This is a genomic window from Bacillus sp. LQ01, assembly GCF_057624735.1.
The window spans coordinates 1,674,840-1,732,510 of record NZ_JBYEZL010000001.1; the positions used below are offsets into that span (position 1 = coordinate 1,674,840).

Annotated in this window: 54 protein-coding genes, 3 pseudogenes, 1 riboswitch and 1 other annotated feature (1 of these 59 only partly in view); of the genes and pseudogenes, 45 read left to right on the forward strand and 12 right to left on the reverse strand. The window is 31.9% G+C overall.

The window, feature by feature from the left end; genetic code table 11:
* Positions 1–516 carry the 5' portion of a response regulator transcription factor gene (locus tag AC22L0_RS08645; RefSeq protein ID WP_001038807.1) on the reverse strand. The gene continues 180 nt to the left of window position 1, outside the view, so 516 of the gene's 696 nt are visible here — the first part of the coding sequence; its start codon is at positions 514–516; the stop codon falls past the left edge of the window.
* Between the two features lie 192 nt (positions 517–708).
* On the opposite strand from AC22L0_RS08645, the gene yqeK reads away from it, so the two are divergent.
* From yqeK to AC22L0_RS08675, 6 genes and pseudogenes are all read left to right on the forward strand, one after another.
* Positions 709–1,317, forward strand: coding sequence for a bis(5'-nucleosyl)-tetraphosphatase (symmetrical) YqeK (gene yqeK, locus AC22L0_RS08650; RefSeq protein ID WP_000882444.1), 609 nt, complete (start codon positions 709–711; stop codon positions 1,315–1,317).
* Positions 1,318–1,330: 13 nt separating this feature from the next.
* Positions 1,331–1,978: pseudogene (locus tag AC22L0_RS08655) on the forward strand (DUF3885 domain-containing protein).
* A 23-nt stretch (positions 1,979–2,001) separates the two neighbouring features.
* Positions 2,002–2,739, forward strand: a complete 738-nt coding sequence (locus AC22L0_RS08660; RefSeq protein WP_487272196.1) for a phosphorylase family protein — start codon at positions 2,002–2,004, stop codon at positions 2,737–2,739.
* A 143-nt stretch (positions 2,740–2,882) separates the two neighbouring features.
* Positions 2,883–3,731, forward strand: coding sequence for a GNAT family N-acetyltransferase (locus AC22L0_RS08665; protein WP_000617062.1), 849 nt, complete (start codon positions 2,883–2,885; stop codon positions 3,729–3,731).
* Positions 3,732–3,923: 192 nt separating this feature from the next.
* The gene (locus tag AC22L0_RS08670; protein ID WP_001059023.1) at positions 3,924–4,298 is read left to right on the forward strand and encodes a hypothetical protein; all 375 of its coding nucleotides are present in this window, start codon (positions 3,924–3,926) and stop codon (positions 4,296–4,298) included.
* A gap of 175 nt (positions 4,299–4,473) precedes the next feature.
* On the forward strand, positions 4,474–7,155 hold the full coding sequence (locus AC22L0_RS08675) for a M4 family metallopeptidase (RefSeq protein WP_487272197.1): 2,682 nt from the start codon (positions 4,474–4,476) through the stop codon (positions 7,153–7,155).
* Between the two features lie 332 nt (positions 7,156–7,487).
* Here AC22L0_RS08675 and AC22L0_RS08680 read toward each other — a convergent pair whose 3' ends face one another.
* A complete protein-coding gene (locus AC22L0_RS08680) occupies positions 7,488–8,714 on the reverse strand; it encodes an AraC family transcriptional regulator (protein WP_000162836.1) in 1,227 nt (408 codons plus the stop codon).
* Between the two features lie 593 nt (positions 8,715–9,307).
* Between AC22L0_RS08680 and AC22L0_RS08685 the strand changes: the two genes are divergently transcribed.
* The 6 genes from AC22L0_RS08685 to AC22L0_RS08710 all read left to right on the forward strand — a co-directional run bounded on the left by AC22L0_RS08685 (position 9,308) and on the right by AC22L0_RS08710 (position 16,766).
* The gene (locus AC22L0_RS08685) at positions 9,308–10,969 is read left to right on the forward strand and encodes an LPXTG cell wall anchor domain-containing protein (RefSeq protein WP_087965950.1); all 1,662 of its coding nucleotides are present in this window, start codon (positions 9,308–9,310) and stop codon (positions 10,967–10,969) included.
* A gap of 87 nt (positions 10,970–11,056) precedes the next feature.
* Positions 11,057–11,860 carry a class C sortase gene (locus AC22L0_RS08690; protein WP_087965955.1) on the forward strand — a complete coding sequence of 268 codons (804 nt, stop codon included), beginning with the start codon at positions 11,057–11,059 and terminating at the stop codon, positions 11,858–11,860.
* A 147-nt stretch (positions 11,861–12,007) separates the two neighbouring features.
* Complete coding sequence (locus AC22L0_RS08695; protein ID WP_097862811.1) at positions 12,008–14,245, forward strand: MSCRAMM family protein; 2,238 nt, start codon at positions 12,008–12,010, stop codon at positions 14,243–14,245.
* 156 nt (positions 14,246–14,401) lie between these two features.
* Positions 14,402–14,965: a class I SAM-dependent methyltransferase gene (locus AC22L0_RS08700; protein ID WP_114160162.1), complete on the forward strand. Its 564-nt coding sequence runs from the start codon at positions 14,402–14,404 to the stop codon at positions 14,963–14,965.
* A 240-nt stretch (positions 14,966–15,205) separates the two neighbouring features.
* Positions 15,206–15,685: an SRPBCC family protein gene (locus tag AC22L0_RS08705; protein ID WP_000559852.1), complete on the forward strand. Its 480-nt coding sequence runs from the start codon at positions 15,206–15,208 to the stop codon at positions 15,683–15,685.
* A 271-nt stretch (positions 15,686–15,956) separates the two neighbouring features.
* Positions 15,957–16,766, forward strand: coding sequence for a MerR family transcriptional regulator (locus AC22L0_RS08710; RefSeq protein ID WP_087965858.1), 810 nt, complete (start codon positions 15,957–15,959; stop codon positions 16,764–16,766).
* Between the two features lie 276 nt (positions 16,767–17,042).
* Here AC22L0_RS08710 and AC22L0_RS08715 read toward each other — a convergent pair whose 3' ends face one another.
* On the reverse strand, positions 17,043–17,759 hold the full coding sequence (locus AC22L0_RS08715; RefSeq protein ID WP_087965860.1) for an SDR family oxidoreductase: 717 nt from the start codon (positions 17,757–17,759) through the stop codon (positions 17,043–17,045).
* Positions 17,760–18,105: 346 nt separating this feature from the next.
* Here AC22L0_RS08715 and AC22L0_RS08720 point away from each other — a divergent pair, with 346 nt between their 5' ends.
* From AC22L0_RS08720 to AC22L0_RS08730, 3 genes are all read left to right on the forward strand, one after another.
* Positions 18,106–18,444, forward strand: a complete 339-nt coding sequence (locus AC22L0_RS08720; protein ID WP_487272198.1) for a winged helix-turn-helix transcriptional regulator — start codon at positions 18,106–18,108, stop codon at positions 18,442–18,444.
* A 132-nt stretch (positions 18,445–18,576) separates the two neighbouring features.
* On the forward strand, positions 18,577–19,329 hold the full coding sequence (locus tag AC22L0_RS08725; protein WP_087965862.1) for a class I SAM-dependent methyltransferase: 753 nt from the start codon (positions 18,577–18,579) through the stop codon (positions 19,327–19,329).
* 288 nt (positions 19,330–19,617) lie between these two features.
* On the forward strand, positions 19,618–20,412 hold the full coding sequence (locus tag AC22L0_RS08730; protein ID WP_000627926.1) for a VOC family protein: 795 nt from the start codon (positions 19,618–19,620) through the stop codon (positions 20,410–20,412).
* A gap of 45 nt (positions 20,413–20,457) precedes the next feature.
* On the opposite strand, the gene AC22L0_RS08735 is transcribed toward AC22L0_RS08730, so the two are convergent.
* Complete coding sequence (locus AC22L0_RS08735) at positions 20,458–20,865, reverse strand: tautomerase family protein (RefSeq protein ID WP_001117408.1); 408 nt, start codon at positions 20,863–20,865, stop codon at positions 20,458–20,460.
* Between the two features lie 110 nt (positions 20,866–20,975).
* Between AC22L0_RS08735 and AC22L0_RS08740 the strand changes: the two genes are divergently transcribed.
* The 4 genes and pseudogenes from AC22L0_RS08740 (at position 20,976) to AC22L0_RS08755 (ending at position 25,012) form a co-directional block, all read left to right on the forward strand.
* Positions 20,976–21,848, forward strand: coding sequence for a LysR family transcriptional regulator (locus AC22L0_RS08740; protein WP_000425262.1), 873 nt, complete (start codon positions 20,976–20,978; stop codon positions 21,846–21,848).
* A 162-nt stretch (positions 21,849–22,010) separates the two neighbouring features.
* A pseudogene (locus AC22L0_RS08745) lies at positions 22,011–22,230 on the forward strand (aminoglycoside phosphotransferase family protein); the annotation flags it as partial.
* A gap of 119 nt (positions 22,231–22,349) precedes the next feature.
* On the forward strand, positions 22,350–23,144 hold the full coding sequence (locus AC22L0_RS08750) for an ABC transporter ATP-binding protein (protein WP_487272199.1): 795 nt from the start codon (positions 22,350–22,352) through the stop codon (positions 23,142–23,144).
* Positions 23,129–25,012: a hypothetical protein gene (locus AC22L0_RS08755; protein ID WP_000248568.1), complete on the forward strand. Its 1,884-nt coding sequence runs from the start codon at positions 23,129–23,131 to the stop codon at positions 25,010–25,012. The genes AC22L0_RS08750 and AC22L0_RS08755 overlap by 16 nt, the downstream gene beginning before the upstream one ends.
* A gap of 71 nt (positions 25,013–25,083) precedes the next feature.
* Here AC22L0_RS08755 and AC22L0_RS08760 read toward each other — a convergent pair whose 3' ends face one another.
* Complete coding sequence (locus AC22L0_RS08760) at positions 25,084–25,431, reverse strand: hypothetical protein (protein WP_000899730.1); 348 nt, start codon at positions 25,429–25,431, stop codon at positions 25,084–25,086.
* A gap of 52 nt (positions 25,432–25,483) precedes the next feature.
* On the opposite strand from AC22L0_RS08760, the gene AC22L0_RS08765 reads away from it, so the two are divergent.
* The gene (locus AC22L0_RS08765; protein ID WP_087965866.1) at positions 25,484–26,212 is read left to right on the forward strand and encodes an AraC family transcriptional regulator; all 729 of its coding nucleotides are present in this window, start codon (positions 25,484–25,486) and stop codon (positions 26,210–26,212) included.
* A gap of 14 nt (positions 26,213–26,226) precedes the next feature.
* Here the strand turns inward: AC22L0_RS08765 and AC22L0_RS08770 are convergent, their stop codons facing one another.
* Positions 26,227–27,918, reverse strand: coding sequence for a M3 family oligoendopeptidase (locus tag AC22L0_RS08770; RefSeq protein WP_087965868.1), 1,692 nt, complete (start codon positions 27,916–27,918; stop codon positions 26,227–26,229).
* Positions 27,919–27,935: 17 nt separating this feature from the next.
* Complete coding sequence (locus tag AC22L0_RS08775; RefSeq protein ID WP_087965870.1) at positions 27,936–28,874, reverse strand: DMT family transporter; 939 nt, start codon at positions 28,872–28,874, stop codon at positions 27,936–27,938.
* Between the two features lie 127 nt (positions 28,875–29,001).
* Here AC22L0_RS08775 and AC22L0_RS08780 point away from each other — a divergent pair, with 127 nt between their 5' ends.
* The 5 genes and pseudogenes from AC22L0_RS08780 to AC22L0_RS08800 all read left to right on the forward strand — a co-directional run bounded on the left by AC22L0_RS08780 (position 29,002) and on the right by AC22L0_RS08800 (position 33,096).
* Positions 29,002–30,381: an aminotransferase-like domain-containing protein gene (locus AC22L0_RS08780; protein ID WP_000280133.1), complete on the forward strand. Its 1,380-nt coding sequence runs from the start codon at positions 29,002–29,004 to the stop codon at positions 30,379–30,381.
* A gap of 106 nt (positions 30,382–30,487) precedes the next feature.
* Positions 30,488–30,796: pseudogene (locus AC22L0_RS08785) on the forward strand (helix-turn-helix domain-containing protein); the annotation flags it as partial.
* Between the two features lie 63 nt (positions 30,797–30,859).
* A complete protein-coding gene (locus AC22L0_RS08790; RefSeq protein WP_001124139.1) occupies positions 30,860–31,822 on the forward strand; it encodes a helix-turn-helix transcriptional regulator in 963 nt (320 codons plus the stop codon).
* A 74-nt stretch (positions 31,823–31,896) separates the two neighbouring features.
* Positions 31,897–32,529, forward strand: a complete 633-nt coding sequence (locus tag AC22L0_RS08795) for a type 1 glutamine amidotransferase family protein (protein ID WP_001193605.1) — start codon at positions 31,897–31,899, stop codon at positions 32,527–32,529.
* Positions 32,530–32,892: 363 nt separating this feature from the next.
* The gene (locus AC22L0_RS08800; protein WP_000538968.1) at positions 32,893–33,096 is read left to right on the forward strand and encodes a hypothetical protein; all 204 of its coding nucleotides are present in this window, start codon (positions 32,893–32,895) and stop codon (positions 33,094–33,096) included.
* Positions 33,097–33,123: 27 nt separating this feature from the next.
* On the opposite strand, the gene AC22L0_RS08805 is transcribed toward AC22L0_RS08800, so the two are convergent.
* Entirely contained in the window at positions 33,124–33,366 is a 243-nt protein-coding gene (locus AC22L0_RS08805) for a hypothetical protein (RefSeq protein ID WP_033667972.1), read from the reverse strand.
* Positions 33,367–33,537: 171 nt separating this feature from the next.
* Between AC22L0_RS08805 and AC22L0_RS08810 the strand changes: the two genes are divergently transcribed.
* The 4 genes from AC22L0_RS08810 (at position 33,538) to AC22L0_RS08825 (ending at position 36,325) form a co-directional block, all read left to right on the forward strand.
* Entirely contained in the window at positions 33,538–34,404 is an 867-nt protein-coding gene (locus tag AC22L0_RS08810) for an alcohol dehydrogenase catalytic domain-containing protein (RefSeq protein ID WP_227751904.1), read from the forward strand.
* 227 nt (positions 34,405–34,631) lie between these two features.
* A complete protein-coding gene (locus AC22L0_RS08815) occupies positions 34,632–34,772 on the forward strand; it encodes a hypothetical protein (protein WP_487272280.1) in 141 nt (46 codons plus the stop codon).
* Between the two features lie 191 nt (positions 34,773–34,963).
* Positions 34,964–35,461, forward strand: coding sequence for a DUF421 domain-containing protein (locus AC22L0_RS08820; protein WP_000547583.1), 498 nt, complete (start codon positions 34,964–34,966; stop codon positions 35,459–35,461).
* A 234-nt stretch (positions 35,462–35,695) separates the two neighbouring features.
* Positions 35,696–36,325, forward strand: coding sequence for a class I SAM-dependent methyltransferase (locus AC22L0_RS08825; protein ID WP_000397591.1), 630 nt, complete (start codon positions 35,696–35,698; stop codon positions 36,323–36,325).
* Positions 36,326–36,578: 253 nt separating this feature from the next.
* Here the strand turns inward: AC22L0_RS08825 and AC22L0_RS08830 are convergent, their stop codons facing one another.
* Both AC22L0_RS08830 and AC22L0_RS08835 read right to left on the reverse strand, forming a co-directional pair.
* Complete coding sequence (locus AC22L0_RS08830) at positions 36,579–37,280, reverse strand: class I SAM-dependent methyltransferase (protein WP_001079476.1); 702 nt, start codon at positions 37,278–37,280, stop codon at positions 36,579–36,581.
* Positions 37,277–38,179 (reverse strand): SMP-30/gluconolactonase/LRE family protein, encoded by a 903-nt coding sequence (locus AC22L0_RS08835; protein WP_000492419.1) that lies wholly within the window; start codon positions 38,177–38,179, stop codon positions 37,277–37,279. Before AC22L0_RS08835 ends, AC22L0_RS08830 begins: the two co-directional genes overlap by 4 nt.
* A gap of 144 nt (positions 38,180–38,323) precedes the next feature.
* Between AC22L0_RS08835 and AC22L0_RS08840 the strand changes: the two genes are divergently transcribed.
* Together AC22L0_RS08840 and lysS are read left to right on the forward strand one after the other, a co-directional pair.
* Positions 38,324–38,494 (forward strand): DUF2197 domain-containing protein, encoded by a 171-nt coding sequence (locus tag AC22L0_RS08840; RefSeq protein ID WP_000551047.1) that lies wholly within the window; start codon positions 38,324–38,326, stop codon positions 38,492–38,494.
* 72 nt (positions 38,495–38,566) lie between these two features.
* Positions 38,567–38,823: a binding site (T-box leader), on the forward strand.
* Positions 38,824–38,905: 82 nt separating this feature from the next.
* On the forward strand, positions 38,906–40,459 hold the full coding sequence (lysS, locus tag AC22L0_RS08845; RefSeq protein ID WP_000558624.1) for a lysine--tRNA ligase: 1,554 nt from the start codon (positions 38,906–38,908) through the stop codon (positions 40,457–40,459).
* A 59-nt stretch (positions 40,460–40,518) separates the two neighbouring features.
* Here lysS and AC22L0_RS08850 read toward each other — a convergent pair whose 3' ends face one another.
* A complete protein-coding gene (locus tag AC22L0_RS08850; protein ID WP_001128402.1) occupies positions 40,519–40,947 on the reverse strand; it encodes a cell wall hydrolase in 429 nt (142 codons plus the stop codon).
* 150 nt (positions 40,948–41,097) lie between these two features.
* Between AC22L0_RS08850 and AC22L0_RS08855 the strand changes: the two genes are divergently transcribed.
* The 8 genes from AC22L0_RS08855 to AC22L0_RS08890 all read left to right on the forward strand — a co-directional run bounded on the left by AC22L0_RS08855 (position 41,098) and on the right by AC22L0_RS08890 (position 50,182).
* Positions 41,098–42,012: an acetamidase/formamidase family protein gene (locus tag AC22L0_RS08855; protein WP_087967818.1), complete on the forward strand. Its 915-nt coding sequence runs from the start codon at positions 41,098–41,100 to the stop codon at positions 42,010–42,012.
* A gap of 127 nt (positions 42,013–42,139) precedes the next feature.
* Complete coding sequence (locus AC22L0_RS08860) at positions 42,140–42,847, forward strand: response regulator transcription factor (RefSeq protein WP_000239000.1); 708 nt, start codon at positions 42,140–42,142, stop codon at positions 42,845–42,847.
* Positions 42,844–43,827, forward strand: coding sequence for a sensor histidine kinase (locus AC22L0_RS08865; RefSeq protein WP_087967816.1), 984 nt, complete (start codon positions 42,844–42,846; stop codon positions 43,825–43,827). The genes AC22L0_RS08860 and AC22L0_RS08865 overlap by 4 nt, the downstream gene beginning before the upstream one ends.
* A gap of 451 nt (positions 43,828–44,278) precedes the next feature.
* Positions 44,279–45,907, forward strand: coding sequence for a ribosomal protection-like ABC-F family protein (abc-f, locus tag AC22L0_RS08870; protein ID WP_002103136.1), 1,629 nt, complete (start codon positions 44,279–44,281; stop codon positions 45,905–45,907).
* Positions 45,908–45,927: 20 nt separating this feature from the next.
* Complete coding sequence (locus tag AC22L0_RS08875) at positions 45,928–46,512, forward strand: GNAT family N-acetyltransferase (protein WP_000503529.1); 585 nt, start codon at positions 45,928–45,930, stop codon at positions 46,510–46,512.
* Between the two features lie 256 nt (positions 46,513–46,768).
* Entirely contained in the window at positions 46,769–47,539 is a 771-nt protein-coding gene (locus AC22L0_RS08880; protein WP_000404276.1) for an ABC transporter ATP-binding protein, read from the forward strand.
* Positions 47,514–49,445 (forward strand): ABC transporter permease, encoded by a 1,932-nt coding sequence (locus AC22L0_RS08885; protein WP_000144153.1) that lies wholly within the window; start codon positions 47,514–47,516, stop codon positions 49,443–49,445. Before AC22L0_RS08880 ends, AC22L0_RS08885 begins: the two co-directional genes overlap by 26 nt.
* 50 nt (positions 49,446–49,495) lie before the next feature.
* On the forward strand, positions 49,496–50,182 hold the full coding sequence (locus AC22L0_RS08890) for a lipoprotein BA_5634 family protein (protein ID WP_000975419.1): 687 nt from the start codon (positions 49,496–49,498) through the stop codon (positions 50,180–50,182).
* Positions 50,183–50,258: 76 nt separating this feature from the next.
* Here AC22L0_RS08890 and AC22L0_RS08895 read toward each other — a convergent pair whose 3' ends face one another.
* The gene (locus AC22L0_RS08895; protein WP_001165515.1) at positions 50,259–50,600 is read right to left on the reverse strand and encodes a DUF3914 domain-containing protein; all 342 of its coding nucleotides are present in this window, start codon (positions 50,598–50,600) and stop codon (positions 50,259–50,261) included.
* A gap of 279 nt (positions 50,601–50,879) precedes the next feature.
* Between AC22L0_RS08895 and AC22L0_RS08900 the strand changes: the two genes are divergently transcribed.
* From AC22L0_RS08900 to AC22L0_RS08925, 6 genes are all read left to right on the forward strand, one after another.
* Positions 50,880–52,121, forward strand: coding sequence for an esterase/lipase family protein (locus AC22L0_RS08900; protein ID WP_087967814.1), 1,242 nt, complete (start codon positions 50,880–50,882; stop codon positions 52,119–52,121).
* Positions 52,122–52,208: 87 nt separating this feature from the next.
* Positions 52,209–53,234 (forward strand): homoserine dehydrogenase, encoded by a 1,026-nt coding sequence (locus AC22L0_RS08905; protein ID WP_000701762.1) that lies wholly within the window; start codon positions 52,209–52,211, stop codon positions 53,232–53,234.
* A gap of 89 nt (positions 53,235–53,323) precedes the next feature.
* Positions 53,324–54,772 (forward strand): MocR-like pyridoxine biosynthesis transcription factor PdxR, encoded by a 1,449-nt coding sequence (pdxR, locus tag AC22L0_RS08910; protein WP_000471629.1) that lies wholly within the window; start codon positions 53,324–53,326, stop codon positions 54,770–54,772.
* A 4-nt stretch (positions 54,773–54,776) separates the two neighbouring features.
* Positions 54,777–55,691, forward strand: a complete 915-nt coding sequence (locus tag AC22L0_RS08915; protein ID WP_002063153.1) for a D-alanine--D-alanine ligase — start codon at positions 54,777–54,779, stop codon at positions 55,689–55,691.
* A gap of 72 nt (positions 55,692–55,763) precedes the next feature.
* Positions 55,764–55,869, forward strand: a riboswitch (TPP riboswitch).
* A 127-nt stretch (positions 55,870–55,996) separates the two neighbouring features.
* Positions 55,997–56,686, forward strand: coding sequence for a thiaminase II (gene tenA / locus AC22L0_RS08920; protein WP_000144519.1), 690 nt, complete (start codon positions 55,997–55,999; stop codon positions 56,684–56,686).
* Between the two features lie 397 nt (positions 56,687–57,083).
* Positions 57,084–57,347 carry a DUF3937 domain-containing protein gene (locus AC22L0_RS08925; RefSeq protein ID WP_002082716.1) on the forward strand — a complete coding sequence of 88 codons (264 nt, stop codon included), beginning with the start codon at positions 57,084–57,086 and terminating at the stop codon, positions 57,345–57,347.
* Positions 57,348–57,671 lie beyond the last annotated feature (324 nt).

Genomic DNA, 57,671 nt, shown 5'->3' on the forward strand with positions numbered 1-57,671 from the left:
ATTACTTGCAAGCAAATATAAAATATCGAATTCAATAGAGGTTAGTTTAATATACTCTCCATTTACTTTAACAGTATGATTATGTTTGTGTATTTCAACAGAGCGAATACGAATAATACCATCTTCATTCTTTTGCGAAGTAGCGTTTTGGAAAGATGATCTTCGTAATAAAGCTTTCACTCTTGCTACTAATTCTAATGGATTGAATGGCTTGATCATATAATCATCGGCACCTGTCATAAGACCTAATATTTTATCCATATCTTCTGCTTTTGCACTAAGCATTAGAATTGGTACAGTATTATTTTCACGCACTTCCTGACAAACTTCTAAACCGTTTCGCTTTGGCATCATAATATCCAAAATCATAAGGTCAACTTCATATGTAGAAACCTTTTGCAATGCTTCATCACCATCATAAGCTTTATAAATGTTATAGCCTTCATTTCGCAAATAAACAGCAAGTAATTCAACAATTTCTTTATCATCATCAATAATTAATATGTTTTTATTCATTGTGTAGTTCCTTTCCTTACAAATCATCAACATTACTATAATATCAAACATTTATGTACTTGTAGCGATGATTCTGTATAAAATTTCATGTAACGTATTAAAAAGGAGTAAAAAGATTAATAACGAATATAAAATAACGAGGATATTTAGATTCTACATTATAATGAAAGTTAGTTATAAGGGGGATTTTCTATGTTATGTAATGATATATATTCATTTACTCCAACTGGAAAAATAGAAAATGATATTAAAGCTTTTCTACTAAAATATAATAAAGAGTTTACATATAAACATTCAATTCGTGTGGCAAATGAGGCAAAAAAGATTGCAGAAAAGTTTCACGTAGATAAAGAAAAAGCAGCAATTGCAGGATATTTACATGATATTAGTGGCATTTTTCCGAACGAGGAGCGGATTGCAGTTGCTGAAGAATTTGGTGTAGAAATAGTGGAAGCAGAAAGAAAGTTTCCTATGATCATTCATCAAAAACTATCGAGAGTAATCGCAAAAGAAATATTTAAAGTAGAAGATGAAGAGATTTTAAATGCAATTTGTTGCCACACAACGTTGCGTAAACATGCAACGAAGATGGATTTAGTATTATTTGTTGCAGATAAAATAGAATGGGATCAAAAAGGGACACCACCATATTTAATAGAAATAAAAAAAGGATTGGAAAAATCTTTGGAAAAAGCAGCTTTTGTATATATTTCATATTTGTGGGAAAGGAAAGATACATTGAAAGTTATACATCCATGGCTAGAACAAGCATACTGGGATTTAAAAGGAATTGTACAGTAGAAAGGACAAGGAAATGCAATTAAAAGAATATGTGAATCAAACATTTCCAGGAGTTACATTAGTACCCTACTTATATTCTTAGTGGGAAAATCATTTACATTTTGATTTTGGAAAAGATAAATATCAAATTGTAGAAGGAACCGACGATTTAAATATGGAATACTTTTCTCAACTATATACATATAATAAATTCTTATTTGAAGACATATTTTCAAAAGAAGATGTAGTGTTTGTAGTGACAAATGTTTATAGATTTAAAAAGGAAAATATAAAAACTCCACAGAAAATAAATGTATACAATAAATATATTAAGAAAAGAGATTTAAGATTTCATATAAGACAAGAAACGTTACCGTTTCTATTTGAAGATGAAGAAGCAGATTTATATTGTACATATCAATTTTCTTTAAAATGTCTTGCGGAAGATATTAAGTATAAATTGCTTATACAAGCTGCTAATTATGAGGATTTCTCTGCTCTGTATCCTCGATTTGGACGAAAAAAAGAAATTTCTTATCCAAATGTATTTCTCATAAATGCAACGAAAGATATTGTCATGTTTATGTATGATAATAGAGGAAGTGAAGTAATTGGGAAGAATAAAGAAATAATACGAGATTTATATAAGAAATATAAAGAATGGATTCTAGATTATGAATGAGAAAGTATAGATAACTCATTTAAATGACAATAGGGGAAGTGAAGCGTGTAATGAAACGTATTGCAATTGTCTCTGCATGGGAACCAGAACTGACGTATTTGCATCAACATTATCCAAGTGAACGTGTTGAAAAAAGAGCAGCTTGGGAATTTCATTTTCATACTATTAATGAGCTGGAAATTATATCAGTTGTTACTGGTGTCGGTAAAGTAAGCTGCGCTAGTTGTGTACAATTGTTAATTAGTGAGTTTCAGCCAGATGAGTTGTTTATGACAGGAATATGCGGAAGTTTATCAAACAAGGTGAAAAACGGTCATATTGTAGTCGCACTAAACGCAATACAACATGATGTTACTGCTGCTGGTTCAGGAGAAGATGTTTTTAATTTATATAACGGTAGAACAGCACCTATTGAAACAACAAAATCACTTGTAAGAAGAATAAAAAAAATACGATCGTATGATCCGATACATTTCGGTACATTTTTATCAGGAGATCAACGTATTCGTAGTTCAGAAATGAGATATTTACTCCATACCGTATATGGAGCATTGGCAGTTGATCAAGAAGTAGCAGCTTTCGCCTATGTATGCCAAATAAATAAAAAACCATTTCTCTGTTTAAAAGCTGCTTCAGATCAAGAAAATGATAAAACGAAAGAAGAACAAAAAATCTTTAAAATGCTAGCATGTGAAAGAGCATGTGAGCATTTAATTGCTTTTTTACGTGTTTATGAGGTTAATGTAGTAAATAATAGATAGTTTGTTATAAAACAAATCAATAGTGAGTTATATGTAGGGAAATGTCCGCTCATTTCAAATTAAGAGCTGAAATTTATAATAGATGGAATATATTATATGGGTACACGTTGAGTTTAATATAAGCAGTTGGAGGGCAATTTTATATGATTCAATATAAAAGGTGTAGTGAAGTAAATATTGATTTAGTATATGAAGCTTTTAAAGATGGATTTTCAGATTACATTATTAAGATGGAGGTTTCAAAAGAGGATTTTATACAACGTTTTTTGGGACCAGAAGGTAATTTGCTAGAACATTCTTTTCTTGCTTTAGAAGAAGGCAAATCTGTTGGCGTAATACTAGGTGGCATAAAGGATTATGAAAGTATAAAGACTATGCGCTGCGGAACATTAGCGGTTCATCCTAATTACCGCGGTATTGGTGTGAGTCAAAAATTATTTGAACTGCATAAAGAAGAGGCGATTCAACATGGATGTAAGCAACTTTTTCTCGAAGTCATTGTAGGAAACGACCGAGCGATTCATTTTTATAATAAGTTGGGCTATGAAAAAGTGTACGATCTTTCTTATTATAATTTAAATGATTTGACTAAAATAAAGAATAAAGTTTGTAAGGATATTGAAGTAAAACAATTAGAATTTCCAACTTTTAAAGATGAAATTCAGAAATGGTTAAACTTCCATATAAATTGGCAAAATGATATTGATTATATCAAAAAAACAAATAATGTATTTTATGGTGCATATGTTGATAATGACTTAAAAGGCTCTCTATGCGTAACTGAACAAGGTAAAATTAGTTTTATTTTCGTAGACAAAGGTTATAGAAATATTGGTGTTGGGATGAAATTATTACAAGTAGCAAGAGAAGAATTAAATTTATCAAGTTTATCAATTGGGTTTCCTAACAATAATTTATTAGAGGGTTTTTTTAAGAAATGTGGATTTGAAAAGAATTCTTTAGCGCAATATGAAATGTATTTATTACTCTAAGAGCGGAAAGATTTATTCTTTTCGTTTTTTATTTTGCTGTTATGTTGGTAAATGCTCCGCAATTATAATTTATAATGAGAGGGATTTTGTTTATCCTTAAGTTATTTTTTTAATTGTCAATTTCTTGCTAATAATTTTCTTTGTATAATATTCTAATTTTATGTAGAATAGATACGATGGGAGGGGATGAAAATGAATAATGGATTAAAGTTTAAGATTTTTGAATTGCATTGTCTCGTTCAAAAGACTTATTCTGATATTAAAATAGCATGTGATATTGCTATTTATCAAGAAAACACTTCTAAATATTTAATTTCATTAGGATTTTTAAATAAATCATATATGACTTATATAGAAGCAAAAAGATTCTATCGCGAAAATGAAGAGCTTGTAAGTGTAGAATTTGATAATTTTTTTGATATGTATGATAAATTAGAAAATGAATTAAAACAAGTTATTTCAACTGAAGATAAAAATCCTTCATCGCTACATAACAGATTTGATCAGTTTCAGCAGAAAGTTGAAAATATAAATGACCTAATAAAAGTATTGCAAAATGCTCGTTAACGAATGCTTTTTTCTTTTTTGTATAGAAATTATGTATTAAAAACATTTTAGGGATATTATATATTGAAGAGGTGGCTTTTGTAGATTACAAAAGTCATCTTTTTATGTTAGGAATAGATTGTATACATTTTAGCAGTTTCATATAAATAATAGAAATTTATACGAGGTAAATACCATGGGAAATAAAAAAGAAATAGCTATAGTTGCATTAACAACAGGATTTGTTTTAACAAGTGTAACACCATATGGAGTAGGTCATGCAGAGGAACCTGGTCAAATGCAAGTTGAAATTCAAGAGGATTCGTTCCGTACAGGTGATCTTACACAACCATCAAAAAAGGCGCCAGAGAATGTAGTGAAAGATGCACTTAAGGAAAATACGGAGCATGCTTTGTCTCCAAAACAAGTTAGTGCAGAAACAGGAGTAGATTACAAGGTTCTTCAAAAACGTGGTTCTTATGATGGAACTACACTTGTACGCATGCAACAAATATATGAAGGAAAAGAAGTGTATAGCCACCAGTTAACTGCTCACGTAGATAAAAAAGGTATTATTAAAAGCATTTCAGGAGCTAGCGCACAAAATTTAACACAAGAAGATTTAAAGAAACCTATTAATTTATCAAAAGAAGAAGCGAAACAATATATTTATAAAAAGTACGGAAATGACATTAAATTTATTTCTGAACCAGAAGTTAAGGCGGTTATTTTTGTTGATAAAAATCATGGGCAGGCTAGCAATGCATATCAAGTTACATTTGCTGCTACAACACCAAATTATGTATCTGGAACTTATTTAGTGAATGCTCATAATGGCGATATATTAAAAGATATGGTACAAGAATCAAGTTTGAAAATAAGTGAAGAGTATGTTGAATCCGTTAAGGAAAATAAAACTAGCAATTTCACATCATTAACTGGAACAGGAAAAGATGATTTAGGCGTAACTCGTACATTTGGTATTTCTAAACAGACTAGTGGGAATTATGCGCTTGCTGATTACACAAGAGGGCAAGGAATTGAGACATATGATGTAAATTATAGAGATATTACAAATGAAGAAAGTTATTATCCTGGCATACTAGCAACTAGCGCTTCAACAACATTTAATGATCCAAAGGCGGTAAGCGCTCATTTCTTAGCAACAAAGGTATATGATTTTTATAAAGAAAAATATAATCGTAATAGTTTTGATAATAAAGGAAAAAAAGTAGTTTCAGTTGTACATGCATGGGATTCTGGAGGAACAAATGATCCTGAAAATTGGGAGAATGCATTTAGTACTAATATTAATAACATCAGTATGCTTTTATATGGAGATCCTATGGTAAAAGCGTTCGATATAGCCGGTCATGAATTTACACACGCAGTTACATCAAGTGAATCTAACCTTGAATTCTCAGGAGAATCTGGGGCAATTAACGAGGCATTATCGGATATTATGGGAACGGCTATAGAGAAATACATAAATAATGGGGAATTTAACTGGACAATAGGAGAGCAAACTGGATCGACTTTTCGTAATATGAAAAATCCAACTGCAATTAATTTTTCAGAAGGACTACCGTATCCCGATGATTATAGTAAATATAATGATTTAAATGGAGAGGATTATGGAGGCGTTCATTTTAACTCAAGTATTATTAATAAAGTTGCGTATTTAATTGCACAAGGTGGTACTCATAACGGTGTAAATGTAAATGGTATTGGTGAAGATAAAATGTTTGATATTTTCTATTATGCAAATACTGATGAATTAAACATGACTTCTAATTTCTCTGAATTGAAATTGGCATGCCTTAAAGTGGCAACTAATAAATATGGAACGAGCTCAATTGAAGTTCAAGCAGTCCAAAATGCTTTTGATGCTGCAAAAATTACCGGAACAGTGAAAGAAAACGAAAAAACAGCAGAAAACCAAGCTCCAGAGTTAACTGTGCCGTTTACGATTACACTACGTGTAGGTGATACGTTTGATCCAATGAGAAATGTAAAAGCTGTTGATAAAGAAGCTGGTGATTTAACAAATAAAGTAAAGCATAAAGGCGATGTAGATACTTCAAAACCAGGTACATACATTGTGGAATACTTGGTCGTTGATTCCCAAGGGAGAACTACAACGGCTACACAGACTGTAATTGTAGAGGGAAATGGAGAAATATTAGATTTAGAACCTAAATTAACAGTGCCTGTTGGAGCGACAATTCATGTAGGAGATTCATTCGATCCAATGATAAAAGTAAAAGCTATTGATAAAGAAGACGGCGATCTTACTTCTAAAGTAAAAATTGCTGGTGGAGTAGATACATCTAAAGTCGGTACTTACGTATTAACGTACACGGTTACAGATTCTAAAGGTCATGAAGTAACGGCGAAACAAACTGTAACGGTTAAAGTTAGAGAAGAAGTTACAAATGAAAAACCAATACTAAAAGTACCTGCTACAACTTCAATTACTGAGGGTGATCAATTTGATCCGTTGGTAGGGGTATCAGCTACTGATAAAGAGGACGGTGACCTTACTTCTAAAATAGCGTATGAAGGAACTATAGATACAACTAAAGCTGGTACTTATGAAATAATATATAGTGTCAAAGATTCCATGGGTAATGACGTAAATACAATACAAAAAGTATTAGTGAAAGATAAGGAAACTAGCAAAGCTAATGGCCTTGCTAATAAGGCAAATAAGAGTAATATCTCTAACAACAGTAATAGCGATAAAAAAGAATATACATATAAGGAGCTTCCAAGGACGGGTGTAAGTACAACTAACAGTGCAGCAATCGGCATATTGATGATTATTACAGGCACAGTACTCACTTTTGTTCGCAAATTTAGAAAGATACAAAAATAATAGTAGGGATTATTCGTTTGAAGAAAAGAGTTCATTATTCAAAAGAAATAAAGTAGAAAGTAAGTAAAACAAAATATGGATTTTTTACTTAATAAGATTTTAGTAGTTAAGCGGTGCATTTGGCTTCTATAAAAATTTGTAGTTGGATCATGTTCTGTCTACAAAACTACATTACATAAAAAACACGTTACTATTCTCATTAAAATAAAAGAATAGTAACGTGTTTTTTGGTTTGGAAAAAGCATAAATCCTATAGTTCATGAATCTGGGAGTGCTTCTAATCTGCCATTGATGAGTTACTGAAAACATTTTGTTTTAATGGGAGTTTCACTCTAAATGACAACATGAGATTTTCGATATTTACCAGGTGTTTCATTGGTGAATTTTTTAAAAATTTTAGTGAAATAACTTTGATCGCTAAAATTAAGCGAAGCACATATGTCTGATAAAGGATAGGTGGTGAAAGTTAATAATTTCTTTGCTTCTTCGATTCGTTCACGTTGAATGTACTCAATTAATGAAATACCGACTTCTTTTTTAAATAATATAGATAAATAATCTGAATTCACATTTGCAAATTTAGCAAGTTGTTTAACAGATATTGGATTGTAAATATTTTTAAAAATGTAGTTTTTACAAATAGCAATAGTCTGTGAATATTGCTGCGTTTTTTGTGCCTTTACACGGTCTGCAAAGGTACAAAAAGCATTTTTTAATAAATCCCAAACAGATTCTTTGTCTTTTAAATCTTCTGTTCTTTGAATATGCAAATCATAAATTTTGTAAGCAATCCCAGATGGAAGTCCCCCTTTTATCGCATATCTAGTAGCGAGCGTGATGGATGAAATACAAATGTTTTTATGACGTCTTAATTGATGGAATGAAGATAAAGATGAAAGAGTCTCTTGTTGGAATTCGTAATAATATTTGAGTACGGTTTCTTTATCCCCGTCTTCTATAGAACTAAGTAGTTGCTGCTCTATATATAAATTATGATAAATGGATTCTTCTTTTTGCATTGAAATATATACATCTTCGTTTAAGATGCTGCTATGACTTATATGAAGTGAGTCACTGTTATTTGAAAAGGTGCTTACATCTGAATTTTTTTTATAGAGAATGTTATAGAACAATATCGCTATATTTACAAAGAAATTTTGATCTTTGACTGACAATGAAAAATAATGGTCTCTTGTTCTTTTATAATTTGGAATAAAATTAAGGTTACTATCCGCTTTACTTGTAGAAAAATTTACATGTGTCAAGGGCCCAATAATAACAGTACCGTTCACCATATAATCGCTCTTTATGTGAATTAAAATAAAGTGCCCTAGATATTCGTGAGTTCTGAAGATGGGGGAATTATATGTATCATTTCTCTGAAAAAGCATATGTAACTGTTCTATTTTTGATGTATATAACGAATGTGAATCATTTTTGGATTTAAATTCTAAAAGAATATTTTTGTTACAATCTAAAAAACAAACTGGAATTTCGAAAGATTGAAAAAACATATTGCAAATGTACTCTATCTCAACTAGACTGAGCTTTTTAGTCATATTCTTCCTCCTTACAGTTATGCGTAATAGTTAAATAAACATATATTCCTTTTTTCATAAGTAGAAACGGAAAACTTTTATTAATAAAAAAATATAAATAAAAGTTATAAACTTCTAAGAATAATACCATAATTTAACATGGATAGCACATATTATTTGAATATACAGGTAATAGTTTTGGACAGTAGCGTAAAATATGAATCGTCACACTTATTTGTTGGTTATTACTTATATGTATCAAAAAAGGATTAAGATTGGATTTTAAATAGGGATAGGAAGGGAGAAATGAATGGATTGACAGTAAGTGATTAGTCGAAATTAGCAGTGAAAGCTATTATGTAACAAATGTAATGATTCTTGAAATAGGGATATACGTGTAATTTAGGGGAGAAAATTACATATATCATGTGGAGAGACAACGTAATAATAGAAGATAAGAAAAGTGAATAAGTGATTGTAAACAATGGATTGTTGGACGGCTATGTTTTATGTTATTTGTTTAAATCTAATACTTGGCACACTATTGCTTTTAAGAAGGTAATAGTAATAAAGAAATTTTTAAAATGATAGAAGTGGTAAAGGGGATAAGAGAAATGAAAAAAATATTTAGTGTGCTTTTAGTGTTATTCTTAACATTTTCTACATGGTCTAGTGTATTAGTAAAGGCAGACTCACCATCTAAAGGTACTTTAACGATCCATAAGTATGAACAAGAAAAAGATGGAGCGCAGGGACTAGAAGGTAATGGTTCTGCAAATCAAGAGGTGCCAAAAGATGTGAAACCATTAAAAGGTGTAACGTTTGAAGTGAAAAGGGTTGCTTCTTTTGAAAAAATTTCAAACGATGGGAAAATCGTAAAAGAAGACGTGAAACCTGTAATGGGAGCCACTCCAAATCAAGTAGTAACAGATGATAACGGACAAGCTGTATTAAAAGATCTTCCGCTAGGACGTTATGAGGTGAAAGAAGTGGCAGGACCTCCACATGTTAATCTAAACCCCAATACGTATACAGTGGATATCCCATTAACGAATAAAGAGGGTAAGGTGCTAAACTATGATGTTCACATGTATCCCAAAAATGAGATTAAACGTGGTGCAGTGGATTTAGTAAAAACTGGTGTAAATGAAAAAGCATTAGCAGGTGCAGTATTCTCTTTATTTAAAAAAGATGGTACAGAAGTGAAAAAAGAGTTAGTAACAGATGCTAATGGTCATATTCGCGTACAAGGATTGGAGTATGGTGAATACTATTTCCAAGAAACAAAAGCTCCGAAAGGCTACGTAATAGATCCAACTAAACGTGAGTTTTTTGTTAAGAACTCCGGAACAATTAATGAAGATGGAACTATTACTTCTAGTACAGTAGTTAAAATAGAAGTGAAAAACAATGAAGAACCAACAATTGATAAAAAAATTAACGGAAAATTGGAAGCGTTACCGATAAATCCGTTAACTAATTATAATTATGATATTAAAACATTAATTCCAGAAGACATTAAGGAATACAAAAAATATGTGGTAACAGATACTTTGGATAATCGTTTAGTGATTCAAGGAAAGCCAATCGTGAAAATTGATGGAGCAGAAGTAAATGCAAACGTTGTTGAGGTAGCTATAGAAGGTCAAAAAGTAACAGCTACAGTAAAAGATTTCACAAAATTAGATGGTAAAAAAGAATTTCATTTGCAAATTAAATCCCAAGTAAAAGAAGGAGTACCATCTGGTTCGGAAATTTTAAATACAGCAAAAATACATTTTACAAATAAAAATGATGTAATTGGAGAAAAGGAATCTAAACCTGTAGTTGTTATTCCGACAACTGGAATAATTGAGTTAACAAAAATTGATAGTGCTAATAAGAATAAATTAAAAGGTGCAGAGTTTGTACTTAAAGATAATAATGGAAAAATAGTTGTCGTAGCAGGAAAAGAAGTAACAGGTGTATCAGATGAAAATGGTGTTATTAAATGGTCTAACATTCCATATGGAGACTATCAAATTTTTGAAACGAAAGCACCAACATATACAAAAGAAGATGGTACAAAAGCATCTTATCAATTATTAAAAGACCCCATTGATGTAAAGATTAGTGAAAATAATCAAACGGTTAAATTGACGATTGAAAATAATAAAAGTGGATGGATTCTTCCGGTAACGGGTGGCATAGGAACGACTCTTTTTACTGTAATAGGCCTTACGTTAATGCTTACAGCGGCATTTGTTTTCTTTAGAAAAAAGTTTGCTAGAAATTAAGATTTTAGGAACATGTAACTATGGGAAAAGGGGAGAAGCAAAATGCTTCCCTCTTTTCGATATTTAAGCATATACAGAGGTGGAAATATGAAACGAAATCTTGTTTTGGGGGGTATTTTTTTATTTGGATTAGGTATTTTTTTATATCCTACTATTAGTAATTGGTTGGCGACTCGTGCACATTATTCTGAGATTAGCTCTTACGATAAGAAGATTAAAGCATTACAAAAGAAAGAAGTCGAACGTAGGGAAAAAGAAGCAGCCGAATATAATAAACAAGTTCAAACTTCTGCGAAAACATTTACAGATCCATTTTCTGAAAAAAAAAGTAATCATCAAGCGTATGCTGATGTGTTAAATTTAGGAGATGTAATGGGGTATATTGAAATATCGAAAATTAATATAAAACTGCCAATCTATCAAGGGACCTCTGAGGAAGTATTGGGTCGCGGGATAGGTCATTTAGATTTTTCTTCGCTCCCGGTAGGTGGAGAAAGTACGCATACTATTTTAACAGGGCATCGTGGTTTACCATCAGCAAAATTATTTACAGATTTAGATAAGTTGAGCAAAGGAGATCTTTTTTATATTCATTCTTTAGACAAAGTTCTTGCTTATAAAGTAGATCAAATTAAAGTAGTGTTACCACATGAAACGGACGATCTACAAATTGTAGAAAATAAAGATTATACAACTTTAATTACGTGTACGCCTTATGGAGTAAACACCAATAGATTGCTAGTTCGAGGTGAGCGCGTGGAGTTAAACGAGAAAGAAAAACAAAAAGTGAGTACAGAGATATTTATATTTAATAAGTGGACTGTAATAGTTCCAATCCTATTGTTATGTGTGCTTCTAGTCGTAATTTATAAGAAAAAGTTAACTCGATAGAATGTATTTATCCTGCATTAATGGGAAGTGGGACCGGAAATTCAAAGATAAGTAAAGACGGTATATAGGGGATGAAGTAAATCATCATTAATAAAAATTCATTTTATTCGATTATAAAAAAATACGGTAAAGGTGGGAACAAAGGAATTGAGGCTACGATTAAAGCTGGTAAGTATTCATTTTATTGTTTTGTTAATGTTAAGTGTAAGTTTTGTCGTATATGTACCAAAAGAAGCATATGGATCCACGACTACCTTAGAAGGTCTAGGAGATATATCGCGTTATAATGCTGTTGTCTTTGGTAACCATAAAGCAATAGGTGGCGACATTGAAGGAGCAATTGCAGTTCAAGGTGATATGGATGCATCGGGGTATACGATTGTAGGTGCAGCAGCAGGAACATCTAATATAGTAGGTGAAAAATGGGTTGATGAGGGATATCCGTCCTTGTTATTGTCTGGAAAACTAAAAAAATCAAGAGAAGAATCTTTTATCATTCAAAACGGAATAGTCGTAATGACAAAAGAGAGTGATCCAGATCGCATCATACAATCTTCTTATGATCGTATCGTTTATAAAGAAAAACTAGAAATTGACGCGAAATTTAATGAATTTCGCAATATAGTGAACCAAGTTAGTAAAAATGCAGGTCAATATAAAACGAATACCCCAATTCCAAATATGAGTCATGGAATCGGAAAAGATATAAACAATCCTAATATTTATGTTTCATCAGAATTGACAGGGAAAATCAGTGTAGATATAAGAGATGTATTTTTGCCCAATGCTAAGGACAAAGATTTTATTGTAATGTATTCAGATGCAATAGAGGTTACATTTAAAAATGGGTCTATTCTATATGACACGAACAATATTGGAAAGGCTACAGATATAGTTCCTACATCACAACCATATTCGCCTAATTCCCCGTTTACTGAGCTATATGGGAAAATGATTTGGGTTTTTCCAAATGCGAAAAAAATTACAACAGAGGGATATGGTGTAGTTGGGAGTGTGTTTGCTCCCAATGCTGTATTAGAAACAAAAGGCGGTTCGATTAATGGACAAGCATTTGTTGGTGCGGTACAACAAACTGGTGGATTTGAGTTTCACAATTTCAAATTTAACTGGAAACATTGGAACAAGCCTAGTACAGGAAAAGTAAAAATAAAAAAGGTTGATAGTAATAATGATAATAAAAAATTGGTGGGAGCAAAGTTTAAAATTGAAGATTTAAATGGGAAAATAGTTGGAGAACTAGTAACAAATGAAGAAGGAGAAGCGATATCAAAAGACTTACCAATAGGAAACTATACTTTAGTGGAAAAAGAAGCACCTAAAGGTTACGAATTATCAAAAGATAAAATAGCTGTAAAAGTAGAGAAAGATGCAGAAGTAGAAATTAAAATAGGAAATAAGAAATTGCCAGATCCAATGGGAAAAATGAAGCTTGTGAAAGTAGACATAAGTGATAAAAATAAAAAGCTAGCAGGAGCAAAGTTTAAAATTGAAGATTTAAATGGGAAAATAGTTGGAGAACTAGTAACAAATGAAGAAGGAGAAGTAATATCAAAAGACTTACCAATAGGAAACTATACCTTAGTGGAAGTAGAAGCACCTAAAGGTTACGAATTATTAAAAGATAAAATAACTGTAAAAATAGAAAAAGATGCAGAAGTAGAAATTAAAATAGGAAATAAGAAATTGCCAGATCCAATGGGAAAAATGAAGCTTGTGAAAGTAGACATAAGTGATAAAAATAAAAAACTAGCAGGGGCAAAGTTTCATATAGAAGATGCAAAAGGAAAAGTAGTTGGAGAGTTAATAACAGATGAAAAAGGAGAAATGATATCAAAGGACTTACCAATAGGAAACTATACCCTAGTGGAAATAGAGGCACCTAAAGGTTATGAATTATTAAAAGATAAAATAGCTGTAAAAATAGAAAAAGATACAGTAGTAGAAATTAAAATAGAAAATAAGAAATTGCCAGATCCGACTGGGCAATTTGAAATTGAAAAAGTTGATGATAAGGATAGTGAATTAAAGCTAAAAGGCGCTGTATTTCAAGTGTTAGATAAAGAAGGGAAAGAACTTAGTAGATTAATAACGGATGAAAAAGGAAAGGTAATTTCCACCCAATTAGCAATTGGAAAGTATACGATTAAAGAAATAAAAGCACCGAACGGATACATGTTACTTAGAGATCCAATAGAAATAGAAATTACAGAAGCAGTAAAGACACAAAAAATAACAGTGAAAAATGCGAAGAATAATTGGGTAATTCCTAATACTGGTGGGAGCGGAACAACAATTTTTTACGTAATTGGTATTATGCTAATGTTTGGTGTGCTATATTTCTGTAAGAAAAATCGTATATTATGAACTAATTTTATAGAGTTAGACAGATTGTTGCGTTAGAGAGTTTTTAGGGCATGAGTTCGGTATTGTACTGGACTCATGTTACTACATTTGTTGAAGGAGGAAGGATAATAGTAAACATAGAATATATTAATGAATTAAAATGTTTAAGAGGTGAACATGGTGGCAATAAAACAAGACGAAATTAAAGTAGTTGTCGGAGCTGGAGTGTTTAATAATAATCCAGGCTGGATTCAAACGCAAGAAGATGAACTTAACTTACTAGATAAAGCTACGTGGGAAGAAAGATTTGAATACAACTCTATTTCAGCTATTTTGGCTGAGCATGTATGGGAACACCTTACTTTTGAAGAAGGTGTAAGAGCAGCTGAAATCTGTTATGAATTTTTAAAACCATCTGGTCATATTCGGTGCGGAGTCCCTGATGCATTCTTTCAGGATGAGGTATATCAAAATATAGTTCAAATAGGGGGACCCGGTCCGAAAGATCATCCAGCAACAAGTCATAAAATCGTTCATAATTATAAAACATTAACGAAAATGTTTGAAACTGCTGGATTCGAGGTAGTTTTACTTGAATATTGTGATGAAAATGGTCAGTTTTATTACAACGAATGGGATGCAAACGACGGTGTTATTTTCCGTTCGAAAAGGTATGATTCTAGAAATAAAGGCGATAAACTTGGTTTTCCATCGCTAATTGTCGATGCGATTAAGCGCTAATCATTTAACCAAAAAAGGAGTTAATCCCATGATTTCATAAGTCGCAAATGCGGCTTTTTTATTTGTACGTAAATCTATATTTAATTTTCAATACTATATAACTCGATTTAGAAAATATTTAAGTTTTTCTCAGCGTCATTCACTTTAAATTAACACTTCGTTGACATAAATATTTATTTTATATTTATATTCTTGTAAAATAAAATGAGAACATATATTCTATATGAGGAGGCAATCAAAATGATAGCTGAAATTGGGAAACTAACTGGTGGATATATAGTAAAATTTGAACGCGAATTTCCATATACGGTAGAGGAAGTTTGGTCTGTATTAACAGAAAACAGTAAGCTGAAAAAATGGATGTCCAATTTACAGATTGAAAGCCTTAAAACTGGTGGAATAATAAAGTTCGACATGATGGACGGTTCATTCATAAACATTGATATTTTAGAGTGTCAACTAAACTCAGTACTTGAATTTACTTGGGATAAAGACCGTGTCCGATTTGAAATACATAAAGAGGAAAATAGTACTCTTTTATTCCTTAAAGAGTACATTAATGAATTAACAGATCATACACCGAGAGATATAGCTGGTTGGCATATTTGTTTAAATCTTTTTTCTTACGTTTTAGAAGGAGAAGAGAAAGAATTTTCTAAAGATGAATGGCAACAGTGGTTTGAAATATACAAGGATAAGATTCATGAAGTGAGAGGATAATTGCATAATAGGTAATATTCATTATGTAATTATTATATTGCAAATATGTTTTTAATGAGAAATAAGAATAGAGGTTCATATGAAGGTAAATCAATTGATTGCTAGTCGCGATCGAATCAATTAGTGAATTTTTATAACCTAAAGAAGGAAGAGGATATAAAAGTAAATAAAGAAATATAATTCAAACGTTATAAACAGTTGACTCTCACACAATGTCATTGTTTAAGATAAAGTTGAGCTTCAAAGTAGATGTAACTTATAGGAGGAAATCATGTTTAAAATAGGGGATTTTTCAAAACTATCTTCCATTAGTATACGAATGTTGAGACACTACGATAAAGTGGAATTACTACAACCAGTAAAAGTCGATGAGCAGAGTGGATATCGATTTTATTCAGCAGACCAATTAAAAAAAGTAAATCAAATTCAAACGTTAAAAGCTATGGGGTTTAATATTGCTACCATCAAAGAAATAATAGAATGCGATAATATAGATACCATAAAAGAGCAATTTTTAAATCGTAGTGCTCAAATTAAAGAAGACATGAATAACCTCCAAAAACAATTACGTTTCCTCGAAGACTCAATGAAAACGATGAGAGAGGATGTTGTTGAGATGAATTATCATGTTTCAATAAAAGAAATTCCAGAAAGAACTGTAGCTAGTGTTAGAAAGGTTATTCCATCGTATAATTGCGAAGGTGATTTATGGAGTGTATTAATGCAAGAAATTCAGATAGAAAATATTGGTATTTCCCAACCGAGTTATAGTATTGCGGTTTTCCATGATCGTGAATACAAAGAAAATGATGTAGATATAGAAATACAGCTAAGTATTCTAGGTAAGCACGAAAATACAAAAGACGTTACATTTAAAAATATGGAATCGACTAATGTAGCTTCTATAACAGTTAATGGAAGTTATGAACAGATGACAGCTGTAAATGAGGCTGCGGCAAAATGGATTGAGACAGAGGGTTACAAATTAGCAGGCCCGATGTTTAATATTTATCATGTGAGCCCAGCGATGGAATCCGATCCTAATAAGTGGGTTACAGAAGTTTGTTATCCAGTTAAATGAAGATAAAGAAAAAAGGCATTATTTATATGCCTTTTTTCTTTATAAACTTATCCATAAATATCAAGATAAATTACTTCTTGATTTGATTCGTCAACTACTAGCACAATTTTATTTGCAAATGTACAAAATGAGCGGATTATAATGGATTCCTTTAATGAATCTTCTAAAAACCAACCTGTTGGTAATAAAGAAACGCAACCATCTTTTTGGAAATTTCAGCAATGTTTACATTAGCAACAAAAGCCACCGTAATAAGGGGCTTTTGTCTTAAATAATTTAATGATATGTGTACCCTCCATCTGGAAATAATACATTACCCGTAGTAAAACTATTTTGCATTAAATATAGAACAGTATGTGCAATTTCATTATTATGGCCAGGCCTTTTTACAAGAGAAAGAGATTTATAAGATTCATAAGCAGCTAGTCTATTTTCGTTTTGTTCATTCTCTCTTTGTATCGTTCCAGGAGAAACAACATTAACTCTTATAGGAGCTAATTCAACAGCTAAAGCTTTCCCTAAGCTTTCAATAGCCCCATTACAAGCTCCGTAAGCAGGCGCACCTTTAATTGGTCTTTGACTAAAGGCACCGGACATTAACACGATCGATCCAGAGTTTGAAAGAAAAGGGATGGCATATTTTACGGCATAATATTGAGGCCAAAACTTTCCGATGAAGCTACTTTCAGCAATTTCCTCTGTAGAGGTAATTGGTCCAAGTGTGTAAGAGGCTCCGGGTGTGAATAAATGATCAAAGTTCCCAACTGTCTTGAAAAAATTTTGTAATTGCTCTTTATTTTGATTATCCAATACGTAAGTGTGGAGATGATTGCTATTTATTAATTTTTTAGCAATCCTTAATTTTTCTTCCGAACGCCCTGCAATAATAACATGTGCACCTTGTTTAATTGCTTGTGTTGCCGTTGCTAATCCAATACCAGAACTCCCGCCAATGATAACAATACGCTTATCTTTTAATGTAGTAATAGACATATTTTAGCCACTCCTTTAATAAAAAACTTTAGAATATAACTTATGCTTTTATTATTCGCTAAAAGGGATCAAGTGAAAAGTACGCACTTTGTATGTACATAGTCGCAAATTTCGTACTAATCGCTATTTACGCGGATAAGTAATAAGAAAAATTGCTAAATATGGTTTATCCCGCATTAACGGGCAGTAAAACTCTCACCTCAAAGTTAGGAAAATGCGAGGAAGTTAGGTGAGAGATCAACTGCCCGTAAACGCCCGATTGGTTCAACTAATAATCAGTGGGGGATGAATAAAACCCCCACTGATTAAAGTTTCACTTTATGATATCAGTGGAGAGGTGAGAAAAATGGATTTACAAGAACCGAAGTTAAAAGGGGTAATAGCGACATTACAAATAATCGGTGGGAAATGGAAGCCACTCATTTTGTTTATTTTGCTAACAGATGGGACGAAACGTTTTGGTGAATTAAAGAAATTAATACCAGATATATCTCAAGGAACGTTAGCAAAGCAATTACGTGAATTAGAGCAAGATCAACTAATAAAACGCGAAATTTATCAAGAAATACCACCTAAAGTAGAATATAGCTTAACTGAACATGGAAAAACAGTCAGTACTGTTTTGGATAGTATGTGTAGTTGGGGAAGAGGACATTTAGTACATATAGATAAAGGTGAACTATAAAATTGTTATGTAAACTTAGCGTCGTACGAAGTGGAATGGTGTTTTAATAATTTGTATTTTATAATATATAATTAAATAGTGTTGTAGGTTATTATACATATTTAATTCGTTTTTACAAAGGGGAGTTATAAGGTGAATGAATTAGAGTACAAAAGCTTTTATGATAAAGTAGGAAGATTAAATGGATGGGATTTTAGTAAAATAAAATGTGAAACTGTAGGAGAAATATGGGACTTTTATGGAGAAGTGAAAGAAAGATGTAAATCATCAGACATTCTACTTGATGTTGGTACAGGCGGAGGAGAAAATGTACTTAACATAGCATCATCAGCTAAATTGTTAATTGGAATTGATAATTCTAACGGCATGATTGAAACGGCACATTCTAATTTGAAAAAATCAGGTGTACAAAATGTTGAGTTTCTTCAAATGGGTTCTGGAGCTTTAACGTTTCCACATGCGCATTTTGATATCGCTTCAAGTTGTCATGCACCATTTGCAGCGACTGAATTATCAAAAGTAATGAAAAAGGGTGCTTTTTTCTTAACGCAACAAGTTAGCGAACATGATAAATTAAACCTAAAAGAGACATTTGGGAGAGGACAATGCTTAGGTGAAAGAGATGGAACTTTAAAAGAAAAGTATATGGGTGAACTTATATATGCAGGATTTGAACTCGTGCAAGTACGTGAATATGATGTTACTGATTATTACAGTACGCCTGAAGATCTCATTTTCTTATTAAAACATACGCCTATTATTCCTAGATTTGGAGAAGAGGAAGAGGATTTTACTATTTTACAAAAGTTCATTGAAACAAATAGTTCTGAAAAAGGGATTCGTACGAATTCAAAAAGATTTATGATTATTGCTGTAAAATCTTAATGTATTTTATTGTAAAAGCTGCTTTTCGTTTAAGGAAAGGCAGCTTTTTTATATGGAAATAATGCAGGGGAAACTTAAAAAAATAAAAATAAGTAAAGTGTTAATCAAAAAAATGAAATATGGAGCATAATTGTTTTGAAACATTACTGTACTAGCAATGAAAGAAGCTAACATATTCATACTAAAGTTGTAGTTTCTATATAAAAAATCCATTCTTCCGTTTGATTTTATCTATTTATAAGTGTAATACAATACGAATAGATAATAAGAAATGAGGGGGAATGTAAAGTGATTACACATATATCAGATATAAAATTACAAACGGTTTCCATAGAAGGGGTAAAACAAGTGTATAAGGACATATTATCTTTTCCAATAAAAAAAGAAACAGCATCCTTCATTCAATTTGAAGTAACACCTTATACAACAATTAGTTTTCAAGAAGTGTATGAACCAATTGCACCTGCACATTTTGCTTTTGAAATCCCATATTCAAAATTTCATGAAACAGCAAGATGGCTTGAGGAGTCTGGATTACTCATTGCGAAATGGAAAGATGGTCATACAATTGATGAAGAGGATGGTCGATTCAATTTATACTTTAAAGACGGAGATGGAAATCTACTCGAAATTATCGCGCATAGTTATGTTAAAGAAGATGTATTAGTACCGCAGTCACCTTTAAACATTTTATATGTAAGGGAAATTGGTCTTCCTGTTAAAAGTGTACCTATTTTTAGGGAATGGCTGAAATCAAATCTAAATATGAAAACGATGGAAGACGGGGATATTTTTAACTTTGTAGTTGGTGGCACTGCTTATGTCGTCGCAACTTGGTGGCAGCGACCTTGGATTCCAATCGCGATGAAAGCTTTACCACCGAAAGTTCATGTTTCTTTCGGAACAGCGGATCTCGCATTTTTACAGCGAATCCAAATTAACTTTAAGAAAAATAATGTGCCATTTGAATGTAAACATAATGAAGTGTCATTTATTGTGCAGGGATATTCATTTTCTATTGTGTATACACCAGAGTTTCATTCCAATATTCCTAGCAAAATAAACTTACCGCTTTCTATATAGTTATAGAAAGCGGTAAGTTTATTTTGTTTTAAGGAAAATTAAAGTCTAGTTATTATGTTGATTTAACATTTGAGCTATTCCTTGACCAAATGACCAATTCTCCATAGGTGTCTCGTGTAGTGTAATGAAAACATCAGCAGTAGAGATTTGTAAAGTATTAGCTGTACTAGTGGCTATAGCTTTATATAAATCTTTTTTTTGATTAATTGTTCTCCCAGGTCCACATGTAATAGAAATATAAATCATATTATTGGATCGTTTTAATGAACCTTCTAAAAGATAAGATGAATTATAAAAAAGTTGATGAGAAGGATAAGGTAAAAACATTTGAAAATAATCATTTTCAGGAATATTGAAATGTTCAATTAACGAATGGTGAATTTGATTGCTTACATTTTTTAATAACTTATTATCGGATAATTTTTCAGGATGATAAACAGTGACAAATGGCATAATAGAGGACTCCTTTCCTTTTGATTTTATTTTACTTCCAATATTTCCATTTGTATAATTGAAAATATATTAACGAATTATCAATAAAATCGATGAAGGTGGTGTATGAAATGGAAATGAAAGAGTTACTTACATTTAAAAAAATTATTGAAGAAGGAACGTTTTCACAAGCTGCTAAACAATTAAACTATGCACAATCAACAGTAACAACACATATAAAAAAGCTGGAAAATGAAATTGGTTTTCTGTTATTTGAAAGAGGATGGGATGCAAGATTAACAGAAGAAGGAAAACTTTTTGCAGAAGAAGTAGAAAACTTAGTAACACATTGGGAATATTCTATAACTCAAGCACAACGTATTAGTAATGAAGAAAAAGGGAGTTTGAGAATAGGCCTATTAGAATCCGTTGCTAAAAGGTTAATACCAATAATATTAGAGTTTTTAAATGCTGAAAAACCATATATACATTGTGATTTTGTAGTGGGAAATACAGCACTTTTATCAGAAATGATAGAACATAATAAGATTGATTTTGCGGTGTGCGGAAATAATGAAAATAAATCAAAGGTAAAATTCATCCCAATATGTGATGAACAGATTGAATTTATAGTGAATAATCCCGAGCATCCTTTGTTACAAAAAGAATCCGTTGAAGCATTTGATATTATAGATTATCCAGTTATTGTAGGAGAAAGTAATTGTTATTCGTATCAATCTGTAAGTTCTCTCCTAGCGAAAAATAATTTATCTTTTAAAAGAGTTTATAATTGTAGTGCTTTAAACCTCATTCCAGAAATGCTTTTTGAAAATGCCATAGGAATTATCCCGAAAGGTACAATTTTGAATGAAGAAATACTATCTTTTAAGATTAAGTACTTTAATTCTAAAATCCCGATTGGTATATTAATTTCTACTAAAAATAACAATTATTTAAGTCAAACGAAACAAAAAATTATCAACATCATTAAAGTCGCCCTATAATTATGCTAAAAAATTATAGGGCTGTTTTCGATACGTACTTTTCTTTTAGCATTTCAGAGATTTTTGTAATAATAGGATTTATGTGAGTAGAAGGATTTCCTAACATTGCAGTGAATTTAAAATAGGGGTGTAGAATACTACATGGTTTAAGGAGGGTGAAACTTGAACTTAGGTGAGCCAATGGCTAAAGGAAATACAGCGGAAATTTATCTGTATGATAATAAGATTGTGAAGTTATTTAAAGAATATCTTCCAGGTACAGAGTCTATGAATGAAGCAAAAAAAACAAAAATATGCTTATTCATGCGGGCTGCCAGTTCCAAACGTATTTGAAGTGACAAAGATACACGATAGACAGGCAATTATTATGGAATACGTAAAAGATGTCAGCTAATAACAATGAATTGCTAAATAAATTAATGCTTCAGTATTGTAATTAAATGAGTAAAATTATTGGATTTTGTTTACAAAGAATATAGTAGTAAAAAAGGAGTCTGTTTTATGAAAACTGATGAATCGATTTCATTGAATACCGAATTTGAGAAATCCGCTCCTGCGCTACAACTTTCGAAATTACATAAGCGATTCGGTGAATTTATTGCAGTAAATTGTATTGATTTAACTATTCCAAGTGGTTCTTTTTATGGAGTTGTTGGACCTAACGGAGCAGGAAAAACTACATCTTTATCAATGGCTGTTGGTTTGTTACGACCGGATGGCGGAAACGCTAAAGTTTTTGGGATTGATGTTTGGAGTAATCCAAAACAAGCTAAAACGTTGATTGGAGTATTACCAGATGGATTGGCTTTACCAGAAAGACTTACTGGTCGCGAATTATTAACATATATGGGGTTGTTAAGAGGAATAGATGCCAATGAAGTTGCTCAGCGGGCAGAAGAATTACTTGCAGTATTAGAGTTGAATAATACTGAGGGGACTTTAGTTATTAATTATTCTACTGGTATGCGTAAAAAACTCGGCCTTGCACTTCTTCATGCGCCAAAATTACTCGTTCTCGATGAACCGTTTGAGGCGGTAGATCCCATTTCTGCAACTACTATTAAAAAGATTTTACAGAAATTTGTTAGTTCAGGTGGTTCTGTAGTATTTTCTAGTCACGTCATGGCATTAGTTGAACAACTTTGTGACCACGTTGCAATTATTTCGAAAGGGGGAGTACTTTCATCTGGAAAGATGGAAGATGTTTGTGGTGAAGAAAAACTAGAGGATATTTTCATTCGATTAGTAGGTAAACCCGCCGCTAAAGGAGGGGAATTGTCTTGGTTAATGTTTTAATTCAAATGAAGTTATCAATACTTAAACATTCAATGAATCGTGGCAGGGCAGTTCTATTTATTATGACAGGATTAGTTGGTTTGTTGCTAGCAATTGGAACTATTCTACTTTTTTCTTTTTATCCAACAGAACAAAATATATCAAAAAGCATTCTATATGTAACATTCGCCATTTGGACAGTAGGATGGATTATAGGTCCGATGCTTACTGGAGGAGACGAAATATTACGCCCTGAATATTTTGTGTTGCTTCCGCTCAATTCTTATAAACTAGCTAGGATGCTTCTCGGTGTAACTTTTATAGGAGTAGGACCACTGGTTAGTTTTTTAGCTTTTATAGGATTATTAATTTATGCAGCTAGAATTAGCATATATGCGATTATAGTAGCAGTTCCAGCAATTATTTTGCAGTTAGTTTTTGTAGTATTGTTATCCAAAGTAATAGTTAGTATTATGGGTGAGGTGATGAAATCAAGAGTCGGTATGGAAATGGGAGCGATGTTCATTGGTTTCATCATTGCATTTCTAAATGTCGGCTGGTATGCACTTCCTGTAATCAATAGAATCGTATTTAGTGATACTACGCTATTTTACATGATTCCATCTAGTTGGACGATACTTGCTGTAGAGTACGCTAGTCAATCTAATTGGTTATTAGCTTTTATTTTCTTAGGTAAAATAACAATATTTTGTGGGTTTCTTTTATTTATATGGACTATATTATTGACTAGACGTAAAGAGATAGATTCAAAAAAAGTTCAAGTGAAGATTATTAATAAGCATTATAGAAAGGCTTTTAAAATCTTTTTTGAAACTAAAATAGGAGCTGTTATAACTAAGGAACTTAAAAGTTGGAGAAGAGATCCACAACGAGGCCGTTTCCTGCGAATGGGCATATGGATAGGTGTATTTTATGGGATTTTAGTTACGATTGCTAATATACCTTACTTAATGCCTTGGGCGGGGGGAATTATGGTTGTATTTACAGGTATGTTTGCTTGTAATTTATATGGTTTCGATGGAAGCGCGTTATGGTTAACGTTGGTGACACCTGGCGCAGAAAGGATTGACGTGCGTGGCCGCCAATTAGCTTGGTTGATAGCTATTGGTCCTGTGGCAATTTTAACTACAATAATTTTCACTTTTTCTAGCGGACTTACTTTCGTTTATCCATGGGTATTTGCAGTAGTCCCAGCTTTACTTGGTGGGGCAGTCGGCCTTATTGTCTTATTTTCTGTAGTTAATTTAATTCCAATTACTGATCCACATTGCCGTGGAAGAGGAACGATAATATCTGGTGACGATATGAATGCGAGTAAAATGTTTATAACCACGTGGCTCATGCTGTTGATGGTGCTAGTAACAACGATACCTTCGTTACTAGTTATATGGTTGGGGACATCATTACATATACAATTCATACAATGGTTAGGTGTACCGACTGGGGCTTGTACGGGAGTGTTTTTAGCATGGCTATTTGGGCGTATCGCTTACAAAAAACTTGAAAGAAATGGCCCTGAGTTGCTATTTGAAATGAAAAGTGGGATGAAAATTAACAGTGATAATTACAAAAAGAAAATTCGTAATAAAGAAATGGAATTACCGAAGAAAAAACTTGCCGTTGTTATTCTTCTTGTGTTTATGGGAATCTTTTTCTTGGTGCACCAAAGTATAGTGCCGATTGTCTTTGAAATATTTGATGTGGATGAAAGAGTCCGTCTATTTTTTCTTCCGCGCTACCTTCCTCATATTGCCCGCATTCCTGTAAGTATCATTTTCGCTGTACTAGGTATAGTGTTTTTGTATAAAGCCATATTAATTAAGAAACAGCACGTAAAAGAATCACAACTAATAAAAGATGATATGTAAAACATTACCAATCGGTCAAGTTTTTAGCGGATGTTGTTCAACTATAGTTACGTAGTTAAACAACATTCGCTTTACATATTTATTAAAGAATAATTATTTTCAAGTTTTAACCTATAAAGATTTATTATCCGTACTTGTTCCTCCGTTAATTCTTCTTTATCCCAATACATATGCATTAAGCTATATTCAAAAATCTCCTTTAATTTAATAAATAATGGAAACTTGTCTATCATCTCTTTTGGTAGTTCATTTTCCTCTTGGTAGCCTTCAAATAGTGCTTTTGTAATAGAATGTTCATAGTCAATGATATTCCCATTTCCAGCAAATGAATATTCTATCGCACTATAAATAGGAACGGCTAAATTGAATATGTAAAAATATTTTTGGAATGAATCCAAGAGAATACCAACGAACAACATGCCTATTCAATCATTTGTTAAACTCAATATAAATAAAGAAGGGGAGTTCAAAATGAATATTTCTAGAAAATTAGAGGTTGAACAGTTACGTAATAAGAATAGTGAGCTATTTGATAAAGATGTACTTAACATATTGAATGGTCAAATGATGTATGAAGAATTTAAAACGGAGGAGCTAATGGGTGAGTCTGATTATGCCCCATTTAACGAGGCCATGTGTGTAAATAGCGTTACTGCACAAGTTTTTGATGAAGAGTTTATTAAAATAAGAGCAGAAGGTCATAACAGTTCAGTCGAAAATTATGCAAAAAAAGTTATAGATCCGTTAGAAAATCTATTTGCGAAAAAGTATAAATGTATTGTTTTATGGTTCGGTGAAGATATGTTTTGCCAAATGAATCTACTTACTTTACTTTCATACCTTGAGCAGTCGTGCTATGAAGGGAAAGTATACTTAAATAGTTTCAGGGAGGATGAATTTAAAGTAAATCAAATTGAAATTGAATTGGGGGATTATTCTACTATATACAATGAAGTATTAGTAAACCATAAAAAGACTTATCATAAAGTACCACCTGTAATGTATCAAGCTATAGATTTATATTTAGAAATGCTAAAAGAAGATAATATCGTAATGAAATTTATCTCTAAAAATCAAGGTTTATCAAATCAAGAATTATTAATAAAGTTGTTTCAACTTTTTCCAAAAATCGGATATGGTGATTCTCAGTACATAGAATTAATAAATAAAATAAAGAAGAAAGCTGAACCTAAAATATAGGAACAGCTACCTTCTTACAATTGTTCAAGTAACGCTAATTCGCCCTCTACAAATAACATTAGTTCTTTAATTGTTTCGCCAGAAAAATCAAAACGAATTCCAGCTGCTTTATATACTTCCGGTAAAGATTTAGAGCTACCTAATGATAAGGCTTTTTTATAATTTTCTAGTGCTTGTTTAGGATTTTCTTTATATTGCTTATACATTTGTAGCGAACCAAGTTGTGCAATTGCATATTCAATGTAATAGAATGGTATCTCGAATATGTGTAGTACAGGTAACCAGCCAGTTGCGATCCAATTTTCATAACCCTCAATATTTACGATGTTCGATTGGTAAGCGTTATGTAATTCTAAATATTTTTCATTTCTTTCTTTAGCGGTATGATTAGGGTTTTCATACATCCAATGCTGAAATTGATCAACGATAAGCATTTGTGGTAAATACTTAACAATATTTTTAAAGAAATCTAATTTTGCTTCTATAAATTCTTCTTTATTTTCATAAAAAATATCCCAATACTCCATCGAAAACAATTCCATTGTCATGCTAGCAAGTTCTGCTGATTCTGAAGGGATTTCTAAATATTTATGAAGCTCTAACTGCTTCATACAATCATTATGAATACTATGACCCATTTCATGGAGGAAAGTAGTAACATCATAATGTGTATGATTGAGATTCATAAAAATAAAAGATAATTGAGAAGCAGGCAAATATTCGCAAAATCCTCCTGGTCCTTTTCCTTTACGACTTTCTAAATCTAAGCAATTATTTTTATGCATACGGTCCAGTAATGTAGAAAATTCAGGATCTACTTTGTGTAAAATAAGAGAACTTTTTTCGATTAAATCACTCGCGTCTTCGATAGGTTTTAATGCTTTTTGATTTGGTGCGGTTGCTTTTAAATCCCATGGAAGAAGGGTATCTACTTGAAGTTCACATTTTTTCTCATTAAATATTTTATCAATAAGTGGTACTACGTATTTACGAATAGATTCAGCAAGCTCATAGCAGTCATCAGGCGTATAATCAAAACGTTCATGTTTTTTAAACATATAATCACGATAATTATCTAACTGAATGTTTTTTGCTTTTTGGTGACGAATTACGATTAATTCATTTAATATATGTTGTAATTTATCTTCAACAGATAAGAACTTTTCGGAAATAAGCGTTTTTGCTTTTTTTCGTATATCACGATCTGAATCTTGTAAGTAAGACTGTAGTTCAGTAATTGTTTTTTCTTCACCGTCCCATAGTGCAGTTAAACCACCTGTAATTTCGAAGTAATCTGTTACTAGTTTGTCTTCAGTTATCTCTAAATCAATGTTCTTTTCACAAAATAATGTTTGCGCATTCTTTATTTTTTTATTTAGTAAGCTATTCGTATTTAGATCAAGTTCCATTCGAAAAGGTGACTCTAAATATTTATTATCAAATGAATTTTGATAACGTTTCAAAAGAGGTCGTACATATTGTTGATCATATTCGTAAGTATCTTTAATTTTTTTATTATCTGTATTACATTGGAAAGCGATATAGTGCGATTTTAATTGTTCTTCAATTTCCCAAATGAAAGTAGATTGTTTTTTTAACCAGTTTTCAAGTTCTAGCTTGGAAGAAATCACTTCATTTAATAAAGTAGAAAGAGTATTTTCTAATTCTAGTACATTACTAATATCAATCGTATTTACACGTTGCAATATATATCCCTCACTTTTTATTTACTTAAGGAAGTATTCTTCTTCTTTACTACAATCCCTTTTTTTCCTAAGAAGTTTGTGCCCACTACTCCAAGAACAATCAAGATTGTTCCGATGATGTGATAGTATGCGATTTGTTCATGTAAGAATACAACACCCGCGATAATTGTAATAAGTGTAGATAAGTTGCTGAAAACACTTATTTTAGCTGCTTCAATATAAGATAACGAATAGTTTAATAACAATGCGGTTAGTAAAGAAGATAGCAAACCTAAATATAAAATGGAAATAAGAAATGTTCCGTTCATAAATGGTTTAAAGTATATAGTTAATGTCCCTTTGTTTATATGGCTGACGATAGCAATTAAATTAAAACTAATAAAGCCAATCGCTGTCATTGTGTAGGTTAAATCCATTAGCTTGAAATTATTCGCCATTTTTCGTGCTAATACATTATAGAAAGCAGATGATAATGCCGATAACAAAATAAGAATAACGCCGATGACGCTAGTTTCATAAGCCCCTAGACCATTCATTATAAATATATAAATGACACCGATGACGGAGATGAGTACAGAGATTTTTTGTGATGTATTCGTATACTCTTTCAAAAAATAGGAAGCTAACATCATCGTAAATATAGGGATCGCCGCTTGTATAATTCCCGCCTCAGATGAACTTGTATACACTAAGCCAAAAGCTTGAAAAGCAAAAAAAAGTGCTGGATAAAATATCGCAATTGGTAAAAGGGAAAGTATGTTTTTTAATGATATATTTAACTTTATGAATCCAAAAATAACCGGAATATTTGCTGCTATGAAAGCAACTGTAAAACGATGAGCCAGAGTATCAAGAGGGCTTGTAATGGTTAGTGTTAGTTTCACGAATAAAAAGGAAAATCCAATAATAAATGAATAGAGTAATGCTGATATATATGCTTTTGTTGTATTTTTCATAATTTCACCTCATAGTAGTTAATTTCTTACTGGCCAGTATACGTACATAGTAATCTTTTTGATCTAGTGCTACAATGTGAACAAATACAAACTGTACCGGTACAAAATAAACGTAAGAGGTGTCATAATGTATAAGTATTTACATGTTTTAAATGATATAGAAAACATGATTCAACATGGAGTGATAAAAGAAGGAAAGAAATTACCGTCTATACGGTCACTCGTTACACAATATGAATGTAATAAAGCAACAGTTATACGAGCACTTCACGAATTAGAAAAGCGTCATATTATTTATTCCGTGCCTCAAAGTGGGTACTACGTTGTTAAAAAATCTGGAAATACCATAGAAAATAACGTGATAATTGATTTCGCTTCTTCAGCACCAGATCCAGATGTTTTCCCATATTTAGATTTTCAACATTGTATTAATAAGGCTATTGATACGTATAAAAATGATTTGTTTGTATATGGAACGCCGAAAGGGTTACCATCTTTAATACCAGTTATTCAAAAACAACTAGCAAATTATCAAGTCTTTACAAAAGAAGAAAATATTTTTATAACGTCAGGTGTTCAGCAGGCACTTGCTATATTAACTTCTATACCATTTCCGAATGGAAATGAAACTGTATTAATTGAACAGCCAACATATCATCTATATATTGATTATCTAGAAATAAATAAAGTTCCTGTAATCGGTATTAAACGTACGAATGAAGGTATCAATTTGAATGAATTGGAGCAAATATTTCAAACTGGAAAAATAAAATTCTTCTATACGATACCGAGATATCATCATCCGCTTGGAACGTCTTATTCTAAAGATGAGAAAGAAAAAATCACACTATTGGCTAAGAAATACAATGTATTTATAGTGGAAGATGATTATTTAGCAGATTTAGAAACTGATTCAAAAGCAGATCCGTTATATAGCTTGGATAATTGTAGTCATGTCATATATTTGAAAAGTTATTCGAAGATTATTTTTCCAGGTTTACGGGTTGGAGTTGCGGTCATCCCACGATCCATTGCAAATGCTTTCTATACATACAAAAAAATACTAGATATTGATAGTCCGATGATTTCTCAAGCGGCTTTAGAAATTTATATAAAGAGTGGTATGTTTGAACGTCATAAAAATAAAATTAAATCTTCCTATCACAATAGATCTAAAAAATTAGCAGAAACACTAGAAAGAACTCATAGTGAAAACCCACTTTTATTCACATATAAAAAGCATAATACAATTGGAATTCATACTTGTTTAAAATTACATAAAACGAGTATTTCAGAAATGTTTTTCCAAAGACTAAGTGAAAAACAAATAAGTATTGATACAATTGATAAAAATTATGTGAGAGGTTTTCCGAAAGAAAGACTATTAAAGTTAAACGTATCGAATGTAAAGGAAGATAGGATTGAAGAAGGAATTCGTAAAATAATAGAGGAAATCAAACAATTGGAACATATATCCTTCCAATTTAAAAAAGAAAAAAATGAATAAGTAGCTTTGTTGTGAGACGCAAAATAATTCTTTTGTTTGTGTGTATCGCTATAATAATTGAAGCTATTGTTGTAACTGAATATTATAATAAGGATGATAATTATAATCCTTCAAAGATACATGGATCGATTTATTAGAAGATAATTCCTAAAGCCAATGCTTAATTAAGGTTATGGCGGGTGTAAACCAATTAGAACGTGATCTGATCCGTAGGTGGAAACATAAAGGGATTGAACTGAATAAGAAAGAAGGGAAATTTAAAGGTTGGTTAAAGAAATACCATAAAAATCATGCAGGAATGAATTATGCAGTAAAGCTTTATGAAGAGGTAGATATGAATGTAAATCAAATTTGTGAAATTACAAATGTGTCTAGGGCCTCATTATTTAGAAAGCTATCGGAAAGGAACAGTTGATGAGTTATACTAAAAATCAGAAATATATAATAAGGGATAAATTCCATAGAGAGGTGGAATTACATGCCTAAAATTGATAATATGTTAGCGATTCTATGGATGCTTCGCTCAGGTAAAAAAATTACTGCAAAACAAATTTCAGAAAAGTTAGAGATGAATATAAGGACTGTGTATCGTTATATTGATACAATTTCAACAAGTGGTGTACCTATAATTTCAGAACCAGGACATAACGGTGGATACACGTTATTAAACAATTTTATTGAGGCTCCTCTTTTTTTTGATTTTGAAGAGCAAACTTCACTATTTCACGCTGCTGTTTTTGCAGAAGAAGCCGGATATTATGGAGGTGAAGCATTAAATAGGGCCATTTCAAAACTAAGTAAATACTCAAATCAAGAGCAGGAAGCAAAGATAAACCGACATTTAAGTAGTCTAGAAGTAATAAGTCGATTTAGTTCATCCTCTATGGAACATTTTTTGAAGGAGTTGGAGGAGGCCGTAACTGATGGGTATTCAGTAAAAATTCTTTATTATAAAAGTGGGAAAAAGCAATTAAATTATAGATTGGTCGATCCGTACAGAATTATCTATTGGAATAATAGGTGGTATGTGATTGGATTTTGTCATCTTAGGAATGATATCCGTAGTTTTAGGGTAGATCGAATTGAAAATTTAATGCTAACCGAAAATAAGTTTAACCGGCCAGAAAATTTTTCAGCACGTGACTTTTTTATAAAAAATCTTCTTCCAACTATAGAAGATAAGGAAGGGATTATTTCTTTGGTTATTAGTGGGGATAAAAGTGTATTGGATGATATTTGCCGACATTGGTTTTTAGGACATTATTTACAAGTGCGAACTTCAAATCAAGCAGTTTTTCTTCTTGAAAAAGATATGATACATACATATGTACCTTATTTACTTTTACCGTACAATAAATCTATTAAAGTTATTGAGCCAATAAGTCTTAAGAAAAGACTTATTGAAGTTCTGTCGGAATTAATAAAATTTCATGAAGTATGATAACTTCCCTGACGTTAACTGTCAGGGAAGTTATATTATAATATCCATATCAATTGTGATTGGAGTGATATGGGATGCAAACAAAAAAAGTTTTTCTATATGTATTTAATACAATGTCGGACTGGGAATATGGATATTTAATTACCGAACTAAATTCAGGAAGATATTTTAAAAAAGATTTAGTACCTTTAAAAGTAATTACAGTAGGAGCTAATAAAGAAATGATTACTACTATGGGGGGACTGAGCATAAAACCAGATATTTCCCTTGATGAATGTACTTTTGAGAGTAAAGATCTTTTAATTTTACCAGGAGGGACTACTTGGAGTGAAGAGATTCATCAACCTATCTTGGAAAGAGTTGGCCAAGCTTTAAAGTTTGGTACTATTGTTGCTGCAATTTGTGGTGCAACTGAGGCCCTTGCAAATATGGCATACTTAGATACTAGAAAGCATACAACTAATAATTTAGAATACACTAAAATGGTATGTCCTAACTATAAAGGAGAAAAGTTCTATGAGTTGGGATCTGCGGTATCTGATGCGAATTTAGTTACTGCATCAGGAATAGCTCCTCTGGAATTTGCGATGGAAGTACTGAAAAAATTAGATGTATTTGCACCAGATACATTACATTCATGGTATAACCTAAATAAAACTCACAAACCTGAATACTTCTTCCAGTTAATGAATTCAATAAATTGCTGAACTAAAAAATCAACTAAGCAGATTTATATTTATTTAAAAAATAACCATGCTCTAGACAATGTCAAAGCATGGTTATTGAATATAACTTAAAAATGGTTATAAAGTAATGAAAATTCCTTAACGTTGTATATTCGTATTTTCCTGACGTTACCTCTATAAAAGGAAATATGATAACAATCATACACCGGAAGTGATAGAACTGAGTTATAAAAAGTAGAAGAAAAGTGTTACGATAATACTTTTTAGAGCACTCAATTGTTGAGTGCTCTTTTTGTTTATATAAAAACAAAATGGAAATAAACTACCAATAGGTGATATCCTTAAAGTATAGCATTTACTTTGAATAGGAGGGTGATGGAGTCTATGGGGGTACGTATAGTCGATGATTTACAGCAATTATCGTTATTACTAATGTTTTTAAGTACATTTATATTTTACAGATATTTAAAAAGGGTTAGACGAGAGAGAAAATTGACTGGTTTTGAATGGACAATGTATTTTGTCACTCAATTTGCGACATTAATTTGGGCATTCACTTATGTTATTAAACACTTAGCTGAATCATAATTTCTATTCATTTAATCTAGTGTATTGTTATCTATTAGGGATATAAATATAGTCTGTATCTAAATCAATGACAACATCGCTTAGGACTTCTTCTTGTAGTAATTTGGGGAGTTTTTCATAGTGATACCGTACACAAAATAAGCTTAGAAGATCTTCGTTAGATAACTCTTCACTTTTAACATTTAAATACATTGTTTGTATTTCGTGTAGAGAACAGTTAAAGCCAATAACATACTCATTAATTCCATATCTATCAAATTCAATTATCATATTATCACTGTTGGGTGCTAGCCAACGTTATAGCTTAAATTTTAGATGAATTTATTATACATTGTTTGAAATGTAGTGAGAATATTTTTTTATAAAATGAGAGGGTTATAAATGGAATAAAATAAATTAGTTTTAGAAGGACCAAAACGGCTTAAGTGGGAAACGCGCGAAATTAAATCTATACAGGATGATGAAATTATCGTAAAAACAATCGCAGGTGCAATAAGTATTGGAGCAGAGTTACCACAGTATAAAGAATGGGATGTTTCAGATACAAATCCTATCTATCCTAGAAAAACTGGATATGAAAGTTATGGTGAAGTTATTCAAGTTGGTAATAAAGTAACAAATTTAAACGTAGGTGATAAAGTAGTTTCTTTTTATGGGCATGAAACGATAGGAATAGTAAAGGGAGATAAAGTAATTCGAGTGCCTAGTTATATAAAACCTAAAGTTGCTTTATTATCTATTCTTTCGTGTGATGCTGCTAAAGGGGTATTGAAGCTAGACCTACGACAGGATGAAAAAGTTCTTATTACTGGAATGGGAGTTATCGGTTTACTCGCTTGTTATTTCTTAAAATACTATATAGGTGTTGAGCATGTGGATGTTGTTGAGCCTAATAAAAATAGAAGAGAATTTGCAAAGAAGTTTGGTGCGAAAAACCTCTTTGATTCAGAAAAACAAATAATAGAAACATATAATTACGGTTTGGAATGTTTTGCTACAAATAGAGGGTTTCACACATTACAAAAGGCTATTAATAGTAATAGAGCGATATGTATTCTTTCTGATGGTAATATAGAAGACTTAACATTAACCGCCGACTTTTATCGAAAAGAATTGAAAATCATTGGTTCAAGTGATGGATATGGTTACCAAAAACATGCAGATTGGTGTTTTAGTCAAATAGAACAGACGCCATGGATAGAAGAGATTTTTCAACATGAAATTCATTATACTGCACTTGAAAAATGTTTTGAGGAATTAAGTCAAGGAATAATTACTCCTTTAAAAGTATTTGTCTCATATGAATAAAATGACAACGTACTTGTCACGTAGCTCACATATATTTTGTCATTAATATGATAATAAAACGAGGAGTAGCATGTACTTGTTAATTTTTAATAGGCACAACGGGTTGTTGCTCTTTCATTATGTACAAATCGTATATTATCTTTCTCAATGTACATATTAAGTAAAGTATTTAATATCACGTACATAAAAGGCGGGGTAATATGGATGGAAATAAGAAAAATGAAGAATTGAGTAAATTTAAGAAACTATGGTTTAATGAAGATAATCAACCAGTAGCTGGTATAGAGCTAGCTTTACCGCCTGATATAGGCAGCATGTTAGACTCGAAATCAGTTGATGATCAAAGTGGAGAAAGTAATAATGAATAAGTTTAATCTATACGCATCCATTTGGGTGCTTTTGTTTTTTTGACAATAGAAAATAGATCATCAAATTCTTATTGAAAAAAGATGGATCTAAATAGATCCATTTTCTATATATGTAAGTTTTAATCTTCACCAAAAAGTTTAAAGTGCATCTAGAATGCTAATAACATTTACCATTAAAGGATTGGGCTATTATGCATATTATTGTTGAAAGCATTATTTTAATTCTCACTGGGATTCTTGCATTAAAAATGACAGGTAGTAAATCTGTTAGCCAAATGACAAGAGCTGAAATCATTATAGTAGTATCAATTGCGCGTATTATTGTAGAGCCTGTATTAAGTAGGAAAGTAGTCCCATCTATATTTGCAGCTGTAATATTTGCAAGCGTACTTCTTATCATTCATTTCTTTGAACTGAAATCAAGGAAGGCGGAACAATTCCTAAATGGCAGTAGCTTTGTAATTGTTGAAAATGGAGAGATTATTAAAGCGAACTTGATGAAGGCAAAAATGTCTGAACAACAACTTTATATGCAATTAAGAGAAAAAGGAATACATGATTTAAAGATTTTGCAGCAAGTTACAGCTGAGCCGAATGGGCGTATTGGTTATCAATTAATAGAGAAAGCTCAACCGATAACTTTAGAAATGTTAGAAAAAACATTAGATCAGCACAAAATAAAAAGATAATTTCTTATGTGAAATGCCAATATACAATTGAATTATTGGCATTTTTTATTTTTTCTAAATGTAAAAGTTAATATTTAGAATAGATATTCAGCCAATCTTTAAATTAGATATAGGCTTATTAATATGCTATATTCAATGGAGCTATAGTGACTGTGGTGAAAAAAGCAACGTTAAAATAAATAGGTCTTTCATGTGATATTAAACATGAGATAAGAATAAGGAGATAAAAATAAAATGGAATTTTGGGAATCAAGTTTTATTGAGAAACAAACAATGTGGGGATTTGAACCTACAGAATCTGCAATTTTAACAAAAGATTTTTTTCTAGAAAAGAACATTAAGGACATATTAGTTCCCGGTATTGGATATGGTAGAAACGCAAAGGTATTTATCGAAAATAGTATAAATGTAACAGGTATTGAAATTTCGAAAACAGCGATCGATTTAGCAAGAGAAAACGGACTAGAAGATGTTAGTATGTATCACGGTTCAGTAAACAAAATGCCTTTTGATAATAAACTGTATGATGGGATATTTAGTCATGCACTTCTTCATTTGTTGAATGGACACGAAAGAGAGAAATTTATTGAAGATTGTTATAATCAGTTAAAACCAGGAGGATATATGGTTTTTACAACTGTTTCTAAAAAAGCTCCCATGTACGGAAAAGGAAAACAGTTGGATAAAGATTATTATGAGATAATGGAAGGTGTAAAAATGTTCTTCTATGATTCTGAATCTATAAAAAAAGATTTTAATCAATATGGATTAGTACAAGTTTCGGAAATTGATGAACCAAATAAGAACATAGTAAATAAACCTTCAATCAATTTCTTAATGATAAAATGTATGAAAGAACGATAACTAAAAGTTATTAAGAATGATTAAAGATGTTTATATATTGATTATGCACAAATAAAAAGGACAAGCATATAATATAAATACCTTTTAACTTTAAGTAACCTTAACTTTCGTTAATAGGGTATCTCAAAATCCCCAAAAGAGCACTTGCGGAAACAAGTGCTCTTTTATTTTTTTGTTTCATAAATATTTATACTTGCAAATTTCGTGCAATAAAAATAAATCTGAGAGAAATAACCATATCTTTATTATACGATTATTTCTGAACTACAAACGTTATAGCATTTGTTTTTAATTGAATGTGTCTTTCATTACGAACCATATTATAAGCTAATTCTTTTATTTCAACTTTTACTTCTTTCCATCCTTTATAAATACTTTTTAATAGATGTATCATTTCATCAGTTGGGAGATTAATTTCAATTAAAGCTTCTAATTCTTCATTCGTTTTTAAAACAATTTCTTGTATGTTAGAGTTAATAATTAAACAATTAATACCGCCGTTTTTTGTCCCTTGTTTCATAGAATGGAGCACTTTTTTAAAATCTTCTTTTGATTTAACATGCTCTAAACTTGATACTGCAACGATATAATCATAAGCGTTAGAGTCAATATGATAGTTTTCAATTTCTGCTTGTTCTGTTTTTATAACCTCGAATACATCATGTTCTTTACTATAAATTTTTAGCTTTGTTAAAGCGGAATCAAGTAAATCAACACATGTAACAGTGCCATTATAATTTTTTATTATTTGTGCAATTGGAATGCTATTTCTACCGATGCCAGAGCCAAGATCAAGTACTTGCAAGTTGTTTTGTCCTTCAAAGTGATCCATCAAGTCCATAACTGTTTTAACCGGTTTGTACAGCCAAGAGCCAATTTCAAATAGTTTATATTGTTCATAGCAAAGGCCGTGATATTTCTTTTCTTCTTGTCTTATGTAATCGATACGGTTCACATTGTTTCAGCTCCAATATTTTTATTGCAAAATGAATAGGTGGGACAGCCTTTAACATTTGTTTGAATTCGAAAAATACCACCAGCATGTGGATACTCTTTTAATTCGTCATCAGTCATTCTTGTTCTGGCTGTTGTAACATATAAATCTGTTAAATTAGGTCCTCCAAATGTACATGATGTTACATATAAAGCTGGAATTGGAATATTTAATATTTGTTCTCCAGTAGATGGATTCCATCTAGTTATTTTTGAACCTCCCCAATGTGCAATCCATAAACAGCCGTCTTCGTCAATTGTCATACCATCAGGTAGACCATCATTTTCAGAGAAAATGATTACATCAATTGGATTATGAATGTCTCCAGTACGTATATTATATTGATAGCGAACCACTTTTTTAGTAGGTGTATCTATAAAGTAAAAGTATGTATGATCAGGTGACCAAGCAATTCCATTTGATGTATTTACATGTGAAACTTTTTTCTCTACACTTAAATTATGATGTAAACAATACAAGGAACCTGCAGCATTCATACCGTATGTATCTGTAGAACCTGCCCAGAAACGACCAGCTGGATCACATTTTCCATCATTGAAACGATTTTCTATTAAATGTGGTTCAGGGTCAAAAATATGTGTCAGTTTTTCGGTATTTATATTAATAGAATAAAAGCCTTTTTCCATAGCTAAGAGTAGTACATCCTCTAAATATGGAACAACACAGCCGATTTGTTGATTGAGTGCAATTACTCGGTTCGTATTAGCGGTAGGATTGTATATGCATAATTTTCTCTCCATAATATCAACCCAATATAAAAGTTGCTTTTTTTCATTCCAACATGGTCCTTCAGCTAAACTTGCTTTAGCATCTAAAACTAATTCTATATTACTGAACAAGATGTTCACCTCGCGTTATAAGATATTAATATAATTCGATAAGAATAGAGGTAAACCTTTTAGTCAAAGGATATTAAAATTTATGCTGTAGAAAAATGACCTTCTCACAAGTGATTAAAAAAGTGTATAAACAAGGAGAGGAAAATGCATATGATGTTTTATGAGATTGTTTGCTTTTCTTGTAAGAATATATTTCGTGTTTACGAAGGCAGTGAAAAATATAAGCGATTTAAAGAAAAACCAAACGGGGCATATTGTTGTGATGAGTGTAGTCATAAAATTCAATTAGAAGCGATAAAGAATTTTTTTAGGTAATTATATGTTTTTGATTCGGAAAAGTTTGACAATAAAAGTGTTATAAATTATCATATTAAAAAACTAATATTTAAAATGGCATGGAAGAGAAGAGTAGTTAAGAAAGAATACGTACAGAGAGCTCTGGTAGCTGAGAAAGAGCGGTATACATCTTAACGAAAAAAGACTTGGAGCTGCGCAAGGAACTAATTTATTTAGGGATGGTGCGACGGGTTCTCCCGTTATAGAGATAGGGTATAAGCATATTTTGCCGTACCTGAAGAGGTTAATATGGTGACATATTAACAAACTGAGGTGGTACCGCGAAGCTAACAACTCTCGTCCTCAAGATGAATAATCTTGGGGGTGGGAGTTTTTTTATTGCATAAAACTGAGAATACGAAAACAAAAAATAATTGAGGTGAGCAATAAATGCATTGGGCGTATGAAGTAGCACATGAATTAATTAGGAAACATCCAAATAAAGAAACGTTTGTTTGTGCATCTGGAATTAGTCCTTCAGGTTCTGTTCATATTGGGAACTTTCGTGAAATCGTAACGACTTATTTCGTAGTAAGAGCACTTCAAGGTTTAGGGAAAAAGACTCGTTTTATATTTTCGTGGGATGATTATGATCGATTTAGAAAAGTTCCAAAAAATATTGATCCATCTTTTGCAAAGTATATTGGTATGCCATACTGTGATATTCCAGATCCGTCTGGATGTCATAACTCGTATGCGGAGCATTTTGAAAAAGAGTTTGAAAAATCGCTTCAAGCATTTGGAATTGAAGTAGAATTTATTTATCAATATGATGAATATAGAAGCGGAAGGTATAACAAAAATATTTTAGAGGCTTTGTATAAACGAAAAGAAATATATGATATTTTAATGGATTTTAAAACTGGAGAGTCTAGTGAAGAAGAGCGAAACGATTTTTATCCAGCTACATTATATTGTGAGAGGTGTGGAAAAGATACAACAACTATTACACATTTTGATGAAGTATTAAAAACAGTCCGGTATGAATGTGAATGCGGAAATGAAAAAGAGTTATCCGTATTAAATACAAATAAAATGAAACTAAACTGGAAAATCGATTGGCCGATGAGATGGATGATAGAGGATGTTATTTTTGAACCGGGTGGAAGAGATCATTCATCAGAAACAGGCAGTTATAATGTATCGAAAGAAATTGCAAGGAAAATATTCAATCGTGAAGCGCCTCATTACGTTGCTTACGATTTCATTGGTATTAAAGGGAATCATGAAAAAATGTCTAGTTCTTCAGGGAATAGCATTACACCAAGCGATTTATTGAAAGTGTATATACCAGAAGTAATTCTCTTTATGTTTGCCAAATACAAACCAGGCGCTGCTTTTCATATTGGGTTGGATGAAGATGTGATTCGTAATTATACAGAGTATGAACGATTGAAAGATAGCTATGAAAATAAAACGCTCAAAAATGAAGATTTATTTGATGCAATTAAACTCTCTAAAGTTGATAGCGAGTTTAAAGAATATCCGAAATTTAATCAAGTAGCAGGAACGTTACCATTATTAAATTTTGATTCTACGATTTTACAGGGGATATTAAAGAAAATAGATAGGAGCTATGCATTAGATGAAATGAGAGCGATAAGTAATCGCGCAGAGTATTGGATAAGAAACTTTCAATCTGAAAAATTAATTGCGGTAAATCAGGAGAAAAATAAAGAGTTTTACTATACATTAGATGAAAGGCAGAAAGAATGGCTAGTAGAAGTTTGTAAAATACTTCGTTCTAATAAAGATTACTCTAACTTAATGGAGCAATTATATGCGATTTGTCATCATGAAAATAAAAAAATAATGAAAGAAAATCAAAAACAATTATTCACTATTATATATAAGCTCATTATGAATCAATCAAATGGTCCTCGTATACCATTATTAATACATGTAGTAGGCATAGAAAAATTCATCACACTATTAGATTTCTAAAACACAGTTAAAAGCAACGCAAGTACCAAAATTTCTAAGTACTTGCGTTGCAAATTTTACTATCGTGAATACATTTTCGGACATTCATCACCACTTGGTTCATAAAAACAATGGCTTTTAAACTGTCCTACAAATGGCTGATTATACCATTCAGGTGGACAAGCTCCAACTGGACGGAAATACCAAAGAGCCCATCGTGCAGGCCAGCGCCATTGACCTTGTAAAACTTTTCGTGCGATTTCTTTTTCTGATTCACGAGCGCGTTGATAAAAATATCCATATTGTACTGCTTCAAATCCGCCGGGGCTTTGATATACAGCATCTCGTACGGTACGGAGTTGTTTAAAATCTAAGCAATCACAAAATACACGGTTTACTACAACGCATCCAACTAACTCCTCACCTTGGCGACCTTCGCCTTCAGCTTCAGCACGAATTAAACGAGCTAGTAAATCAACATCACTTTCGTTGTATGGAATAAGGGGCATAGTGATACCACCTTTCTGTTATAGTAAAGAGTGTATGTTATAAAACAATCTGCGTGCTTTTTTACATGAAAATAACATTTAATTTTAAGAGGAGCTTGTATAAAAAGAGCTAATTAGTAATAGTAGATAAATATAAAAGGGAGAGGTATTATGTATCGAATTCATAAAGACCATATCATTTACTCAATGTCACCAGAAAATAAGCCTTGTATGGAAGTGGAAATTGGGAGCAGTCTTGTATTTGAAACATATGATTGCTTTGAAAATCAAATCGATTCTGAAGATGTTGTGTTTCAAGAATTAGATTGGAACCGAATTAATCCAGCGACTGGACCTGTATATGTTAAAGGAGCAGAACCTGGCGATATATTAGCCGTAACGATTGAAAAGATTAAAATTGCAGAGCAGGGCGTTTTAACTACAGGTGCAAACCTTGGCGTACTGGGGGATGAGTTAAATGAAAATACAGTGAAAATTGTCCCAATACATAACGAACATGTTTTGTTTTCAAGTGAACTACAAATCCCGATTAATCCAATGATTGGGGTAATTGGTACTGCGCCGAAAAAAGAGAGCATTTCATGTGGCACACCGCATGATCACGGCGGGAATATGGACTGTAAAGAGATAAAAGAAGGGACAACATTATTATTACCAGTAAATGTTCCAGGTGCCCTATTAGCACTAGGCGATTTACACGCAGCAATGGGGGATGGTGAAATTGGGGTTAGTGGAGTAGAGGTTGCTGGTGAGGTAACTGTAACAGTTCAAATTATAAAAGGGAAAAAATGGCCACTACCAATGGCTATTCAAAAAGAAAAAGTAATGACGATTGCTTCAGAAAAATTGCTAGATGATGCAGCAAATCGTGCTGTACGTAATATGGTGACATTTTTACATGAAGAATTAGCAATGTCTAAAGCTGATGCAACGCTTTTATTATCGGCAGCAGGTAATTTAAAAGTTTGCCAAGTTGTAGATCCGCTGAAAACAGCGCGTATGGAACTAGGAATGGATTATGTGGAGAAACTAGGATTTACTTTTAGTAAATTTCATATTAAATAGATAAGGGACGAAAAAGGATACTTTTGTATAAAAGCATCCTTTTTTTAATTTACGGATTTTGTGAAAAGAGGTAGTATTTATTTTATATAAGTATATTTGAGATTGTGGATTAAAAAGGAGTTCAATAATGGTCAAAATTATGATTGTAGAAGACGATATGAAAATTGCAGAACTATTATCGACACATGTTGGGAAATATGGTTATCAAGGAGTTATTGTATCGGACTTTCAAAATGTATTAAACATTTTTTTAGAAGAACAACCAGAGTTAGTTTTATTAGATATTAATTTACCGAGTTTTGATGGGTACTTTTGGTGTCGTCAAATTCGCGGAGTTTCTACATGTCCGATACTATTCATTTCGGCCCGTGAAGGCACGATGGATCAAGTTATGGCGTTAGAAAATGGTGGCGATGATTTTATTCCGAAGCCTTTTCATTATGAAGTTGTAGTGGCGAAAATTCGTAGTCATTTAAGACGTGCATATGGAGATTATGCACCGAAACTAGAAGAGCGAATGATTGAGCAACAAGGCCTTTGTTTATATCCTGAAAGACTTGTATTGAAACTTAGAAACGAAGAGATTGATATAACGAGAAACGAAGCTATTTTATTAGAGACATTAATGAAAAATTATCCGCGTGTTGTGAGTAGAGAAGTGTTACTTAATAAATTATGGGATAGTGAATCTTATGTTGATGATAATACATTAAGTGTAAATACAACACGTGTGCGTAAAAAGTTACAAACGTTACATATAGAAGGTGCGATTGAAACGATTCGTAGTGTTGGATATAGATTGCATATTACTTGGGATACTGGTATAGAAAAATGATAAGGTTGTTTATACGTGATCATATACCACTTATTTGCTTTACTATAATTCAACTACTAGCTATATTTCTCGTATATTGGTTTGATGGGCATAATCATATTACAACGGCGTTATATGCAATGTTTCTAGGTGTTTTCTTTATAGGAAGTTATTTAGTGTTTCGTTATTTTACACATCGTTCTTTTTATGAGCGCTTAGCAAACCCGATGCAATCTTTGGATGAATCTGTTCAAAAATCTGATTTTGCAGCTGTATCGGTTGCTCTTCAAGAACTACTTGAGGTGCAATATCGACATTATCAAAATCAGCTGCAAATGCAAGAGAGAAAAAATAATGACCATTTAACCTTTATGAATCAGTGGATTCATCAAATGAAAACACCTTTATCTGTAATAGAATTAATTACACAGGATGAAGTAGATTCACGTTTTGAAAGTATAAATGAGGAAACTGATCGATTAAAAAAGGGATTAGAAATGGCTCTGTATGTCGCACGTTTAGAAGCATTTACACAAGATTTTTATGTAGAAAGAGTACAACTACATAAAATAGTGAATGATTCGGTACATGAGCATAAACGGTTCTTTATCCGGAATTTTGTATATCCAGAGCTTGAAATTGATAAGGACATTACTGTAGAAAGTGATGCGAAATGGTTACAATTTTTAATTGGGCAAATACTATCGAATGCGATTAAATATTCATCAGGTAGTAGAGAAAAGATTAAAGTGAAAGCTTGTAAGGAAGGTAATACCGTTATACTTGAAATTGCTGATAATGGCGTAGGTATACCGAAGCAAGATTTACCAAGAGTCTTCAAACCTTTCTTTACAGGAGAAAACGGTAGAGATTTTAAAGAATCAACAGGAATGGGGCTATATCTCGTATATGAAATTACGAAGCAATTAGGACATAGTGTAGAAATCCATTCAGAAGTTGATAAAGGTACGGTAGTACGAGTAATGTTTTTTAATGTGTAAAAAGTGATCAAGGCTAAAGAACGTTGGAGATAAGTTTTTTAGCCTTGTTTTGTATTTTTTAAAAAGTTTTCATATGAATAAATGATACAAATTAGTAAAAATTAAAGATATGAGCACATGAAATTGTAAAAATAAACTTGAAGAAAAATAATTGCTTTTGAAGTACAAATAATAATATTTACGCATACAGTATTATCATGGTACAATATGGTTATTAATGACAGAAAGGAATGATGGGTGGACGATGATTAACTAATCTTATTTTTAAATGTTGAAATTCAATAAATTTCAATTTCTAAAAAATAGGATTAGTCTGCCCAATTTCCATAGAACGGTATTGCTATTTATGTTACGTAATAGCTTATTTGGGTGTAAATATTTTAACGACTAATCCTGCCAAATTTATTTGGGAGGATTTTTTTATTCTCCCTTAATGAAAGGGATCGGTATTATGAAAGAACTATTAAAATTAAATGATGTTTATGTTGAAATAAAAGAAAATATGTTGTTAGAGAAAATGAATGTGACAGTAAAACAAGGGGATGTTATCGGATTAATTGGTAAAAACGGTGCTGGTAAATCAACGTTACTTCAATTAATAAATGGAAAGATTGAGCCTTCAAAAGGGATTGTTGAATGGCAGCAAATGAATATGACAACCGCATATGTTGAGCAAGAAATAGAATCTTTTATTAGTAATGATGTAATTGCAAAAGAAGCAGAACTTCTTGCGAAATGGGGCGTGCCAACGAACGATTTTCATACTTTAAGTGGTGGTGAAAAGCTGAAAATTCGATTAGCAAAAGGATTTGCTGAAAATCCTAATGTCTTAATATTAGACGAACCGACAAATCATTTAGATGAGATCAGTACGGGATTTCTCATTAAACAAATAAAAAACATGAAAGGTACAGTTATCGTTGTATCACATGATCGATATTTTTTAGATGTCGTCGCAACAAAAATATGGTCAATTGAGGACAAAAAATTAATTGAGCATAGTGGTAATTATACGAGCTACATGAAAGCACGTGAGCAAAAAAGAAAGTCGCAGCAGCGTGAATATGAAAAGCAGCAAAAAAAGATAGAACAAGTAGAAACACATATAAAAGAATTGAGTTCATGGTCACAAAAGGCACACGCGCAGTCTACAAAACAAGAAGGTGTGAAAGAATTCTATCGTGTAAAAGCGAAGCGAATGGATGCACAAGTGAAGTCAAAACGAAAACGACTTGAAAAAGAGCTGGAGAAAACGAAAGTAGAACGTGTGAAAGAAGAGTATTCAGTTGAGTTTTCTATTCAAGCGAACAAAAAAGTAGGAAAACGTTTTTTAGAAGTAAAGCAATTAAAAAAAGACTTTCATGGGAAAGTATTATTTGAAAACGTTAATTTTACAATTCAGCACGGTGAGAAAGTTGCGATTGTTGGACCAAACGGTAGTGGGAAAACAACATTACTGAAGATGATTATGGGAACGGAAACTGCTGAAGGAGAAATATGGATTTCACCTTCAGCAAACATCGGCTATTTAACACAAGAAGTTTTTGATTTACCGCTTGATAAAACACCAGAAAATTTATTTTTTAAAGAGACGTTTGAAGAAAGAGGAAAAGTCCAAAATTTAATGAAACATTTAGGATTCCAAGCGTCTCAATGGAAAGAGCCGATTGAGCATATGAGTATGGGAGAAAGAGTAAAGTGTAAGCTAATGGCTTATATTTTAGATGAAAAAGATGTACTCATTTTAGACGAACCGACGAATCACTTGGATCTACCTTCACGTGAACAACTTGAAAATACATTAGCTGAGTATAACGGAACATTAGTAATTGTATCTCACGATCGATATTTTCTGGAGAAAACAACTAACACAAAACTCGTGTTTTCAAACAATACGATACAAAAGCAGCTAGAAGAACCTACTAAAACAAGAGATGATATTGAAGAGCTACGTTTAACGTTAGAAACAGAGAGACAAGAAGTATTAGGAAAATTAAGCTTTTTAACTTCTAAAGACAAAGAATATAAAGCACTGGATGAACGGTTTATTGAACTTACGAAGCAGATTAAGGAGCTATAACGTAAATAAGGGGGATTAACATGGGAGAAGAGAGATTCACTAAGTTATTTAAAATAGATTGTGGAGATATATACTTGCAAGAATTTACGGTCAAAGATGCAGAGAGTATTTATAAAATAGCAAATCAACCGGAAATAGCAAAATTTTTACCAGACTGGAAATCAACGAAAGAACAAAGGGTGGATTGGATTGCAGATTATGAAATACCAGCAAACAAAGCATTTCTTGATGCAGTGAAAACTACGAATAACATAGATAATCATACGTTAAAGCTAGGAATATTTAAGAAAGCTACAAATGAACTCATTGGATGGTGCTGCACAGGTATGAAAGAAGAACTCCCTTCACCAAACAGAGAGATAATGTATGCTATCTCAAATGAATATCAAAATCATGGCTATGCTACAAAAGCGACTAAAGGTTTAATTGACTATTTGTTTAAAGAAACAAATTTAAATGTCCTTAACGCAATTGCTTTAATTAACAATGTAGCATCAAATAAAGTTATTGAAAAATGCGGGTTTATTTATAAGAGCCAACAGAGGATAGAAAATCAAATATATAATCATTATATATTGAGAAAATCTGAGTGGATAAAAATATAACGTTTGGTAGTAAAAGACCGATAGCAATCGGTCTTTTCTCATTTATATAATAAAGATTTATTATACATTATATTTCCTACTACTATACAATTATTATAAGATAGTTATGCGTTAATTTTAGTTTGAAATAATTATGTTGTCAGTTTTTTTAGAAATCTTACAAGCGTGTAAGGTAAATGAAAGATGAATCAATATGAGCTGTAAGATAATTCATTTACACTCTATAGTGAGCAGTGGAAATGAAGGGAGAATATACATGGAAATTTTACATGCAAAAAGTATTAGTAAAGTATATAAAGGGAAAGTACCTTATAAAGCATTAGTAGATATTGATTTATCAATTCAAGAAGGTGAATTTGTAGGAATTATGGGTCCATCAGGTAGCGGAAAAACAACGTTATTAAATATGGTATCTACTATTGATTCTCCATCATCGGGAGAAATATTTATTAATGGCACAAATCCTTTTCAATTATCATCAGAAGAATTAGCGTTATTCCGCAGAAAACAATTAGGATTTGTTTTTCAATCATTTAATCTTCTTAGCACACTTACTGTAAAAGAAAACATCGTATTGCCGATGACTTTAGATGGTGTTTCCGTGCAAGAAATGAACAAGCGATTGGAAGAGATTGCAGAGAAGTTAAATATTACAGATATATTGAATAAAAGAACGTTTGAAATATCAGGGGGACAAGCTCAAAGAACAGCAATCGCTCGTGCAATTGTTCATAAGCCGCAATTATTACTTGCAGATGAACCAACAGGGAACTTGGACTCTAAATCTTCAAATGATGTAATGGAGATGCTGGATACTCTAAATAAAGAAGAAAAAGCAACGATGATGTTAGTTACACATGATCCGTATGCAGCGAGCTTTTGCAGCCGAGTAATCTTTATTAAAGATGGTCAACTATATAACGAAATTTATTGTGGTGAAAGTAGGCAAACTTTTTATCAAAAGATTATGGATGTCCTTTCTTTGTTAGGAGGGAAAAGGCATGACTTTTCGTCAGTTCGCATTTAATAATATTTTTCGCAATAAGCGTACATATGCTGCCCATTTTTTAAGTAGTGCATTTTCTATTATGATTTTCTTTACGTATGCTCTTTTATTATTTCATCCCGATTTACAAGGTGAGTTGAAATCGACAAGTGCAACAATAAGTGCATTTGGTACATTGGGATTTTCAGTTTCGCAAGGATTGATTTTTGTATTTTCATTTTTCTTCATTTTATATTCAGTTAGTTCGTTTTTAAAAACGCGTAAGAAAGAATTTGGCATTTTAATGATGCAAGGTATGTCAATGAGACAGCTTAAGAAATTATTATTAATTGAAAATATGTTGATTGGACTTGGTTCAATTTGTATAGGGATTTTCATTGGACTCATATTTTCTAAACTAGTCTTATTGATAAGTGCAAGTGTATTAATGATTAATAATGGTTTACCTTTTTATATACCAGTGCGGGCTGTATTATTAACTGTTATCACATTTCTTTTCTTGTTTTTAATTGTTTCATTATTTACATTTAAAATGATAAAAGTAACGGAACTTGTGGAACTTATTCGAGCAGAGGAAAAGCCAAAACCTGAACCGAAATCTTCAGTTTTATTATCGCTACTTTCTTTAATTAGTATAGGGTATGGATATTTTTCAGTATTTCGCTTCATACCAAGTACCAATTTTATTACGCTTGGAATAGGTGTGCTCCTAGTAATTATAGGAACGTACTTTTTATATACACAGTGTAGCGTGTATATATTGCGCCTTGCTAAAAGGAGAGAATCTTTCTTTTTAAAGAGAACAAATATATTAACATTTTCTGAATTAATTTACCGTATGAAAGATAATGCAACGATGTTTTTTATAGTATCTATTGTTTCAGCAGTTGCATTTACAGCAATTGGTACAACAGCCGCAATTGGAAATAGGGATTTAGTAAGGATGACAAATCCCTATACATTTTTGTATGGAAGTCTTGAAAATGACAAAGTATTGAATAAAAATCTTTCTATTATAAAAAAGCACCTTTCTGATGCTAATATTCCGTATCGAATGGCTTCATCTTCATATATATACACAGAAAATGGCGTAAATGTAATGAAGTTAAGTGAATACAACGATCTTGCTAAAGCACTAGGCTATCAACAAGAAAAAATTGAAAAAGAAGATGAAATTTTATTAATTCCTGGAGTCGTATCACAAAAACAAGAATTTAAAAATGGCGAGTATAAAAAGAATATAGAAGTCATTCAAGGTGACTGGACAAAGACATTTCATGTGAAAAAAGCTGTAGAAAATTTAGTTTTACCACACGATTCTAGAACTATTTATATCGCTGTTCAAGATCAGGTATATGATGGAATGCCTCTTACTAGTGACCCAGTTAATAAAGAAATTCCATATCGTACTTACGGATTTGTTGTAGATGATTGGATAAAAACGAAAGAGATTTCCAATCAATTAAAGAGTATATTCGATAAAGATCTTAGGGACAGAGATTTCTACTTTGAAGCTTTAACATTAAACTTGTTGGAAGCAAAGCAAAAGAATGGTTTATTACTTATGGTAAGTATTTTAGTCGGAATCGTCTTCTTTACATTCGCTGCTAGTTTTATTTATTTCCGATTATATACAGATTTGGATCGCGATCAGCAGCAATATAAAATGATTTCGAAAATGGGATTAAGTAAAGGTGAGTTAAAAAAAGTTGTAACGAGACAGTTATTATTAATGTTCTTTTTACCAATTGTCGTTGCAGTGATTCATACTGTAGTCGCTTATATAGCATTACAGCAATTAGTCGATTTTTCTATCATAAATAGCTCTATCGTTATTTTAATTTCATTTATATGTATACAAGTTTTATATTTCTTTATAACCCGTTGGCGTTATCTGCAAAAGCTTTATAAGGTTATGGAGCAATAGAATTTATTAGCTTGTAAGACTACAATAAAGTATGTAGAAAAATGAACTGTATGATGAAAGGAAACGAGATGAAAAGAACTTTAACTATTTTTATGTTAACGATACTATTATTAATAAGTTTTAGTGCATGTTCTAAAAAGGAAAATCCATTTCCTGCAAACGGTGTATTAATTATTGGAGATGAAAATAATATTTCACCAATTATTAATCGTTATCAGGAAATTACGGAAGAAAATGAAGTGTTTTCTGTGAAAAAAGGGGAAGTTGGAAATGGAAATGTCTTAATTTTAAATGAATCTACAGCACAAGCATTGATTAAAGAAAAACTTTTTCGAAAACAAGATAATGGCTCCAATTATATTATAGATACGTTACCGAAATTCCCCAAAGAAGGGGCGCTATTATTTACAAGTGAAGACAATAAGACTATGAAAAGTATTAAAATAGGAGAGGAAGAGATTCCTGTTACATACGATAGTGATGCTTGGATAGGTAACAATCGTAAATATTCAACGGAATGGTATATGATTGTAGCAAAAAATAGTGTTTATAAAGAAATAAAGGCAAATGAAATGAAAATGCATCTTCTTCATTTGAAAAAATCACTAGGTGACGAAAAACCTAAAATGTCGACAGATAATACATTGGTTAATGAAAATGTCAAAGTAAAAAAGTTAATTAAAGGTTTGGAAGGAGAAGTATCTTTTCACTTTGTAACGATTGGCGAAAAACCTTAAAAAAGAGTTCGAAGTTGATAAAAATTTCATCAGCTTCGAACTCTTTTTAGTTTATAGACAAATCAATTATTATGCTTTACATTACTTCATTTAATCGAGTCTCACTCGTTTCTTCAATCGCATTTGAATTTTGAACTGAATTATTTTGTGCTTCTTTTTCTTTACGAGCCTTTTGTAGCATTTCAAGTATAATCCATAAAGGAACACCTTTATCCTTTAACATCTTCCATAAATCTAATTCATTAAATTTATGCTCAGGCTGTTTCATTTCTTTTTCAGATGAACGAATATCAAACTTGATAGGATCATTTATTTTCTTACTTTCAAGTTTAGTAGAAGAGATAGTATTATGCTCAAGAGTAGATGGAGTTATTTTAGTAGGTTGAGATAATGTATGAATATTTGATCCGATTTGCATGCTTTTTCCTCCTTTTCAAGCAATGAGATTAGTTTTCTTATGGTTTTTAAATCTTTTTAACATGAGGCAACTATATCTAATTATAAATTCAAATAAACAGATTTACAAGTTGTATTGTAAAAAGTAAATATTTACTTGAATTAATATTTATCAACATTTGTATATGTTTTCTATATATACAACGTATATAAAATACTTTACATTATGTTTAAGTTGTTAAAGTATTCTGTTAATTTTTTAAAAAAGAAAAATGTAAACGTTTTATTAGGGGGAGAAAGTATGGGGAAGTTATTTTTAAAAATATGTTTTTTCGCATTAGTGACCGTATGTTCATTCGCAGCGAAAATATCATACGCTGAAGAGAGGCAACAATATAATTATCCAATCATATTGGTGAATGGATTTGCTGGATGGGGTAGAGAAGAAATGCTTGGCGTAAAATATTGGGGTGGTGTTCATGATATACAGGAAGATTTGAAACGCAATGGTTATACGGTACATACCGCAGCTGTTGGACCTGTTTCTAGTAACTGGGATCGTGCATGTGAATTGTATGCACAAATTAGCGGTGGGACAGTAGACTATGGTGCCGTACATGCTGAGAAACATGGACATAATCGTTTTGGCAGAACTTATAGTGGTTTTGCGCCGAATTGGAGTGAAACAAATAAAGTTCATTTAGTTGGACATAGCATGGGTGGACAAACGATTAGAACATTAGTACAGCTATTAAAAGAAGGTAGTTTTGAAGAAAAGAATTATGTGAAAAATCACCCAGACATCAAAATATCACCACTATTTGAAGGCGGAAAATCATATGTTCATAGTGTTACAACATTAGCAACCCCTCACAACGGTACAACACTTGCGGATGGTAGTCTTCTGCTACCGTTCGTTAAAGATTTACTCATTACAGCTGCAAGCTTTGGAGGAAACAATAATTTATCATTATATGATTTTAAATTGGATCAATGGGGTATAAAGAAAAATGCTGGAGAGTCCTTTTTCCAATATAGTAATCGTATTCTAAATAGTTCACTTTGGAAAAATACAAAAGATATAAGTCAATGGGATTTAAGTACAGATGGTGCAAAGGAGTTAAATAATTGGGTAAAGACGCAACCAGATGTGTATTATTTATCCTATAGTGGACATGCATCACAAGCAGCACCTATAACAGGTTTACATTTACCGGATATTACGATGAATAAAGTGTTGATGGGGAATGCATTTTTCTTAGGGTCTTATGCGAGATATGAAGAAAACCGTCCGTTAGTTGATACTTCTTGGTGGCAAAATGATGGTGTAGTAAATACGAATTCTATGATTGCACCATCTTCTAATGTTGCTGTAAATAATAATGGGTCATTACAGATTGGAAAATGGAATCATATCGAAACGAAAGCGAATTGGGATCATCTCGATATGGTAGGATTAAGTGTTTCAGACTCATTAGGTTTTTCTAGCATTCAAGAGTTTTATAGAACAATTGCTGAAAAGCTATCACGTTTACCGAAATAGGTAATAATAAAGCGCTCTCGATGGAATTCGAGAGCGCTTTATATTATATTGAAAGAGGGATTTGGTAGAAAAATATGGGGGGATATTATGAAAATTCAAGTTGTATTATCAGGATACGGAACAGTAGGCAGAGAGTTTATAAAATTATTAAATGAAAAATATTCATATATATATGAAACATATGGGATTCAATTAGTTGTAAGTGGCGTATTAGGGAGAAATATTGCAATACATAATGAAGACGGCTTATCACTTCATCATTTATTGATGTATGGTGGCGGTACCGCTGCAATTGAAAAATATTTAGAGTATCATCCGAAGGAACGTGCAACAACTAGCATAAGTGGTACTGTATTGGTAGAATCAACAGTTACAAATCTTAAAGATGGAAATCCAGGGAAACAATATATGAAACAAGCGATTGAGAAACAGATGGATATAGTAGCAATTTCTAAAGGGGCGCTCGTTACAAACTGGAGAGAAATAAATGAAGCAGCAAGAGGCGCCAATGTACGAATTCGATATAGCGGTGCAACAGCCGCTGCATTACCGACCCTAGATATCGGACAATTTAGTTTAGCCGGTTGCAGTATTGAAAAAATAGAAGGAATATTAAATGGAACAACTAATTATATTCTTACGAAAATGTATGAGGAAGATATGACATTTGAAGAAGCATTGAAAGAAGCACAAGATAAAGGAATTGCTGAGACAAACCCTATATTAGATATAAGTGGTTCAGATAGTGCGTGTAAATTGTTACTTTTGACAAACAGCTTAATGGAAACAGAGAAAACACTTACTGATATACATATAAAAGGAATCGAGCACGTTACAAAACAGCAAATTAGAAATGCTAAGGAACAACATAAAATTATTAAATTAATAGCATCAACATATAAGGATGAGGGTGGCAATGTGAATTTAAATGTTGAACCGTGCGAAATAGAAAAAGATCATCCGTTAGCAAAAGTAAATGGGACCGAAAAAGGAATTACGTTCTTTACAGATACGATGGGACAAGTTACTACAATTGGTGGGGCTTCTAATCCACGAGGCGCTGCAGCAGCAGCTTTAAAAGATGTGATTAACTTATATCGAAAAGATTTGTAAGACCGTACCGCCCTTTATAAAAAATACATATGTCGTGGACCTTTTGAGAATGAAATAAATATGAAAAAATGATTGCAGGGGGTAAGGAATTGTTTAAGGATTTTAAAGTTGTTAAAGATCGTCCCGTTTATATTCAATTGAAAGATTATTTGAAGAAGATGATTATGAAAGGGCATTTGCTCGGGGATCAAAAAATCCCATCAACAAGGGAACTAAGTGAATTACTAAGTGTGAGTAGAAACACTGTACTCGCTGCTTATGCAGATTTAGAACAAGAAGGACTCATTTATGCAGTTAAAGGAAAAGGGAACTTTGTTGCGAAGGTGGATATATCTAACACTTCGTCTGTTGAAATAAATTGGAAAAATAAACTTAATACAGTGACCGCATTAGCGGATGAATTAGATTTAATGAAACATGGTGTTCGTTGGGAAAAGGGAATGATTGTCTTTAATAGTATAGCCCCGGATGAGAAGCTATTTGATGTTGAAAATTTCAAAAGAGCTTTTCTTACTCGTATGTCCATTGAAGGAGACATCGTATTGAACTACGGATATGCAAAGGGATATAGACCGTTAATGAATTATTTACTTCATTACATGGAAATGAAAGGTGTAGACATTTCGAATAAAGATATTCTAATTACAAATGGATTTACAGAAGGATTGGATATTGTACTCTCTTCTTTATCAAAAAAATCTGGTCGTGTCATTTGTGAGAATCCAACTCACCACGCTGCACTAAAGCTGTTCCGTTTACATGGACTTGAAGTTCATGGGATTGATATGCATGAGGATGGTATTGATACGAATGAAGTTGAAAAAAGTTTGCGTGAAAAAGATTTTGATTTTGCTTATTTAATTCCTTCTTATCATAATCCAACCGGTATTGTTACGAGTTCAGAGAAAAGAACGGAATTGATGAGGTTATTCTCAAAATACAACGTTCCTATTATAGAGGACGGATTTAATGAAGAATTACGTTATTCAGGTTCACATTTAGCTCCATTATTAACTTTTGCGGGAGCTGGCAATAATGTGATTTATATTAGTAGCTTTTCAAAGGTACTTTTCCCTGGTTTACGTGTAGGCTGGATTATTGCAGATAAAGAGCTGATTCATTATTTAGAAAGCGTAAAAAGAGCAAGAACGATTCACACATCTACGCTAGATCAAGCTGTTCTGTTTCAATATTTACATGAGGGATATTTTGAGAAATATTTAAAAAAGGCAAGATCTGTTTATAAGAAAAAATATGAGTTAGCTGTCGGGGCATGTAACCAGTACATTCATTTCAAAAGAATGACTGGAGATGGTGGACTTCATTTATTTATAGAACTAGAAGAGCATATGAATGCCCGCACACTTTTACAAAAGTGTTATGAGAAAGGCGTTACGTTTTCACCTGGAGATGTTTTTTACTCTGATGGAGAAGGAGCGAACACTTTCCGATTAGGGTTTTCGCGCTTGAAAGAAGAAGAAATAGTTCGGGGAATTAAAATAATTGGTGATACATTAAAAAATGAAATTTGGAGTTGAGAAAATGAAAATCGGTGTTATTATGGGCGGGGTATCGTCTGAAAAACAAGTTTCAATTATGACGGGGAATGAAATGATTGCTCATTTAGATAAAAATAAGTATGAAATAGTTCCAATTACATTAAATGAAAAAGTGGATTTAATTGAAAAAGCGAAAGACATTGATTTTGCGTTGCTCGCGTTACACGGAAAATACGGAGAAGATGGGACAGTTCAAGGAACACTGGAGAGTTTAGGGATTCCTTATAGCGGAAGTAATATGTTATCTAGCAGTATATGTATGGATAAAAATATTTCGAAAAAGATTTTACGTTATGAAGGTGTAGAAACACCAGATTGGATTGAACTTACAAAAATGGAGGATCTAAATCTTGATGAGTTAGATAAGTTAGGATTTCCATTAGTAGTAAAACCAAACTCTGGCGGATCGAGTGTCGGAGTGAAAATCGTTTATAATAAAAATGAATTGATCTCAATGCTAGAAACTGTATTCGAATGGGATTCTGAAGTAGTAATTGAGAAGTATATAAAAGGTGATGAAATTACATGTTCAATTCTGGATGGAAAACAGTTACCTATAGTTTCAATTCGACATGCAGCCGAGTTCTTTGACTACAATGCAAAATATGATGATACTAGTACAGTTGAGGAAGTTATCGAACTTCCAGCAGAAATTAATGAACGTGTAAATAAAGCGTCACTTGCTTGTTATAAAGCATTAAAATGTAGTGTTTATGCAAGAGTTGATATGATGGTGAAGGACGGAATTCCATATGTAATGGAAATTAATACATTACCAGGGATGACACAATCAAGTTTATTGCCAAAAAGTGCAGAAGCGGCGGGAATTAGTTATAGCGAACTATTAGATATGATTATTGAAACATCATTAAAAGTTAGAAAAGAAGAAGGGTTTTAAGGGAATTATATAACTAATTTTTTGACAGTTTCACGAAGTATGCTATGATGAATACATTATAAAAACAAAATATTTATCCACTAGGGGGGCCTTTTATAGGCTGAGATCAAATGTGATTTTGAGACTCTTAGTACCTGATCTGGTTAATGCCAGCGTAGGGAAGTGGGAAAGACGTTGCTATTTAATGAGTAAATAAATACTGTCAATTTCACTTTCTTTACGCCTGTAAAGAAAGTTTTTTTATTTTAAAGCGTTAATAGCTGTGGATAAATATCTATATTTTATATATTATTGGAGGGATTTAAATGACTTTTTCACAATCGTTACGTAAAGAAGTAGATTCAATTTGGGAAGCGAGTTTTAACCATCCTTTTGTAAAAAAACTTGGTGAAGGAACGTTAGATTTAGCTAGTTTTCGTTATTATGTGCTTCAAGATTCATATTATTTGAGCCATTTTGCTAGAGTACAAACTTTAGGAGCTGCGAAAGCTCTTGAATTAGAGACGACAGCTCGTATGGCACATCATGCTCAAAATACATATGAGGCAGAGTTATCTTTACATGAGAATTTTGCTAAAAAGCTAGGGATAACAAAAGAAGAAAAAGATAATTTTATTCCTGCGCCAACTGCATATGCGTATACTTCACATATGTATCGTGCTGGGTATGAAGGGCATTTAGGAGATATCATTGCAGCAATTTTACCTTGCTATTGGTTGTATTATGAAATTGGCGAACGCTTAAAAGAGTGCCAGCCGGAAGAGCCAATTTATAACGAATGGATTTCTGCTTATGGATCTGATTGGTTCCGTACGCTAGTTGAAGAACAAATTACACGTTTAGATACTATCGCTGAAAAAGTAACAGAGGCAGATCGCAAACGTATGAAACAGCATTTTATTATTAGCAGTCAATATGAATATTCATTTTGGGAAATGGCTTATACATTAGAAAAGTGGCCAGTGGATACAGACGTAAAAGACGTAATTGGATAAAGAATAGAAGTAATGTTATAGCTAGGTATGGATCATACCTAGCTATATATTTTTTCTTGTCAAATTTGCGTAAAGTCATTAGTGCTACTGATATGGCGAAATAGAATATCGATAATTTAGCTCATTTACTTGTCTACGCATTAACTGGATAAACTTCTGTCACATTTATTTTACAATCAAAGAACGTAAATGTTGGTGGTATGAAGTTAAATAAGAAAAGAAACCCGAGCTGTTAGCTGTAACGGAGTTGTTTTTTCTTTGCAGGAATTTCTAAATTATCATGGAGTGTTGTTAATACGATATGCAAATATGCATATCGTATTTTTTTGAGTTCTTTATGTGTTAAAATTAGATATAGAGATATGTAAATATAAAGAAGCAAAAGCAGGAATATCCAATGAATTTTGAGAGGTGTTATATGTTTACAAATAAGAAATTAATTCGATTTGGTTTATCGTTGTTTGTATTTTTAGGGATAATTAATTTTACAATCAGCTATTTCCAAACATATCTTGAAACAGCAGCAGATATTAAATGGGTAATTCCAGAAATTTGGAAAACTATTTTGCTAGATGTTCCTCAAGGTATACTTGTTCTTTTAGGCGCAATTGCTTTATATGATTTCACAAAAGAGGCATCACAAAAAGACGCATCAATCTAAGTGTGTCTTTTTTAATTAACAATTTCATAGAGAGCTTTGCTGGAGAAATAGAATGAAAAGCCCTAATTAGGGCTTTTTTTGTTGGAATTTCTTAACCGTCATAAAAACTGGTCACTTGGAGGTGTTATAGCGAAAGCCACTTACAGTACAGAAAAATCTAAGCAGCAGACGGAAATATATAGGATATGGATCATAATTATTGAGAAATTAATTGAACTTAGTAAGTATGAAGATATGACGCTAGAATTCATATTTTTTAATTTTTATTTATCTCGCTATTTGCCGGACAGTAAGCCCCCCACCTCAAAATTCAGCGGAAGCAAA

Bases quoted from the DNA above. Each gene is read 5' to 3' on its own strand.
- AC22L0_RS08715 (WP_087965860.1), bottom strand. From the start codon at position 17,759: ATGTCTATTACTACATTAAAAGATAAGCGTATTGTTATCATTGGCGGG.
- AC22L0_RS08885 (WP_000144153.1), top strand. From the start codon at position 47,514: ATGACTTTTCGTCAGTTCGCATTTAATAATATTTTTCGCAATAAGCGT.
- AC22L0_RS08850 (WP_001128402.1), bottom strand. From the start codon at position 40,947: ATGCCCCTTATTCCATACAACGAAAGTGATGTTGATTTACTAGCTCGT.
- AC22L0_RS08710 (WP_087965858.1), top strand. From the start codon at position 15,957: ATGTTTAAAATAGGGGATTTTTCAAAACTATCTTCCATTAGTATACGA.
- AC22L0_RS08895 (WP_001165515.1), bottom strand. From the start codon at position 50,600: ATGCAAATCGGATCAAATATTCATACATTATCTCAACCTACTAAAATA.
- AC22L0_RS08660 (WP_487272196.1), top strand. From the start codon at position 2,002: ATGACAATAGGGGAAGTGAAGCGTGTAATGAAACGTATTGCAATTGTC.
- AC22L0_RS08780 (WP_000280133.1), top strand. From the start codon at position 29,002: ATGTATAAGTATTTACATGTTTTAAATGATATAGAAAACATGATTCAA.
- AC22L0_RS08915 (WP_002063153.1), top strand. From the start codon at position 54,777: ATGAAAATCGGTGTTATTATGGGCGGGGTATCGTCTGAAAAACAAGTT.
- lysS (WP_000558624.1), top strand. From the start codon at position 38,906: ATGCATTGGGCGTATGAAGTAGCACATGAATTAATTAGGAAACATCCA.
- AC22L0_RS08875 (WP_000503529.1), top strand. From the start codon at position 45,928: ATGGGAGAAGAGAGATTCACTAAGTTATTTAAAATAGATTGTGGAGAT.
- AC22L0_RS08865 (WP_087967816.1), top strand. From the start codon at position 42,844: ATGATAAGGTTGTTTATACGTGATCATATACCACTTATTTGCTTTACT.
- AC22L0_RS08750 (WP_487272199.1), top strand. From the start codon at position 22,350: ATGAAAACTGATGAATCGATTTCATTGAATACCGAATTTGAGAAATCC.
- AC22L0_RS08740 (WP_000425262.1), top strand. From the start codon at position 20,976: ATGGAAATGAAAGAGTTACTTACATTTAAAAAAATTATTGAAGAAGGA.
- AC22L0_RS08680 (WP_000162836.1), bottom strand. From the start codon at position 8,714: ATGACTAAAAAGCTCAGTCTAGTTGAGATAGAGTACATTTGCAATATG.
- yqeK (WP_000882444.1), top strand. From the start codon at position 709: ATGTTATGTAATGATATATATTCATTTACTCCAACTGGAAAAATAGAA.
- AC22L0_RS08765 (WP_087965866.1), top strand. From the start codon at position 25,484: ATGAATATTTCTAGAAAATTAGAGGTTGAACAGTTACGTAATAAGAAT.
- AC22L0_RS08925 (WP_002082716.1), top strand. From the start codon at position 57,084: ATGAATTTTGAGAGGTGTTATATGTTTACAAATAAGAAATTAATTCGA.
- AC22L0_RS08805 (WP_033667972.1), bottom strand. From the start codon at position 33,366: ATGATAATTGAATTTGATAGATATGGAATTAATGAGTATGTTATTGGC.
- AC22L0_RS08825 (WP_000397591.1), top strand. From the start codon at position 35,696: ATGGAATTTTGGGAATCAAGTTTTATTGAGAAACAAACAATGTGGGGA.
- AC22L0_RS08905 (WP_000701762.1), top strand. From the start codon at position 52,209: ATGAAAATTCAAGTTGTATTATCAGGATACGGAACAGTAGGCAGAGAG.
- AC22L0_RS08700 (WP_114160162.1), top strand. From the start codon at position 14,402: ATGGTGGCAATAAAACAAGACGAAATTAAAGTAGTTGTCGGAGCTGGA.
- AC22L0_RS08855 (WP_087967818.1), top strand. From the start codon at position 41,098: ATGTATCGAATTCATAAAGACCATATCATTTACTCAATGTCACCAGAA.
- AC22L0_RS08735 (WP_001117408.1), bottom strand. From the start codon at position 20,865: ATGCCATTTGTCACTGTTTATCATCCTGAAAAATTATCCGATAATAAG.
- AC22L0_RS08665 (WP_000617062.1), top strand. From the start codon at position 2,883: ATGATTCAATATAAAAGGTGTAGTGAAGTAAATATTGATTTAGTATAT.
- AC22L0_RS08670 (WP_001059023.1), top strand. From the start codon at position 3,924: ATGAATAATGGATTAAAGTTTAAGATTTTTGAATTGCATTGTCTCGTT.
- AC22L0_RS08795 (WP_001193605.1), top strand. From the start codon at position 31,897: ATGCAAACAAAAAAAGTTTTTCTATATGTATTTAATACAATGTCGGAC.
- AC22L0_RS08860 (WP_000239000.1), top strand. From the start codon at position 42,140: ATGGTCAAAATTATGATTGTAGAAGACGATATGAAAATTGCAGAACTA.
- AC22L0_RS08880 (WP_000404276.1), top strand. From the start codon at position 46,769: ATGGAAATTTTACATGCAAAAAGTATTAGTAAAGTATATAAAGGGAAA.
- AC22L0_RS08840 (WP_000551047.1), top strand. From the start codon at position 38,324: ATGCATATGATGTTTTATGAGATTGTTTGCTTTTCTTGTAAGAATATA.
- AC22L0_RS08890 (WP_000975419.1), top strand. From the start codon at position 49,496: ATGATGAAAGGAAACGAGATGAAAAGAACTTTAACTATTTTTATGTTA.
- AC22L0_RS08690 (WP_087965955.1), top strand. From the start codon at position 11,057: ATGAAACGAAATCTTGTTTTGGGGGGTATTTTTTTATTTGGATTAGGT.
- AC22L0_RS08790 (WP_001124139.1), top strand. From the start codon at position 30,860: ATGCCTAAAATTGATAATATGTTAGCGATTCTATGGATGCTTCGCTCA.
- AC22L0_RS08720 (WP_487272198.1), top strand. From the start codon at position 18,106: ATGGATTTACAAGAACCGAAGTTAAAAGGGGTAATAGCGACATTACAA.
- AC22L0_RS08685 (WP_087965950.1), top strand. From the start codon at position 9,308: ATGAAAAAAATATTTAGTGTGCTTTTAGTGTTATTCTTAACATTTTCT.
- AC22L0_RS08800 (WP_000538968.1), top strand. From the start codon at position 32,893: ATGGGGGTACGTATAGTCGATGATTTACAGCAATTATCGTTATTACTA.
- AC22L0_RS08705 (WP_000559852.1), top strand. From the start codon at position 15,206: ATGATAGCTGAAATTGGGAAACTAACTGGTGGATATATAGTAAAATTT.
- AC22L0_RS08900 (WP_087967814.1), top strand. From the start codon at position 50,880: ATGGGGAAGTTATTTTTAAAAATATGTTTTTTCGCATTAGTGACCGTA.
- AC22L0_RS08775 (WP_087965870.1), bottom strand. From the start codon at position 28,874: ATGAAAAATACAACAAAAGCATATATATCAGCATTACTCTATTCATTT.
- abc-f (WP_002103136.1), top strand. From the start codon at position 44,279: ATGAAAGAACTATTAAAATTAAATGATGTTTATGTTGAAATAAAAGAA.
- AC22L0_RS08760 (WP_000899730.1), bottom strand. From the start codon at position 25,431: ATGTTGTTCGTTGGTATTCTCTTGGATTCATTCCAAAAATATTTTTAC.
- AC22L0_RS08820 (WP_000547583.1), top strand. From the start codon at position 34,964: ATGCATATTATTGTTGAAAGCATTATTTTAATTCTCACTGGGATTCTT.
- tenA (WP_000144519.1), top strand. From the start codon at position 55,997: ATGACTTTTTCACAATCGTTACGTAAAGAAGTAGATTCAATTTGGGAA.
- AC22L0_RS08675 (WP_487272197.1), top strand. From the start codon at position 4,474: ATGGGAAATAAAAAAGAAATAGCTATAGTTGCATTAACAACAGGATTT.